Below are 44,475 nucleotides of genomic sequence, written 5' to 3'. Positions count from 1 at the left end.
TTTTAGCAGTTAATATATGCTCTGAAACTTTTAATAAGGATTTTGTGCCATCTAAGTTTATTAATCCATCAATAATAGTGGTTAAATGATGAAATTGTGGCTTATTCATTCCATAGTTTACATCATTTAAATAATTGTAAAGTTCATCATTTATGGATATAATATGGTTAGTAAATTTATTTGGCATACTGACAACCTCCCGTGTGATTAATTGAGTAATAACTTTTATATATCACGGAAACCGTCGGTGTGCCATATTTATTTTTTGGTAGCATTACCAATTTGACTTTTTATTTTGCAGAACTAAAGTTATTAATTTTAAAAATATGGATGAGGCTAATTATTTTATTAATTCTATAAGTATAGCTTATAATACAACAAATATGTGGAATTTAAAAGGATACACTCCTTATGAAATACAGAAAAGATCTAGTAATAAGGGAACAACAATAGTAAATAAACAAAAGATAGGAAGAAATGAACCTTGCCCTTGTGGAAGCGGAAAAAAATACAAAAAATGTTGTGGTAAATAAAATATGCCATATAGTGCTCAAGCATTATATGGCATATTTTATTTAGTATAATTTCAACATTATATTTAGTGAAATTCTTCACCAATATTTTCCCTTATGTGTTGGTGAAATTTTAACTTTGTATATTATGCACCATGAAGCTCAAATTTCCTTAAAAAATGTGAGTGTGAATGAATAGAGTTATCTATAATTTCTTTGTTTACAATGTAGTTATCACTAGAGGCTTGTATATATTCATATACATCATAGGTGCATAATAGGGACATGTTAGAGTTTTTAACCAAATTAGTAAGTTTTCTTTCTAACTCTAGGAAAAACTCCTTAGAAGTAAGGGTGATTATATGTGAGCAATCTTCTATAAGTCTAATACCTGAAAAACCTTTAATATTAGCTGAATTTAATATTTTCAGCATACCATTTTGAATATTATTTATATCTAATTTGTTGGTCAGATTACTAAATGCCTCTTCTGTGAAAAAATATATGTTATCTGTAGAGATGTTTTGATTAGTAAAAAATGAAGAAAGTTCTTTAAACTTATTTTCCTTCATTAAGATGTAAATAAGCTCATTATTATCCAAGCCTTTTTTAACATAATGTAATAAATTAATAAATAAATGCTCCTTGCTATAATAATAAAAAGCCGAATGAGAGCCAAAAACACTATCTAACGACATAATATTTCACTACCCCCCCTAGTTAGTAAATATTTTCAAAATAAATCATTATTACTTCATCTAGTGTTTAGTTAAGCTCTATTACACCTGATAGAGAAAATTACTTTAAATGACTGTTAGTGATTATAGAGTTTCAAGCGAGTATTTCCAATGCATAAAATTATGCAATGTATATCATTAGTTTTAATAGAAATAAAAGAATAATGTCTAAAGCATCTATTTCCAATTTTATACTAAAATATATTGATTTTCAAGAGTAATTTAAAAAAACAACATAAATTAGTGAAAATAATATATAAATGTAAAAAAATATTATGCTAAATACTTCAGGCAACAATTTTCACAGTTTATGATATAATTTATTTAAGTGTTAAGTTTTGTAAAATTTTATGACAGGAGTGATTAATGTGCTTCCGTATTCTGAATATAGTAAATCAAGAAAATTATTGGAAATGTTTAGGCTAATTAAATCAGGAGAGATAACTACAAAAGAAGAACTTTCAAACATATTTGAGGTATCACCAAAAACTATTGGAAATTACAAAAGGGAATTAGAGGAAGAATGGGATGCAGAAATAATTTATGACAAAAGTGAAGCTAAATATGTAATAGAAAGGGAAGGCATATTAGGATTATTAAAGGCTACACAACCTATTACTGCCGATGATGTGAATTTAATATTGGCTACATTAATAGAATCACAAAATTTTATGGAAACAAAGATGAATATAATAAAAAAGGGATTATTAGGTTTACTTCCTGAGGAAGAGGCAGAAAAGTTAGGTAAAATGCTTCATAGTGAAAAGCCATCTAATTGTAACGATCAGCCTATAGTGTTTAATTTAAACAAAATTAGACGAGCTATAGCATATGAAAATAAGATAGAATTTACATATAGATCTGCTGCGGGAAATCATAGAAATCATAAAATAATACCCTATAGCTTTGCTTGTGAATTTGGTAAATATTACATAATAGGTAAGCCTGAAGATAAAGAAAAGCTTGTGCATTTTAGATTAGATAGAATTGGAAAAGTAACTATTTTGGATGAAATAGGGGTAAGAAGTGATGAGTTTAATGTGTATGACTATTTAAAAAAGACTTGGTACATGTATGGTGGCGAAGAGACTAAAATAAAAGTTAAATTTAATAAAGAATTTTATAATGTGGTTACAGAAAAAAATATGATTGAAGGCAGATTAATAGAGGAAACCGATGAATATTTTATATACCAATTTGTAGCAAATGGTACCTTGGGCATAAAGTTATGGATTTTAGGATTTGGTGCAGGTGCTGAAGTATTAGAGCCCTATGAATTAAGGGAAGAATTTGAAAATATAGCTAAAGAGATGATGAAAATATATTGTAGTTAGTTTATAAATCCTCAAAAGCTACTTTTGCTGGAGAAAATTTCATACGCTAAAATATTACCATTAACTTTAAATTTCTCGAAAATTATTGTTGCTTGTGTGGTATGGTTCAAGATTTATATACTAAATCAGTTTATCCAGAGACGTAGCTGCCGTAATACTCCCACTCCTAACAAAGTGGGAGATAACGGCAGCTACGTCCCTGGATAAGGATCTCTAACCTTCAGTTGGAGTAAAAACTCCATCTGAAGCTAAGAGCTCTGTTTATAACTAAAAGAAAACACTGCTACTTGTTTTGGTAGTAGTTAATAAAGCTAGAATGAAGAATTTATTAAAGACTTCACTCTAGCTTTATAATTTTGCTATTTTTTTATAGCAGGAAGAACTTTTTTTGCTATAGCAGCTGCAACTCCACTTAGTAGAATATCTTTTATTATAAAAGGAGCCACGCATACTTTTATAACTTTCATTATTCCCATAGGATTCTTCATGTAGAAATTCATTATAAAGTAAAAATAAATAGTTCCAAAGGCATACATAATTATAAGACCTGAAATTATACCTATAGATAAATTTTTAAAGGTTGCCCTTCTATTTTCAATTAATTTACCTATTAAATATGCGCCCACTGCAAAACCTAATATATATCCGAAAGTTGGATGAACTATTGTGGTAGGTCCGGCTTTTCCACCTTGAAATACAGGAATTCCAATAAGGCCTAATAAAATATATATAATTTGTGATAAAGCACCTAATTTAGCACCCAATAGAGCTCCAGCTAGGCATGCGAAGAATGCTTGAAAAGTTAATGGAACCAATGGTGTAGGTATGGACAAATAAGCTCCTACAACCATAAGTGCTGCAAATAAAGCTGTTAAAGTAATATCTCTGGTTTTCAATATAAATCTCTCCATTCTATTTTAATTAATAAAAATATTGTAAACTATATTTTGAAATTATGTTTACAAATAAAATATATATGAACATAGTATTTTTGTCAATATATAATAATTTGCCATAAAAATTTAAAGCTAGTACAACATATACTAGAATTTATTATTAGCGCCGTGACCACAACTTTAATTTAAAGCTTGTATTTTAAATTAAAAATATTTATTCAGCTAATGTAGAGATTGAAATTTGTAGATAAGTGAGAGGTGAGAGGTAAGAAGTAAGAGGTAAGAAGTAAGAGGTAAGAAGTAAGAGATAAGAAATAAGGGGTAAGGTAAGGGGAACAGTAGAAGTGGTTGCTTAAATAAAAATTGAATTTTAGATTAAAAAGTATTTTAAGATTAAATTAATAATGCAAATTATGAATTGGATATAATTATAATATATATTGCAAATATTTAATTAAAAATATATAATATAATTACCCCTAGGTGGTATATTGCGGGTGATTGATGAAGGGAGATATTAAAATGGAGAATGTGAATATAATTTTAGCTTTTTCAGCAGGAGTACTTTCTTTTTTATCTCCATGTATTTTACCACTGATTCCGGCATATATAACATATTTAACTGGAATGAGTATAGAGGAGATAAATAGTGGAAAAGATAAAATAACTATAGTTAAAAAATCCCTTGGATTTATATTAGGATTCTCAATAATATTTATATTAATGGGTGTATCCATAAGTAGCGTTGGAAAAGTTCTTTCAAACAATAGGGATGTTTTTAGAAAAGTTGGAGGAATATTAATTATAATATTTGGATTACATACCATGGGAATATTAAAAATAAAAACTCTATACAGAGAAGGAAGAGTTTTAAATATGAGAAAAGCTGAAGGAACCTTTGGAGCCATAGTATTAGGAATGGCTTTTGCAACTGGTTGGACACCTTGTATAGGCCCAATACTATCTTCTATATTAATTTATGCAGGAAGTGTAGACAGTGTAAGTAAAGGGGTACTTCTATTAGTATTTTATTCTTTAGGTATGGCCATACCATTTTTTCTTACAGCGTTATTAATACAAAAATTAAGCGTCTATTTAAAAAGGATATATAAATATTTTCCAGTGATAAGTTTTATAAGCGGCGCAGTTCTCATTTTAATGGGAATAATGATATTCACTAATAAGCTAACCATGTTGAATAATTATTTGAACTTTTAGAATTGAAGGGAGGGAAAGCACAGGAAACTTATTGAGTTTCTTGTAATATAAATATGAAAAAGAAAAATATTTTAACTGCTATACTGGTGATAGCAATATTTGCAGCGGTCTATGGAATGAAGGTTTACACTGATTCATATAAAAATAAAAATAGTATAGTACAAAGCAATAAGAGTGAAAGTGAAAAAAATCAAAGTACACCAGATAAAGACAAAGAGGAGAAACAAGTTCAAGAAACTACAGATTATTATAAATCCACAGATTTTACTTTAAAGGATCTTCAGGGTAAAACCGTAAAGTTAAGTGATTTTAAAGGTAAAAAGGTGTTTTTAAATTTCTGGGCTACCTGGTGCGGTCCTTGTAAAAGGGAGATACCAGACATGATAAAGTTCCAAGAGGAAATTAAGGATGACAATATAGTTATATTAGCTGTAAACATTGGAGATAGTAAAAGCAAAGTAGAGGATTTTGTAAAGAAAAATAATATAAATTTCACTGTTTTATTAGATGAAAAGCAACAAGTAGCCATAAAATACAATGTTTCAGGTATACCAACTACCTATTTGATTGATGAAAATGGTAAGCTTGTAAAATGGACTACAGGCGCTATGGAAATATATATGATGAGGGACTTCATTAAGTAAAATAACTGAAGTTTTCATATATTTTTCAAATAATACAAAAGATGAATAAAGATATATATGTATTTAAATTTTAAATACAAAATTAAAAATTATTATTTTATGCGAATATATAGCGGTAAGAGAGTTATAAAAAAATATAGAGTTTGGAGGAAATAAAATGAAAAAAACATTAAAGGTAGAAGGAATGAGCTGCATGTATTGTGCAAAGCATGTAAAAGAAGCTCTCCAAGAGTTGGAAGGTATAAAAAGCGCTGAGGTAGATTTAAAGTTAAAGATGGTAAAGGTAGAAATGGAAAAAAGTATAGAAGATAATATTCTAAAAATTGCAATAGAAGATGCTGGATACGAAGTAATAGAGATATCTTAACCAAGACTGTGATATTAGAAATTAAATATTTTACAATGGAGAATTCTCAAGATTTGAGTTTTACAATACATTGAGAATTCTCTTGCTTTATTTAGAAGAGTTTTTATAGTTTGTCTTTCTTTTTAAAGTACTTTTTCAAAACATATAAATGGTTTAATCTTGCCATTGTTGAAAAATACTTGTCCTACTTTTTTGTAACCTAGATTTTTAAACATGGATTGCATTTTTTCATTTTCTATATAGGTGTCTGTTCTAATAGAGGTAAATTTATTATTTCGTGCAAAGTTTTCTGAAAAACACATTAATGCCTTAGCTACACCTTTTCTTTGCCAATGTATATCTACTGCCATTCTATGAATAACCATTATTTTGCCTTGAGAATCAGTCCAGTTAATATCACTATATTCTTTTGCTTCAATATGGTTGAGAACCACTATTCCAATGATTTTATCATTAAATTTAGCTGCAAATAAATAGCCAGAGGATATATCTTCTTTAATTACTTGTTCATTAGGATAAGATTCATCCCATTGATTAGAGCCTTCCTCATTCATTTTTTTAACACAATTTTTAATCAAACACATAATTTCCTTTAAGTCACTTATGGACGCTTGTACTATTTCCATAAAAAAATCCTCCTTATTGCCAATGAAAGTTATATCAATCTTAATAGGATTCAAGATTGATATGTGATGAATTACCACCAATAACATTTGCCAGTATCCCTTTACATTACGGTGAGGGGAATACCTTGGGTTTACCATACCTTGTATATTTTACGCAGTAGAGGATTTAACTACTGTAACCTCATATATACAGTTGTGGAATAACTTTATTATCTCCCAAAATAGTTATGCCATTGATTTAATATTGAATAGTTAGGAATATAGGTTGCATGCCACCATTCCTAAAACAATAATGTGCATATAAAAGCGTTAATATTACTACTATATTATAACCTAAATTTTAATTTAAAAGTAAATTTAAAATATTTTGCTTACATCCTGCTATACAAGAACATAGGGTTTTATGCAAAATTATATAAAATTTTACCTCATGTCCTGTTCTAGATATTTAAATACAACCTTTTCCACTTCATCTGCCTGATTATCAGTAATATTAAGAGTTTCTATGTACCCATCTAAAGCTTTAAGTTCTATAATGCCGTATTCTTCATTGGTTAGCAAGTCTGTACTTCTTTTAAATTCCAAAATTTTATAACCATCATTAATCATTTGTGAAATTTTATTATTCAATAGCACCGCCTCCAAAGATATGTATAATTTTCATTTAATGCTATTATTTACTTGTAGACATATAAATATACCTTAATATATAATTTTCATAAATTAATATAAATATGAATTATTTTCATGTAAGTCTTAAGAATACTAAACATATTATAAAATTTAGTGAAAATAAAACCTGCTAAAATAAGATACTAAATGAAAAACTGAGAAAAATAAGGTTATATGCATAAAATATTGCGATAATTAAGAAAAATGTAGAAAAACAAATAATTTTCTTAAAATTCAGCAAAGAATTAATTTTAAGAACGTAGTATAATTTTAATTGTAGAAATTTAATTTATTTTTATATTATTTTAGGGGAGGGAACCATAATGATAGATAAGCTAATATATGAACAAGACAACGAATTAGCACTATTAATGGAGAAAGAATTAGAAAGACAAAAGGGAAATATTGAACTTATAGCTTCAGAAAATATTGCAAGTCCAGCAGTTATAGAAGCTATGGGAAACCACCTAACAAATAAATATGCAGAAGGTTATCCAGGAAAAAGATATTACGGTGGATGTGAATTTGTAGATGAAATAGAAGACCTTGCAAGAGAAAGACTTAAGAAAGTATTTGGAGCAGAGCATGTAAATGTTCAGCCACACTCTGGAGCAAGCGCTAATATTGCTGCATATTTTGCTATTATCAAACCAGGAGATACAATATTAGGAATGAATTTATCTCATGGTGGACACTTAACTCATGGAAGTCCAGTTAATATATCAGGAAGTTATTTTAATGTAGTATCTTATGGAGTAGATCCAGATGATCAAAGAATAGATTATGAAGAAGTTAGAAGACTAGCTGTAGAACACAAACCAAAGGTTATTGTAGCAGGAGCTAGTGCTTACCCAAGAATAATCGATTTTGCTAAATTTAGAGAAATTGCAGATGAAGTTGGAGCATATTTAATGGTAGATATGGCTCATATAGCTGGTCTTGTAGCAGCTGGACTTCATCCAAATCCAGTAGAATATGCTGATATAGTAACTTCTACTACTCATAAAACATTAAGAGGACCAAGAGGAGGAATAATTCTTTGCAAAAAAGAACTTGCTAAAGCTATAGACAAGGCTATATTCCCAGGAACTCAAGGTGGTCCATTAATGCACATAATAGCTGCAAAAGCAGTATGCTTTAAGGAAGCTTTATCAGATGAATTCAAAGAATATCAAAAACAAGTAGTTAAAAATGCTAAAGCTTTAGCAGATGCTCTTGTAGATAGAGGATTCAACTTAGTTTCAGGCGGTACAGATAACCATTTAGTACTTGTAGACTTAAGAAACAAGAACATAACAGGAAAAGAAGCTCAAATATTATTAGATAAAATTCACATAACAGCAAACAAAAACTCAGTTCCTTTTGAAACTGAAAGTCCATTTGTAACTAGTGGAATAAGATTAGGCTCACCAGCTGTTACTACAAGAGGAATGAAAGAAGAAGACATGGTAGAAATAGCTGACATAATTGCTAAAGCAATAGAAAATAGAGAAGATTTAGAGCCATTAAATAAGAGAGTTGCAGCTTTATGCGAAAAATATCCACTATATGAAGGATTAAAATAATATAGAGTTTTAAATAAAAATATATGAATATTAGAAGTAGAGTTTTATATGTGCTCTACTTCTTTTTTATAATAAGGAGTATAATGAATGGTAATGATGCTAATTCAAATGGTAGAGAATAATTTAGTAAATGTAAAAATTTTAGAGTAAAGATAGTAAAAGATATACTATAATAAAGTTTTAAAAAGATATAATAGAAAAAATTACGAAATTCAATAAATTTTCTATTTGATTTATGCAAAATGTTTGGTAAAATAAATTTAAGAAAACAAAATTTAATATGTGTCTTTAAAAGAGAAACAATATATATTTTTTAGTGGGCAGAAAACGTTTTTAACAATATAAGTTTAAGAAATTACCTAGAGATTTCAACATTTATTTTACAGTTTAAATTCTACATTAAAAAGTTTATTCATCTGATGTAGAGCTTGAAATTTATATGCGAAAGTTGAGTTAAGGTAATAATTATTATTTAAATATAAATTAAATTTTAGGAGGTACGGCATTATGGGCAGTAAGTGTTTAGAAAAATTCTTAAAGGAAGGACTAGAGGATTTAAGAAGTAAGGGATTGTATAACCAAATAGAATCACTAGAAAGTCCAAATGGTCCAATAATAAAAATAAACGGTCACGATCTTATAAACTTGTCTTCTAACAACTATTTAGGATTTGCTACAAACAAAAGAATGATGGATGCTGCAAAAAAAGCTGTAGACAAATATGGAGTAGGAGCAGGTGCAGTTAGAACAATAAACGGTACTTTAGATATACATGATGAATTAGAAAGAAAAATTGCAGAGCTTAAAGATGCAGAAGCTGCTATAGCATTCCAATCAGGATTTAACTGTAATGCTGGAGCAATTCAAGCTATTATGGATAAACATGATGCTATATTATCAGATGAATTAAACCATGCTTCTATAATAGATGGATGCAGACTTTCTAAAGCTAAGATAATAAGAGTTAATCACTCTGACATGGAGGATTTAAGACAGAAAGCTAAGGAAGCTAAGGAAAGTGGATTATACAATAAGATAATGGTTATAACTGACGGTGTATTCTCTATGGACGGAGATATAGCTAAACTTCCTGAAATAGTAGAAATAGCAGAAGAATTTGACTTAATAACTTATGTTGATGATGCTCATGGTGAAGGTGTATTAGGAAAAGGTAAAGGTATAGTAAGTCACTTTGGACTTGAAGGAAAAGTAGATTTAGAAATAGGAACTTTATCAAAAGCATTAGGCGTTGTAGGCGGATGTGTAACAGGAAGTAAAGATTTAATTGATTGGTTAAAAGTAAGAGCAAGACCATTCTTATTCTCAACTTCATTAACTCCAGGAGCTGCAGCTGCTGTAATAGAAGCTATTAACATATTAATGGAAAGTTCAGAAGCAGTAGATAAGGTATGGAAAAATGGAGATTACCTAAAGAAAGGTTTAAAAGAATTAGGATTCAACATAGGCAATAGTGAAACACCAATAACTCCATGTATAATTGGAGATGAAAAAACAGCTCAAAAATTCAGTGCTAGATTAAGAGAAGAGGGAGTTTATGCTAAGTCAATAGTATTCCCAACAGTACCTCTTGGAACAGCTAGAGTTAGAAACATGCCAACAGCAGATCATACAAAGGAAATGCTTGACAAAGCACTAGAAGTATACGCAAAAGTTGGTAAGGAACTTGGAGTTATAAAATAAGAATTAAAAATTAAGAATTAAAGGATAAAACTCTTTTAGAGATATAAGATAATAATTGCGAATTGAAAATTAAGAATTGAAGGATAAAATTTCTTTGGGGTTTTTTAGAATAAGTTAAAGAAATTCCTCTGGAATTTTAACCTACATTTTAAATTCTAAATTTCACATTAAATATTATATTCTAAGTATTACATTAAATATTAAAATAAGTAAGGGGAGAAATCTAATGAAAAAAATATTAGTTACAGGATGCTTGGGACAAATAGGCTCAGAACTTACAATGAAATTAAGAAATACCTATGGAAATGACAATGTTGTAGCTACAGACATAAGAAAACTTGAAGGAAATGAAGTAATAGAATCAGGTCCATTTGAAATATTAGATGTTAATGATGGAAAAGCTATGGGTGAAATTGCAAAAAAATATAATGTTGACTCAGTAATTCACTTAGCAGCATTATTATCAGCAGTAGCAGAAGCAAAACCAGTACTTGCATGGAATATAAATATGGGTGGATTATTTAATGCACTAGAAGTTGCTAGAGAGTTAAATTGTTCATTCTTTACACCAAGTTCAATTGGTGCTTTTGGACCATCAACACCAAAAGATAAAACACCACAAGACACAATACAAAGACCACAAACTATGTATGGTGTAACAAAGGTTTCAGGAGAACTTTTATGTGACTACTACTTTAAGAGATTTGGAGTAGATACAAGAGGAGTTCGTTTCCCAGGACTAATATCATACAAAACATTACCAGGTGGAGGAACTACTGACTATGCAGTAGATATATACTACAAAGCTCTACAAGATAAAAAATATGCTTCATTTATAGGAGAAGGAACATACATGGACATGATGTATATACCAGATGCTCTTGATGCTATAGTTAACTTAATGGAAGCAGATGGATCAAAATTAAAGCATAGAAATGCATTTAACATAACAGCTATGAGCTTTGCACCAGAACATGTAGCAGCAGAAATAAAGAAACACATTCCAGAATTCCAAATGACTTACGATGTAGATCCTATTAGACAAGCAATAGCTAATTCATGGCCAAATTCTATAGATGATTCTGCAGCTCGTGAGGAATGGGGATTCAATCCAAAATATGATTTAGCGTCTATGACAACAGATATGTTAGAAAAATTAAGAGTTAAATTAAATATAAAATAATGAAAAATTTTAATTAAGTTACAAAAAGTACATTGCAGGATGAAAATCCATCAGCAATGTACTTTTTATTAACTTTATAAAATGCTATAATAATAAAATATAGATTTTTAAATGTCATTATGGTTATTTTATGAAGGGAGAGATTTAGTTGGGAAGTAAATATTTTATAATAGATGCAAAAGTTCTTCCAGAAGTATTTGCAAAGGTTGTTGAACTTAAAGAACTATTATATAGGGGCAAGGTAAAGGATATATCTGAAGGAGTAAAGGTAGTTGGCATAAGTAGAAGTACATATTATAAGTATAAAGATTTCGTTTTCTCTTTATCTGAAAGTGTAAAAGGACAAAAGGTTACTATTGGACTTTTGCTTGAAAACCAAAAGGGAACTCTTTCAGGAATACTTGATGAGATAGCAAGGCACAATGGAAATATACTAACTATAAATCAAGATATACCTATAAATAATGCTGCTAATGTAACTATAACTTTTAACATATCTGATATGGACGTGGAAATGAATAAGCTTTTAGAAGGAATAAATAGCTTGAAGAATGTAATAAAAGTAAGCTTAATAGCTATGGAATAAAAGGTACATGGAAAAACTTGAGGGTAAGTAAGAAAATGTGAATATGACAAAAAGACTGCTGAAGGTCAGCAGTCTTTTTTATAGAATTCTATATATTATTTTAAAATTTGTGAACCATTGGTACAATCGCCAGTGCATTGTACTTTATCTTGTCCTCTACCTTGCCCTTGCCCCTGGCCCATTCTGCCTTTACCTTGTTTCCCGCCTTGTCTTTTAGAAGGATCTTTTCTGCCATTTCTGTTATCTAATGTACAGTTTTTAGAGTTTTCTTTAATTCTAGTTTTAATTTTTTCCCCTTCTTCTTTAGTCAAAGTACCTTTAGCCACGCTTTCATCTATAGCTTTTGACTTGCTGTCTACTAGGGCTTTTTTTAGATCCTCTTCTGATAATCCTTTTTCTTTAGCAAAGTCTTTTAATGTTTTTCCTTCAGCTAAAGCCTTGTTTATTTCTTCGTCACTTACTTTTAATTTGTCTTTAATTACAGATGCCATAAAGTCGTATCCTTTTTTGCCTGTTATTCTGCGTAAACCTAGTCCTTTTTCATTATATGATCTTTGTGAGTTATTATTTTCAACTGCTGCAGGTTTTGAAGTATTTAAGTTATTTGCACTAGTGGCATATACTGTACTTCCTAGAGCTAACATAGTACACATAGATAGTGTTAATAATAAATTTTTCTTTTTCATATTGAAAACCTCCTGTTTTTTAGTTTATATCTATATATTAAAGTGTATCTGTGGTTAAAGTATGGGGTAATTGTGATAAAATTGTGAAAACAATAAAAGATTTAACAAAATTTATGTTAAAATAAATAGTAGATAGGTATAGTCCATTTTCTTGGAATTTGAAGATAAGTAATAGGTAAGAGGTAATAAGTAATAAGTAATAAGTGATAAGTAATAGGTAAGAGGTAATAAGTAATAAGTAATAAGTAATAAGTAATGGGTAATAGTTAAGGATATTTTTAAGATATTTCAACATTAGAGGGGTGAAAAAATTGTTGGAGGATTTAAAAAGAAAAGTTGTAGAGATAGCAAAAAAAGCAGAAAAAGATGGGTTTTGCAAATGTAAATCAGGCAATTTTAGTTTAAAGGATAAAGAAACAGGGTATATACTAATAACTCCCTCAGCGGTGTCAAGGGAGCTTTTAGAAGAAAAAGATATAATAGTTGTGAATGGAGAAGGAACAGTGATAGAAAACAAATCTACACATAAGCCCTCCACAGAAACTTTGATGCATTTAATGGCTTATAAAACAAGAGAGGATGTATTTGGGGTATGTCATACCCATGCACCATTTTCCACAGCTTTTGCAGTGCAAAAAAAGGAAATTAAACCAGTGGTATTAGAAGCTATGGCTTATGGGGAAAGGGTGCCAGTTGCTAAGTATGGAAGAACAGGTACTGAAGCCTTGGCTCAAAGTATAGTAGAACCTTTGAGGATTTCTAATGCATGTTTATTGGAAAGCCACGGTGCATTAACTGTTGGTAAGGATATAGACGAAGCTTTTTTAAATATGCAGTACATAGAAGAAGTGGCTAGAATAAATATTTATGCCATGGTAGTAGGAGGCGGAAAAGAAGCACCTGAATTTCCTAAAGAGGAATTTGAAGCTATAAGGAAAAGTGACTCTTCACATTAAAATAAAATTGAAAATTTAAAATGAAACTCTTTTAGAAGTTAACTATAATTTGGAGTTTGTAGATAAGTAATAGGTAATAAGTAAGAAGTAAGAAGTAATAGGTAAGAAGTAAGAGTTAAGGGTAAAACTCGAGGAGTTTTTTATAATTAATTTGTGGGTAACAGATAATAAGTAACAGATAATAAGTAACAGATAATAAGTAACAGATAATAAGTAACAGATAATAAGTAATAGATAAGTTAACAGCGGTGTTACAAATTTATTAGATAGGGGGATTGTAAATGTCATATGATTTTAATAAGGTAGTAGACAGATTTAATACAAAAAGTGTTAAGTGGGATCTACTAGAAGAAATTTATGGGGATAAAGACGTTATACCCATGTGGGTAGCAGACATGGACTTTGAAGTTCCAGAAGAGATAATAAGGGCTATAAAGAAAAGATTAAATCATGGGATATTTGGATATAGCCTTAGCGGGAAGGAATATAATGATGCAATAATTAATTGGATGAAACAGCGTCATCAGTGGAACATACAGGGTGAATGGATAAAATTTACTCCAGGGGTAGTGCCAGCACTAAATTTTATATTAAGGGCTTTTACAAAGCCAGGGGATCAAGTAATAATACAAACACCTGTATATCATCCTTTTGCTAGATCTATAAAGAATAATGGGTGCACAGTTGTAAAAAATCCTTTAAAATATGAGAACCTTACATATAAAATGGATTTAGAAGATTTAGAAAAGAAGATAACTAACAGAACTAAAATTTTAATTTTATGCAATCCTCACAATCCTGTAGGAAGAGTATGGAGTAAAGAGGAATTAACAGCTTTAGGAGAAATCTGCTTAAAACATGGGATATTAGTGGTATCTGATGAAATACATTTTGATCTTATATATAAAGAAAATAAACATACAGTATTTGCATCTATAAGTGAAGAATTTGCTCAAAACTCTATAACTTGTACAGCACCAAGTAAAACATTTAATATAGCTGGATTTCAAACATCAAATATAATAATACCTAATGATAAACTTAGAAATTTATTTAGTATAGAATTAGAGAATTTAGCCATAAATGGTCCTAATATTTTTGGTTGTGAGGCATTAATTGCTGCATATAATTCAGGCGCACAGTGGCTTGATGATCTTATAGATTATTTAAAAGGGAATTTAGATTTTCTAATTAGTTTTATAGAAAAAAGAATACCAAAAATTAAGGTGGTTAAGCCACAGGGCACATATTTAGTTTGGCTTGATTGTTCAGGATTAAACATGAATAGCGAAGAAATGAGAGAATTCTTTGTTAAAAAAGTAAAGCTAGGGCTAGATGATGGAATAATGTTTGGAGAAGAAGGAGAAAAGTTCCAAAGGGTAAATATAGCTTGCCCTAGAAGCACATTAAAAGAAGCTTTAGAAAGAATAGAAAAAGAGGTTAATAAACTATAATTATGAAAGAGCAATGAGTAAAGAATAAATATCAAAGAACAAATATCAAATATGAACTAGCAAATGTCAAAGAGCAGATAAAAAATAAAAATGTAAAAGTGGAACTTGTGGGGAAGATAAGAATTAAGTAAGAAGTAAGAGTAAGAAGTAATAAGTAAGAAGTGAGAGTTAAGGAGGATTTTCCTTCACTGCGTTACGGAAAATCTTTAATTAATTTAAAAAAACTCCTTGAGTTTTATCCTTACCTCTTACTTCTTACCTTTTAACTTTTACCTTACCTTTTCGATCTTGCAAATTCTAAATTAGAGTTAATTTATAAAAGTGCATCAGTTTAAATTTTGTATTTAAAAAATATTTATTTTTATCAATTATCATTGTTCAGCGATCATTGATAATTAAACATTGATAATTAATATTTTATGGTAGATTATAAAGTTAAGAATTACATAAAAATATGCTTGAAATTATAAAAAAAATAACGTATACTGAAGACATGAAAGCGGTAACATATTAAGGGGGATTTGAAATGGCAGTTACAATAAAGCATATAGCAGATAAGGCTGGAGTATCTTTGGCAACGGTTTCTAGAGTTTTAAACGATTCAGGTTATGTTAAGGAAGAAACTAGAAAAAAAGTAGTACAGGCAATAAAAGAACTTAATTATACACCAAGTGCTATAGCTAGAAGTTTGACAAAAAAGAAAACTAATGTAGTAGGCGTTGTAGTACCGGACATTAATAACCCTCACTTTGGAGAATTAATAAAGGGGATATCAAAAGTAGTAGATGCCGCTAATTTAAACATGATACTATGCGATACAGATGAGAGTACAGAAAAGGAATTGAAGGCTCTTCAGTTATTAAGAGAACAGAGAATAGAAGGAATAATTGTTTCACCTACCTCGAATGAAAATGATTTCAATAGTGAATGTTTAAATACTTTGGAAAATTTAGGAATACCCATTGTGCTTTTAGATGGAGATGTTAAATACTCCAATTTTAGTGGAGTGTTTGTGGACAATATAAAAGGTGCTTATGAAGGAATTATGGCACTGATAAAAGAAGGACATAGCAAAATAGCTATAATAACAGGTAGAATTAATTCTAAGCCAGCCAAAGACAGACTTATTGGATATAAAAAAGCTTTAGCTGCAAATAATATAGATATAAATGAAGAATATATTTTTTATGGAGATTATAAAGAAGAAAGTGGATATAAATTAACTCAAGAAATACTTAATATGAAAAATAGACCTACAGCTATTTTTACAAGCAATAATATGATGACATTAGGTTGTATAAAGGCTCTTAATGAGCATGGAATTAGCATACCAAGGGATATGTCAATTGTAGCTTTTGATGAGCTAAAGGTTTTAAATATTCTTGGAATGAATATAAGCTTTATTGCAACACCTACAGAAGAAATGGGTAGAACAGCCATGGAACTTCTTTTAGAAAATTTAAAAGACAAGGAAAAATCTCATGTTAATAGGATAACTATGCATCCTAAACTTTTACTTAAAGGATCAGAAAAATTTAAAAAATAAATATTATAGAATATGGCTAAGAATTTAATTAAGAATATAGCTAAGGAGTTAATTAAGAATACCTGGCTTTAACGTAAACAAGTTAACACAGAGATTATATATAATTTTTACGATTTACGTTTCTGTATAAAACATATAGAAGAAACAGAAACTAAGCGGAAGGATTTGAAATTTAAAACTAAAGATAAAATATATATGTTAAAAGAGCTTTTTAAAGGTAAATAACAATGCTTTAAAAGGTATTTATCCAGAGACGTACTGCCGTAACACTCCCACTTCTAACAAAGTGGGAGATAACGGCAGCTACGTCTCTGGATAACGATCTCTAACCTTTAGTTGGAGTAAAAACTCCATCTGAAGCTAAGAGCTCTGTTTATGAAACATATTAAATAAACTTTACCACATGAAATAAAATTTAAAAAGGAGAGATAAGAATGAAAATACAACAGTACATCGACCACACATTACTAAAACCAGAAGCTACAGAGGAACAAGTTATTAAAATATGTAAAGAGGCTAGAGAATATAATTTTGCATCTGTATGTGTAAACCCTTACTATGCTTCATTAGTAACTAAAGAATTAGAAGGAACAGAAGTAAAAACTTGCGTTGTAATAGGTTTTCCTTTAGGAGCTAATACTAAAGAAGTTAAAGCTTTTGAAACAGAGCAAGCTATAAAAGATGGTGCTAAAGAAGTAGATATGGTTATAAATGTTGGAGCTTTAAAAGATAAGAAATACGATGTAGTAAAAGAAGATATAAAAGCTGTAGTAGAAGCAGCAAAGGGAAAAGCTCTTGTAAAAGTTATAATAGAAACTTGTCTTTTAAATGAAGAAGAAAAGGTAAAAGCATGTGAAATTTCAAAAGAAGCAGGAGCAGACTTTGTAAAAACTTCTACAGGATTTTCAACAGGTGGAGCTACTAAAGAAGATATAGCTCTTATGAGAAAAGTTGTAGGAGAAGAATTAGGAGTAAAAGCATCAGGCGGAATAAGAGATTATAAAGCTTGTATGGATATGATTAATGCTGGTGCTAGCAGAATAGGAGCTAGTGCAGGTATAAAGATAGTACAGCAGGCTGAAAGTGGAGATATGGAAGAAACTAAGGGAGCTGGTCTTTACTAATAAATATAAATAAATACACAAAATTAATTGATAAATAGTGTTTTGTGAAGGGAGCTTAAAAAATATGAGAATGTACGATTTGATAATTAAAAAAAGAAATGGTGAAGAACTTACAACTGAAGAAATAAACTTTTTTGTAGATAATTATACTAAAGGTAATATTCCAGATTATCAAGTATCAGCTCTTTTAATGGCTATATTTTTCCAAAAGATGAACGCTAGAGAAACAGCAGATTTAACTATGGCCATGGTACATTCAGGAGATATGCTAGATTTGTCTAAAATAGAAGGTATAAAGGTAGATAAACACAGTACAGGAGGAGTTGGAGATACTACAACTTTAGTGTTAACTCCAATGGTTGCCGCACTTGGAATTCCAGTTGCTAAAATGTCTGGTAGAGGATTAGGTCATACGGGTGGAACTATAGATAAATTAGAGTCTTTCCATGGATTCTCAGTGGAGATAAGCGAAGAGCAGTTTATAAACAATGTAAATACTATAAAAATAGCAGTTAATGGTCAAACACCAGATTTAGCACCAGCAGATAAAAAATTATATGCTTTAAGAGACGTAACAGGAACAGTAGATAACTTATCTCTTATATCTTCAAGTATAATGAGTAAAAAGATAGCTTCTGGAGCTGATGCTATTGTTTTAGATGTCAAGGTTGGCGATGGAGCTTTCATGAAGACTTTTGAAGACGCTAAAGCACTTGGAACAGCTATGGTTAACATAGGTAAAAATGTTGGAAGAAACACTGTAGCAGTAATATCTGACATGGATCAACCACTAGGATTTGCTATAGGAAATGCTTTAGAAGTTAAGGAAGCTATAGATACATTAAAAGGAAATGGTCCAAAAGATTTATTAGAACTTTGCTTAACTTTAGGAAGCAACATGGTAGTTTTAGCTAAGAAAGCTTCAACTGTGGAAGAAGCTAAAGAAATGCTTTTAGGAACAATAAAAGATGGATCAGCTTTAGCTAAGTTTAAAGAATTTATAAAAGCTCAAGGTGGAAATGTAGAGCAAGTGGAAGATACAGATAAGCTTGCAAAGGCTAAATATATAGTTCCAGTTAAGAGTCCAAAGGCAGGTTACATAAGTAAGATACATGCTCAAAACATAGGATTAGTTGCTATGGAATTAGGAGCAGGCAGAGCTACTAAGGAAGACGTAATTGACTTAGCAGTAGGTATAGTATTAGATAAGAAAAGAGGAGAAAAAGTAGCTGCGGGAGATGTAATAGCTTATGTTCATGCTAATGATGAAAAGAAGGCAGAAAAAGCAGTTAATGATATTCTAAATAACTATGAAATAACAGAAGAATACAAAAACGAAATACCACTTGTTTATGATGTTATAAGATAGGAAAATTATTTAGGTACTAGGTACTAGGTACTAGGTGCTAGGGGGGATGTGAAAACTTCTTAACGGTTCTTTAAATGGAGAAATAAAGAAGTTCTAAGGCTAGTTCAATAGTCCTAAATTTCACATTTATCACTACATTAAAAGCAGATTTTTAAGTTCATACGTACCTTACTTATGGAGGGAGACGGGCTACTAAAGGAAGATTTTCCTCCATTATGTTACGGAAAATTTTCAATTAAATAAAAGGTATAGCAAGAAAATCTATAACTATTTCATTAATGAGATAGTTATAGATTTTTTTATTTAAGTGCTTTGAAAATTTTTTTGCCGGTAGCCAGCTTAATATATGGATTTAGCTAAGAGCTCAATTTTACTATTTAGTGTAAATCTTTATTTGTTTTATCAATTTTGCAGTATCCTTTGTAAATAAGAAATCCTGAAAAACTTAATTCAAGTAGAACTATAATCTTTATTAATGGATGAATATTTGCAAATGCGTTCTCTATCCCAACCCCAGGTAATGATTGAATAAATAAGATTGCAATAATTAATTGAGTAAAAGTAATAAATAGCAAATAACTTCCCAATTTAAACATTTCTAATTTCCACCCCCTTAAATTGTTAAATTTCACAATTCTTTAATAAATTATAATTAGTCTATGGTCTAATTATAACATTAATTTCAATAAATAGTTTTTTTTACTTAAGCTATTTAAAAATTTTCATGACCATATCCAACGTATATTTTCTAATAAATATAAATCTCTATCCCTCAATCCTAAAATTTTAAGCACCTATCACCTAGTACCTAGTAGGTACCTAGCACATATTATCTACCCCAAATAACTATTAAAAGGCTGTAGCAAATTTTACAAATAATGTAGTATAATAAAAATAATATATAAAGAGAAGTTCATTGTGTGAAATTAACAAATTATTAATACTTTATTATAGGTTAAAATATACTTCATAATAAAGTTCTATGTTATAATACATATAAATAATTATAAATATAGTTAGGAGAGGATTTATATGAATTCTAATAAATTTAGTGATTTGATAAAATCTATATTATACATTGTGATATTTGTTATGGTGCTGGCTGTGACTATAAAACTTGCTATAGGAATATTTAAGATAGGAGCAATTATTCTTTTGGTATGGCTTGCATATAGGGGAATTGTGAATTTGGTAAATTATTTAAAGAACAAGAAAAAAGATTTAGAATATAAGAAAAAAGGGTACACTGTTAATGATGATGGAATAGTTGATGTGGACTATGAGGATGTGGAGAAATAGACTAGCTTATAGTGCTAGTGCACTAGAGTGTAGAGTGTCAGTGGCTAGTTGGCTAGTGAGAATTTAGGTTTACATTTTTATTTTATAAATGTGAAAGCTGAATCAGGTATGTATAGTTTTGAGGTTTAATTAAGTAATTGGGCTGCAGCTCACTGTATGTGATATAATAAGATTAATGAAAATGGTTTGGGGGGATTAAAATGACATTAATTAAAAATGGAAAAATTTTAACTATGGCTGGTGAAGTTATAGATAATGGGGAAATATTAATACAAGGTAATAAAATTGTAAAAGTAGGTAAAAATATAGATATACCTCAAAATTGTAAGGTAGTAGATGCAGAAGGCGGATACGTGACTCCAGGGTTTATTGATGCTCATTGTCATATAGGTTTATTTGAGCAAGATATGGGTTTTGAAGGTGATGATGGCAATGAAATCACAGATCCAACTACACCACAGTTAAGAGCTATCGATGCTATAAATCCTATGGATTCAGCTTTTAAAGAAGCTTATGAAAATGGGGTAACTTGTGCTTGTACAGGACCAGGTAGCGCAAATGTATTAGGTGGAACCTTTGCTATAATTAAGACTAAGGGAATTAGAATAGACAATATGATAGTAAAAGAAAATGCAGCTATGAAATGTGCCTTTGGAGAAAATCCAAAGAGATGCTATGATGCTAAAAAGCAATCTCCATCCACTAGAATGGCTACAGCGGCTATATTAAGGGAAACTCTTATGAAAGCTAAAGACTATTTGGATAAAAAAGAAAATAGTGAAAACAAGCCAGCTTTTGATATGAAAATGGAAGCCTTAATACCTGTGCTTAAAAAGGAGATACCATTAAAGGCACATGCACACAGAGCTGATGATATATTTACTGCTATAAGAATAGCTAAGGAATTTGATGTGAATTTAACCTTAGATCACTGTACTGAAGGACATTTAATAGCAGATGAATTGGCTAAGGAAAATTTTAATGCTATAGTTGGACCTACTTTTGGATTTAGAACTAAGGTGGAATTAAAAAATAAAACTTTTGAAACACTAAAAATTTTAAATGATGCTGGAGTTAAGTTTGCAATTATGACAGATCACCCTGTTATACCACTTCAGAATTTACCTCTTTGTGCAGCGCTAGGAGTTAAAGCTGGATTAGATGAGGAAACTGCATTAAAAGCTATTACTATAAATGCAGCAGAAATACTAGGTATACAAGATAGGGTTGGTTCCATAGAAGAGGGAAAAGATGCGGATATAGCTATATTTGATAAGCATCCTTTTGATTTGCAAGCATCTACAAAATATGTATTCATAGATGGAGAAATGGTATACAGAAAATAATAGTTATGATTAAGTAAAAGAAACTAAGCAAAATGAAAAGACTCTTAGTTGAGTATACGGAAAATAATAGCTATGATTAACCCACAATAAGGTATAATGTGATGGAATTATGGAATTTCTAAAATTAAATTTAAATAGTTTCTTTACTTCTTATGCAAGTCATTACAGAGAAATTTCATAATTCAGGTAATATAATGTTTTTGTAGGATAATCATAGTTATATAAATGAAATACATGGATATGGGCAGTGGTAAAGGTATAGGGATTACAAAAATAACTATGGTATAAAAAATACTTACCGGAGTGATGTTATGAAGATAGGTAAAATACTAAAGGGTACAGGAAGAGTGCTAGGTACGGTGGCGGAATATAATATAAAGATAACTGGAGAAGTAATTGGGGCAATAGCAGATATTGCAGATAAACCTAACTTTGCCAAGGGAAGTAGGGACTTTACCAAGGCGTTGGGAAACATAGTAGGAGAGACTTCTAGAAAAGCTTCAGACATTACAGGTGATGCAGTAGATAAGGCAATAGACATAGGTGCTAGTGCTATTAAAAGAATTGAGGGCGTTGTAGTAAAAGAGAATATAATAGAAATAAATGAAAAAGGCGAAATTAGAAATATAAAATATATAAAAGATGTGGATTACCAAGTCATTGAGGAATAAAATAAATAAACGTTCTTAATTTAAAATTTAGAATGTAAATATAAATTTGTAGGATAGGTAAAAAGTAAAAGTAAAAAGTAAAAAGTAAAAAGTAAAAAGTAAAAAGTAAGAAGTAAGAGTTACAGAGGGGAACATCCCCATTAACTCTTACTTTTTAATTCTTACTCTTATTTAATTCTCAATTGTCCATTGACAATTTGTGTTTACTCAACAAATTCTTATTTCCCATTTTGATTTTATAACTGAGAAATTTGAATTACCTAACTTATACTGAAGTAAGATATCTATTTATCTTCCCATTTTAAAATTAAGCTTCTAGCAGCTTTAACTTCATCTAGTCTCTTTAAAGGTGTAGTTGAAGGTGCAGAGTGAAGAATTTCGGCATCTTTTTTTGCTTCCTCACTTATACTAATCATAGAATCAGCAAAGCCATCTAGAGTTTCTAAACTTTCTGATTCAGTAGGTTCAATCATTATTGCAGAATCTACTATAAGAGGGAAGTATATAGTTGGTGGATGATATCCGTAGTCTAAAAGACGTTTTGCCACATCTAAGGTAGCAACGCCATTAGGTTCTTTTAAGCCAGCTAGTACAAATTCATGTTTACAAATGCCGTCATAAGGAAGATTATAATGATCCTTAAGTTTCTTTTGTAAGTAGTTGGCATTAAGTACTGCAGTTTCGCTAGATTTTCTTAAGCCTTCTGCGCCCATGGATAAAATATATGCATAGGATTTTACCATAACACCAAAGTTGCCATAGAAACTTTTTACTTTCCCTATAGAATCTTCTTTATCATAGTTTAAAACAAAGCTATTTTCAGTTTTTTCTACTACTGGAACTGGCACAAATGGTATTAAGTGCTTTTTCACGCCTACAGGACCACTACCAGGGCCGCCGCCGCCGTGAGGAGCTGCAAAGGTTTTGTGTAGATTTAAGTGAACCACGTCAAAGCCCATATCCCCAGGTCTGGATTTACCCATGACAGCATTTAAATTTGCTCCATCGTAGTATACAAGTCCACCAGCTTCATGCACCAATGAAGAAATTAATTTTATATTAGGGTCAAATATGCCTAAAGTATTTGGATTTGTAAGCATTAAACCTGCTATTTCATCATTTAATACAGATTTTAAGCTTTCAATATCTACTCCACCATTTTTATTAGACTTAACTTCTACTATTTCAAACCCAGCCACATTGGCGCTGGCAGGGTTAGTTCCATGGGCAGAATCAGGAACTATAATTTTATTTCTCTTCTTATCTCCTCTTTTGTCATGATAAGCTTTTATTATCATAAGGCCTGTAAGCTCACCATGAGCACCGGCAGCAGGTTGAAGAGATACATAATCCATGCCAGTAATCTCACTTAATTTACAATTCAAATCATACATTATTTCTAAAGCACCTTGAACTGTTTCTTCATCTTGATATGGATGAATGTTTTGAAGGGTATCTAATGCAGCCATATCTTCATTTATTTTAGGATTGTATTTCATAGTACAAGAACCTAAAGGATAAAATCCTGAATCCACTCCAAAGTTTTTGGTACTTAAAAGAGTAAAATGTCTTACCACTTCATTTTCACTAACTTCAGGTAGTGCAGCAGCTTCTTCCCTTAAAAGCTCCTTAGGAATTATAGTATCTATAGATACATCTTCTACATCACATTTAGGTAGAGAATAACCAACTCTTCCTTCTTTAGAAATTTCAAAAATTAATTTATCATAACTTAACATTTTATGCCCGTTGCCAAAAACTTACAAAATTCTATATAATAGATATTTTTATAGAATTTATTAAAGTTTTTACAACAGTTCACCTCCCTCTATAAGCTTTGCAAAATAATCAATTTCCTCTTTGGTTCGTTTTTCAGTTACGCAAAAAAGAATTTGATTTTTGCAAAGAGGGTAGGATTTTTCTAAAGCATATCCTCCGGTAATTCCGTATTTAATCAATTCTTTATTTAGGATAGATACATCCATGTCTGTTTCTAATACAAATTCTCTAAAGAAAGGTTTATTCCATACAGGTCTAAACTTTCCAGTGGATATGAATTTATTGTAAGCATAGTAAGCTTTTTTAGTACATTGATTTGCCACTTCTTTTATACCACTTTTACCTAAGGTAGAAAGGTATATGGTAGCAGTTAAAGCATTGAGAGCTTGATTTGAGCAAATGTTTGATGTAGCCTTTTCTCTTCTTATATGCTGTTCTCTTGCTTGAAGAGTTAAGACAAAAGCTCTTTTTCCATGGGCATCTTCAGTTTGTCCTACAATTCTTCCAGGCATTTTGCGCATAAGTTTTTTAGTAACAGCCATGAAACCAAGATATGGACCACCAAAGCTTAAAGGGTTTCCAAGAACTTGTCCTTCACCTATAGCTATATCTGCACCATATTCCTTTGGAGTCTTTAGTATGCCTAGGGAAATTGGATCCACATTCATTATAAATAATGCTTTATTGTCATGAGCTATTTTAGAAACTTCACTGTAATCTTCTACTACTCCAAAGAAGTTAGGATTTTGAACTACTACTCCAAGAGTATCTTTATTTACCTTGGATTTTAGAAGTTCCATGTCCGTGCATCCATCTTTAAAGTCTATTTCTATAACTTCAACATTTTTAAATCTCATATAGGTTTTTACTACTCTTCTTACTTCAGGATGAACAGTTTTGGATATAACTATTGAATTTCCCTTACAGTTGTCCAAAGCCATATTACATGCTTCAGCAGTGGCAGAAGCACCGTCATACATAGAGGCATTGGAAACATCCATACCTGTAAGATTACATATCATAGTTTGATATTCAAAAATAGCTTGCAAAGTTCCCTGACTTATTTCTGGCTGATATGGAGTGTATGCAGTATAAAACTCGCTTCTTGAAGTAATATGATGTATAATAGAAGGTATAAAATGGTCGTAAGCTCCGGCTCCAAGGAAGCATATGCTGTCTTCTGTGGAGATATTTTTATTTGCTGTGTGTGTGATTTTGGTGCTTACTTCCATTTCACTTAAAGGTTCATTTATATTTAGTCTATTCTTTAGTCTTAAATCCTCAGGAATATCACTAAATAAATCATCTACCTTCTCTAATCCTAAATAATCTAATATTTTCTTCTCATCTTCCGCTGTGTTTGGAATGTATGGAAACATTTTTATGCCTCCTTAGAACAGAATTCTTGGTACTCTTGGGCACTCATTAAATCCTTTATTTGATCTTTGTTTAAAATTTCAACTTTTGCAATCCAGCTATTGAAAGGATCATTATTAACTAATTCCACTTCGTCGTCTAAAGCTTCATTTACTTCTATAACTTTACCATCTATTGGCATATAAACATCAGATGCAGCTTTAACTGACTCTACAACGCTTAGAGCATCTCCTTCAAGAATTTCATCATCCACTTCTGGAAGTTCTACATAAACAATATCTCCAAGGGCATCTTGAGCATAGTCTGTAATTCCTATGTAAGCAGTATCTCCATCTAATTTTACCCATTCATGCTCTTTAGAATAATATAAGCCATCTATAACTTTCATATTTAAAAACCTCCTAAGTTTTATTTTAAAATTTATTTTAGCTATAATTTATTATTTTGTTATAAATATTAACTTAAAGTCATTAACTACAATTTCAACTTTCGCACGTAAATTTTACAATTTCATTTTATAACTGTGAAAGTTAAGTTAAAATGCTATTTTCAATAAATTTAATTTTAAAATTGTAACTATTTTTATGATTTTTTATAGATTAATTTTATAAATTACTTTTATTTTTTATAATTTCTCTTGTAGAAACTCTTTTTTATTATTGTGGCAGGTTGTACATTTTTTCTTATTTTTATTTCTATTTCTGAATCTAAAGCTGAATACTCAGCATCAATAAGGGCTAGTCCTATGGTTTTCTTTAGACTTGGGGAAGAATAACCTGTTGTAACAAAGCCTATTTTAGTATCGCCTTTGTACACTTCATATCCGTGTCTTGGTATACCTTTTTCCATTTGGAAGGCTACTATTTTCTTCTTTAGTCCTTCTGCCTTTTGTTTAACTAAAGCATCTTTTCCAATGAAATGGTTTTTATCAAGCTTAACAAAGAAACCTAATCCAGCTTCTAGTGGAGTTATTTCGTCTGAAAGCTCATTGCCGTATAATGGAAGATTAGCTTCAAATCTTAAGGTATCTCTAGCGCCTAAGGCTGCTGGTTTTAGACCTTTATCCTTTCCATAAGCTAAAATACTATTCCATACTTTTTCAATTTCTTCTGCAGGGGAGAAAATTTCAAAACCATCTTCACCAGTGTAGCCTGTTCTTGAAACTAGGCATTTAACACCATCAATGATAACTTCTCTATGGCAGTAGAAAAATTTAATAGATTCTAAATCTGTATCTGTCAATCCAGCAAGTATTTCTTGAGCCCTTGGACCTTGTAAGGCAACTTGACCTACTTTATTTGATATATTGTCTATGGTTACATTGAAATCATTAGAATTATCCAATAACCACTTAACATCTTTATCAGTATTAGCAGCATTTATTACTAAAAAGAAATGCTCATCATTAAATTTGTAAACTAAAATATCATCTACTACACCACCAGTTGGATGGCACATAAGAGTGTATAAAGCTTGATTTTTTTCTAATTTAGAAGCATCGTTTGTAATTATATGTTGAATAAAGGAAAGGGCGTCTTTGCCTTTTACATCCACCTCTCCCATGTGTGAAACATCGAATAAGCCAGCAGCATTTCTAACTGATTCATGCTCTTGAATGATTCCTTCGTACTGAATAGGTAATTCCCAACCAGCAAAATCCACCATTTTTCCGCCTAGTTTAATATGGGCATCAAATAGGGGTGTTCTTTTTAAAGTTTCCATAATTGTCCTCCTTCCGAAAATAATTAAATTGTGATTTTAGAAAAATATTGGCTTAACATAAATTAAAAATGAGTATTGTAACTATAATTAAATTTTTATCCGATGACTACCTGCCGTAACACTCCCACTTCTAACAAAGTGGGAGATAACGGCAGCTACGTCCCTGGATAACGATCTCTAACCTTCAGATGGAGTAAAACCTCCATCTGAAGCTAAGAGCTCTGTTTATAAAAAAATAACAGAGGAGTATAAAGACATAGTAATCCCTTGTGCCTTTATATCCTCTGTACTTTTACCTGAGAATTTTTATGTAGAATAATATTAAACCACATTAGTTCCTTCGGTGCCTTTGAAGGTCTCTCCAGAGCTCCATCAAATAGCATTATATTTGCCTGAAAGTTTCTACATAAATTTAGGCCATTTATGTATTGCTCCTTCGGCTACCCTAAGGTATCTCATGCTATTGTCATTTGGATTATAAAAAATTATTTATATAATTTTTGTTAATTACTTATTACATTTTAAAATGTATCACTTTTTATGATTTTTTGCAATATACAAATTATTTAAAAAATTTATAAAACCTATAGATGCTATTAGCGTTTCAAATACAAGTGCTATTTTAGTTTTTTTTTTAACAATTTATAGATGAACTATTAACAATGTTTTCCATGTGTTTTTTTCTTATGTAAAAGGCAATGCTTCCAATAAGTCTAAATAAACCGGATATACATAAAGCTATATATATATTAGTATGAGATAGTACAAAATTTCCAACCATAGGAGCTATAGATAAAGTTAAATTTGTAAATGTGGCATGCAGTCCTACGTAAAGAAGCCTGTTTTCTTCGGGACAAACTTCTAATAAAGAGCTTAAAATAACTGTCAATGTACCAGAAGTAAAAAATCCAGTTATTAAACCCGTTAGAGTAAGAACATATAAGTTATATGATAATGCATAAAAAATTGGAGTTATAGCCATACCAAAGGTAGCAAACATTATTACAAAGGCATTGCCCTTCTTTTGTATAAGCTTATTCCAGTAACTATAGCAAAAGAACATAACAACATTAGAAGAAACATTTATAATAGTCAGCCATAATTCATTGGCATGGAGATATTTAATTTGATAAATGCTAAATAGGGGCCAGCCCATTTGCCATCCAAAATGGAATATTAATGAGCAAATTAGAAAACCACTAAATTTTTTATTTTTTAAAATTTTAGGTATTTGTATCTTTAAATCCCTAAAGGATTCTTCTTTCATTTGAATAGTGTTTACTTCTTTTAATTTCATAAAAGTGGAAATTTCTATAATACCTACTATGAAGGATAGTACAAATAATATTTGATAAAGCAGTATAGCTTGGTCATTATTATGAGCTACTATGTTAAATATTTCACCTAAAATAAATAGTGAAATTACATTAAAAAGAGTTGAAAATTTATTTCTCATGGATATAGCTGTAGAACGATTTTCTTCAGGAAATATATCTCCGGAGAAACTTTGTAGAGACATAACGGAAAGTGATTCTGGAAGACTCATTAAAGTAAATAAAATAATAAATATATTAGGCCTATATTTATCAGGGAAAAATGGAACGAATGCAAAACAAAAAATTATAATTCTACTTAAAAGAAAGAACTTAGACATGGTTTTTTTCTTATTCTTTGTCTTGCTTATAAGAATTATTCCAGGGAACATAAAAAAAGCGCCCACTAATCCGGGCAGGGCATTGTAAAGAGATAAATGGAAAGAGCCTCCACCAAGTCGGGTTATAAACTTGTCAGCAAAAGACTTATATAATGCAGTCATTATGGTAAAAAGTATACCATTTAAAATATAATATTTCATATTACTGCTTACTACAGTATTTTTTTTACCTTTATTATTCCATAGTATTTTCATTGAATACAACCTTTCTTTTAGAAATTTTAGAAAATTTACAACTACATATATTCTACTACTGGTTAGTCATAAAGGCAATATTGGTATCAATGGTAAATGCTCAATGAATAATTGTCAATGAGTGAGAAGTTTTTTTATTTACTTTAAAATTTAAATTCTAAATTGAAAGGATGAATTCTATGGTTAGGTTGTGGTAAAATAATACATAGATATATTTTTTACTTCTTACCTTGTATAGTGTTAAATTAAAATTTACCCGATGACTACCTGCCGTAACACTCCCACTTCTAACAAAGTGCGAGTTAACGGCAGCTACGTCCCTGGATAACGATCTCTAACCTTCAAATGGAGTTAAAACTCCATCTGAAGCTAAGAGCTCTGTTTATATGTGAAAGTTCAGTTAAGTACAATAAAAGTATATTTAAAAGTGTGTTAATTAGGGGGTGTTTGTTAAATGAATGGGAAAATGATTAAGAGTAGTAAAAAAATAAGCAATATATTAATAATTTTAGGGGGGTTATCATTAGTTTATTATGCTTTATTACTTTGCTTTAATTATAAAATAAGTTTCTCACAATTTTGGCTTTTTATTGGTATAATATTTATTATAAGTGGAATTTTGAAGAGGCGTAATGTAGAAATTCTAAAGCAATTTGTGGGTGTGAGAAAAATAGTAAAAGCTATAATTTGTTTACTTATAATTATGTTTATAATAATAGAGATTCCTATATTATATTATGGAAATAAGAATTATATAGGGGATTCGGATTATATAATAGTATTAGGAGCTGGCCTCCAGGGTAAAACCATGTCACGTACTCTTTATCAAAGGGTTGACAAAGCATGGGATTACTTAAGGGATCACCCTGAAACCAAAATAATAGTATCAGGGGGAAAGGGACCAAATGAAGAAATAAGTGAAGCAGAGGCCATGGAAAAATATTTTTTAAATAAGGGGATAGAAGGAAATAGAATAATAAAGGAGGATAAATCAAAAAATACCTATGAAAATTTACTTTTTTCCAAGGAAAAGCTTTTAAAGGAAGAAGGTAAAAGCTTGGAGGAAATTAAAAATTTAAGAATAGGGGTTGTTACAAGTAATTTTCATATTTTTAGAGCTAGAATGCTGGGAAATAGAGTTGGCATGGAACTAAAAGGAATGCCTGCTAAGGTAATGACTGTTCTTCAGCTTAATTTTTATGTTAGAGAAGCTTTAGCAGTAGTTAAGTCTATGATTTTTGACAGATAGTATATTGAATTGGAGGTAAAAATAATGAAAACTATATTAATAGTAGAAGATGAAGAACCTATAAGAGAGCTTGTAAAACTAAATTTATCTATGGTTGGATTTGATACATTGGAAGCAGAAGATGGAGAGAAAGCTTTAGAAATTATAAAAACAAAGGCTTTGGATTTGGTTGTTTTGGATATAATGATACCAAAAATAAATGGATATGAATTACTGCCTCATATAATAGAAAGAGATATACCGGTTATATTGTTAACTGCAATGGATAGCTTAAAGGATAAGGTTAAGGGTCTAAATTTAGGAGCAGATGATTATATAACTAAGCCCTTTGAAGGCATGGAGCTAATAGCTAGAATAAATGCTCTTTTTAGAAGAAGTGACAAGGAAGATAGTATTAAAAAATTTGATAATATAGAAATACATGAGGATAAAAGAAGGGTATTTAAAGATGGAGAGGAGGTAGAATTAACTCCTAAAGAATTCGAACTTTTAAAGTTATTGGTGGATAATAAGGGAATTGCTTTATCTAGGGAAAAAATATTAGAGCTAATATGGAAATATGAATATGAGGGAAACACCAGAACAGTGGATATGCACATACAGAGACTTAGACATAAATTAGACACTGACAGAATAAAGACTGTGTATAAGATAGGATATAGATTAGAGTAGTTTGACTAAAGGCGGAGGTCGTAGAGTTGAAGTTTAGATGGAAGATTTTCTTTTTATGTATAGGGATATATCTTTTTACATTAACTATTACTGGTGTTGTGGTTACGGAAAAAACTTATAATGATTTGCTCACTAAAGAAATAAATAGATGCTTAAAAGAACAAAGTAATGTATATAAAAACTCTGTTTTGTACTTAATGGTAAATCAAAAGCAGCTGGATGAAAAAGTTGATTTAGGCAGCTATAGCCAGAGGATAGTTAATATGTTTGAAGATGAAAATAGTTATATAGAAATATATAAAGATAATGGAGAAATTATAGCGCCAAAGGAAAGTGTATTTAATTTTGATAGAAGTGAAGAATTAAAATCTGCTTTAAACGGCAAGCGAAATTATATACTTAGAAGGGAAAAGGATAGACACTATATTTTCACCAACCAAAGTTTTGAAGCGGACAATAAAAAAATTATTTTAAGCTATATAAAGGACATTACAGAAATAGACAAGCAAAAAATTGGACAGTATGCTTTCTTTTTTGAAGTAGGAATAATAGGACTTATGATTATAACAGCAATAACTGGAACCATAAGCAAGATGATGATAAAGCCTATAGAAAATTTAACCGATGTAACCTATAACATTACTAAAGGGAACTATAAGGATCGAGTTAAGGTAACCAATAGGGATGAAATTGGTATATTAGCAGGAAGATTTAACACCATGGCTGATGAAATAGAAAGTAAAATAACTCAACTAGAAATAGAAAGCCAAAAGAAACAAAGATTTATAGATAATCTAGCTCACGAGTTAAGGACTCCTCTTACATCTATTATAGGTTATGCAGAATTACTAATGAAAATAAAATACGATGAACAAACTTTTCATAAGGGCCTTAATTACATATATTTTGAAGGAAGCAGAATGTTAAAATTAATAAATACACTGATGAAGATGATAATAGCTAGAGAAGATCCATTTTGTATATTTGAGCAGAATGCAATGCCTATACTAGTGGATATAGCTGAAATTATGAAAATTAAGTGCAGCGAAAAAAATATAACATTAGAGTTAGAGGGAGAAGATGTTAGATTACCACTAGATAAGGATATGATAAAAGCTGTTTTTATAAATCTAATAGATAATTCCATAAAGGCATCTAAAGAGAATTCTAAAATAATATTAGGAATAGGCAAAAAGCATGAGGAAATATATCTTTATGTAAAAGACTTTGGAAAAGGTATGGCAGAAGAGGAAATAGCAAAAGTAACAGAGCCTTTCTATAGAGTAGACAAATCACGTTCTAGAAAAGAAGGTGGAGTTGGATTGGGGCTAGCACTTAGTAGTGAAATAATAAGAAGACATAATGCTAAGTTAAAAATAGAAAGTAAGGTAAATGAAGGCACTGTAGTTAAAATAATATTCTGAAATTTACAACTGTTTTACAGCTAAGATGAATTTCAGATAAATCCACATGATATATTAGAAACACAGGAGGGATATTGTGAAAAAGAAGATTTTTAACAATAAACCTAATAAGAATGTAATTCTGCCTATAATGGGGCTAGTGCTTATAGGAATTTTTTATGGCTGTTCAACTATGGAAACAAGGGATAATAAACTATATGAAGTCTATCAAGATAAAAATCAAAATGAAATGAGAAAAATTGATGGACAAGTAATTACTAATGGCATAAGTCCCTTTAAAAAAGTTGAATTTAATAAGGGCTTTGAAAATATGGTCATTGATATTTCTTCAGATAACAAATATATTTTTTATCTTTCCCAATCTAAAGAATCAGCGGGGAATAAAAATATAATATATGGTGAAAAGTCTTCTAAATACTATTTAATGTTATATAGTGTGGAGGATAAAAATAGTACTGTTCTTAAAAGTGATATAGACCTGGTGACCTTATCAAAATGGAATAAACAAGGAAATGTAATAGCTTTTTTATCAGGAGAAAAATTATATATATATAATATAGAAAAGAAAAGTTTTATGTTTCAAGATGAGGTTAAAGTGGACCCTGTAACTTATTTTGGCTGGTCTCCAGATGGTAAAAGACTTTATACAGAGCATACTAATTTGGTTAACAATACTGTGTATTATATGGATTCTAAGGAAAAGGTGGAATCTTATAGTAGTAATGAAAGTAAGTATTATAAAGGAATGCTAGATAAAAACTATTACTATGTTACTACCAATGAAATAACTAAATCCACATTAAATAAAGTCTCCACATTTATAGTAGACGCCAAGGGGAATAATATAAAAAAAATATACAATGGCAAATTTAGAGATGCCTATAAAACATCTGCTTTGTTAATTGGAGAAAATGATTTTAGATTATATTATATAAGCAATGTAAATGATTCATACAAGCCCATGGTTATAAACAAAGGATGCATATATGATGCTAAGTTTATTTATAATGGCGATTTTGCATATACTATTAGGAATAAAGGTACAGGAGAAAATAAATTTACTTTAATTCTTGTTGATAAAAATGGCAGTGAGAGAGAGAAATATGTGGTTTCTGGTGGAAAATTTTCTATATCTCCTGATGGTAAACAGGCTAGAATTGCTGGCGAAAATAAGGAACAAATAGATTTTGAAAAAAATTCAGTACAGTTTTCTACTGGAGTTGTAGATAAACAAAAGGAAGAGGTATTTAAAGCTATAAGAGGTGCTTCAGAGGTTATAGCTGAATATATGTGTACAGGCATTCATGACATGGAAAAAACCCAAAAATATTTTGCCAATAATGAGGCATTAAATCAATATGCTTTATTTGATATGGAAAATATATATAAGGATAAAAATGACATTATTGCTACGGTTCCATCAAGAGATTATGATTTAAAGCTTCAAGCCACCAGTTATAGTGTAGTTGATAATGCCAATGCCTATGTAACGGTGCTAGGGGTTATGAGAAACTCTGGTGGAAGTATTATAAATATAGACTTAGGACTATCACTTACTTATAATGCTAAGGAAAATAAGTGGTATGTTACGGGCATAAGCACTTTTAATAATACTGATGAATATAAAAAGGTAAAAGATTTATGTATGGATTATATGGTTAAAGGAAAAGAAGGAAAGTTATTCATGGGTATATTTAAAGATAAGGAATTGAGTTTAGTTCAAATTCAATTTTGGGATATATCTAAACCAGGGTTTGCAGCTAATATAGACAAGGGTAATTACTGCAAGGTATATATGAAACTTAAAGATGAATCTAAAGATACCATATATAAGTTGATACTTCACAAGGATACACAGGGAAACTGGGAATTGACAGATTTGAAAAATGAAAGGCTTAGCTATTTATATTAATATAGTATTTGAAAAGCTGTCTAAAAAAGTAAAAAAATGCAGTAAATTATCTAAAAATTGCATTTATAGACTTTTCAGACAGCCATTTTTATGTTTAGTGTCCGCAGTTTCCACCGCAAGAAGCACAACCATTGAATTCGCCTATTTCAAAAGGTTCTATAGTAAAACTATCAAACCCATTTTCTTCAGGGCACTTTATTTCAAAACCTTTAAATTCTTCAAAAAGGTTTCCTGCTACTAGGAAAGTTAAATCACCAATTTGCTCAGATACATCGCCTATATTTTTCTCGCTTAAAGCAAGGTTAAATTGAGGACCACTACAGCCAACACCAACTAAAAATATTCTTATATTAGTATTGGTTACTTTATTATCATCTAGAAATTTTTTAAATTCTTTATAAGCAGTTTCGCTCATTTTTATAGCTGCCATTTTGCCACCTCCTAAAAGTTATAATTACTATTAATTAATAGTAATTATATTATAATCATAATACAAAATATAATAAAGTTCAATGAATATCTTTAAAAAATAATTGTGAACAGAATTTGAATTTTAAATAAAAACACATTGCATTTGTTTGAAAATAGTGATAATATATATTTAATATAAAGCTATTTAATTATATTGGGCATTTAATTTGGGGTATTAAATGAACAATATTATTTAAAAATATAAAACACCTATATTTTTGGTGACTTTATAAAAAAATATAAAATATTAAACTTTGGTTTTTATTAATTATTCAGATGGAATTAGAGGGGGCTAATTATCCTTGAGGGCTTTTGATTTCATCTGTGATTAATTTAATATAAACATTTATTTTGCAGTTGATGAATTTTTATAATGCTTGACTAAGCATTTATAAAAATTCCCCCTTTATTTAAATTATTTTATTTGATTAAGCTTTTTATAAGCTTAATTTTTTTCGTTAAAAAAGGGCTTGTGGCATTAATAAAATTATATACAGTATATTGATTTGTGAGTTTAAAATCAACACAATATATTGTATAAGTTATTTTTGGTGCGACAACCCCTTTTTTTATAAACAATATGAACTATATACCGTACTATATTATTAGCCAACTTTAGCACATAAATTTTAAAATCTATATTATTTTTTAATTTAAAATAAATTTAAGTTTTATTTTTTATCCAAATCTAAAAAGTACATCAGTAATTCTTGACGTTTTTTCTGAATACTATTTATTTCTTCATCTGTCCAGTTGTATATACCGGCACCTTTTTTTGTTCCTAATTTCCCTTCAGATACTCTGTCGTTTAAGAGTTTAGAAGGTTCTGTTTGGTTACATAAGTCCTTGAATAAGTAAGAAGCTATGTTATAGAAAATATCTAATCCGCCTAAATCAGCACTTTTTAGTGGGCCTGTTAGAGGAAGACGTCTTCCAAAACTATATTCCACAGCTTTATCTACTTCCTCAGGGTCTGCATAGCCCTGCTCTACAATGTATAAGGCTTCTCTTAAAAGAGCTAATTGAAGTCTATTGCCTATAAAGCCTGGACACTCTTTATTCATTTTAACTGGCTGCTTGCCTATGTTTTTTACCCATTGAACAGTTTTATTAACTACTTCAGCAGAAGTTTTACATCCAGGTACTACTTCAACTAAAGGTATAAGTTGAGGTGGATTCCAAAAGTGTGCTACCACAACTCTCTCAGGGTTTTTGGTTTCTTCTGCTATATCACTAGGATTTAAGCCGGAAGTACTAGAAGTTAATATTACTTCTTTAGAACATAAGGAATCTAATTGATTAAAAATATCTCTTTTTAATTCTATTTTTTCTGCTAAACACTCTACTATTAATTGAACCCCATCGCAAACTTCTTTTAATGTTTTAACTCCCTTTATTTTAGAAAAGATAATTTTGCTTTCTTCTTCTGTTATTTTATTATTTGAAACCATTATAGAAAGATCCCTTTTTATATTGGTAAAGCCCCTATCTAAGCTTTCATCAGATCTTCCATACATGTTAACTTCAAAGCCTGCTTGTGCACAAAGCTGAGCTACACCATGTCCCATGGTTCCAGTGCCGAGTACTCCAATTTTTTTAATATCCATAGAATATCCCCCTTTTATAATTTGTAAAGTGAATTATATATTAACTCAACCTCCGCATATAAATTTTAAATTTTTATTCTAAAATTGCGAAAGCTAAGTTATATAAATAATATTCTATAAAACAGTTAACTATCCTTTTATTATTATAAATGTGATAGAATTAATAGGGAGTATAATAGGTAAAGATTATATTAAATAACATTATAATAAAGAGAGTAGGTTACTATTTTACTAAACTTTTACACGTGAATTTTACACGCTACATTAAATGAACAAAAAATATAAAGATGGTTTTAATTTATAATTTGTTTTATAAATGTATAAGTTGAATGTTTTGTATATAGTTTATAGTTGAAAGGAAGTTAAAATAAATGAGTATGGAAAAGAATAATCCACAAAAGATTAAGGTGAATTATCAAAAAATATTAGAAGAAGAAATTAAAAATATCACTAGGGAAAATAAGCTGCCAAAGTTATTGATACATAGTTGTTGTGCACCTTGCAGTAGCTACGTTTTAGAATATCTTTCAAAGTATTTTAAGATAACTATATTTTATTATAATCCTAATATTCATCCAGAGAAGGAATATAGAATAAGGGTTCAGGAACAGAAGGATTTTATAGATAAATTTAAGGTTGAAAATAAAGTTGAATTTTTAGAGGGAAACTATGAAATAGATAGATTTTTCAATATGGCTAAGGGAATGGAAGATTTAGAAGAAGGGGGAGAAAGATGCTTTAAGTGCTACAGAATGAGATTAGAGGAAACAGCTAAGTTAGCTAAGGAAAGAGGATTTGACTATTTTACTACTACTCTTTCTATAAGTCCTTACAAGAATGCTGAAAAATTAAATAGTATAGGTAGAGAGTTAGAAGAAAAATACGGCATAAAGTATTTATATTCAGATTTTAAAAAGAAAAATGGATATAAAAGATCCATTGAACTTTCTAATGAATATGGGCTTTATAGGCAGGATTATTGTGGGTGTGTGTATTCGAAAGTTAAGAGTGAGGAGCGGAGAAATAACTAAGAGCTAAGAGTGAAGAATTAATAATTAATAATTAATAATTAATAATTAATAATTAAGAAATAACTAATAACTAAGAGCTAAAAGTTAAGAACTAAGAGTGAAGAACTAACTAAAAAAGAATAGCTAAAAGTTAATAATTAACTTAACCTTCGTATTTATAAAATAAAGCTTTTTTAAAAATTAATTATAAAAAGCTCCTTGAGTTTTATCCTTCGCTCTTCACTCTTAATTCTTACTTATTACTTCTTATATTTTATCTTGGAATTATTCTGTTGAGAATTTCTTGTATTTCTGTTCCTAATCCTGAAAGCGGTTTTCCACCTCTTATGTCTGAGCCTAGATTTTTTATTCTTTCAGTTAGGTCTGCGTCTACAGTTAAAGCAACAGTTTGTATTTCCTTATCTGTATTTTTAACAGTGTCTTCTACTTTTTTTCTAAGATCATCTGCTATTTTACCTTCGTAGTCCTTATTGATATCCAGTCCCACTAGGGCATTCTTATCAGAAATAACCACATAGGAACTATTTACCCCTTCTATTTTATTTACCGCATCTGCTATTTTTTGAGCTCTAGCATCTAATGTTTTATTTTCTGTGACAGTTTTTTCTTCTTGAACATTTATGTTTGCATCGCCTTTTTTCTCTTCTGCAGGTTTGTTAGCAGTTGCACAAGCGGTTAAGGATACGCACATAAGGGCTGTAATTAAAAATGTTGCTAATGAATGATTTTTTTTCATAAAAAACACCTCCATAGGGATATTATTTCCTAATTAAAAGGAATATATGTAATAAGATTCATCAATAATGTATTTAAACTTTACTTTGTATGTTAGGTTAAAGTGTGTATACATTTTAAAAGAAAAAGAGTTGAAAATTATATCAATAATAATGTGGATTTTTATGTAATTTTGTTGAAAGTAATATTTATATGATATATAATTTTATATAGTAAAATATAGAAAGGTATTAGGGGAGTGTGAATAATGTTAGCGCAGGAGAGATATGATGAAATTTTAGATATACTAAATAGGGAGGGAACTGTTAAAGTTTCAAGGCTTACAAAACTCTTTGAAGTTTCCATTGAAACTGTAAGAAGGGATTTAGAATATCTTGAAAAAGAAGGTCAATTAAAAAGGGTGTATGGAGGAGCGGTATTAAACAAAAAAGGGGATGTCCAGTTAAAATTTGAAAAAAGAGAAAAGGAGTTTTTAGAAGAAAAAAGGCAAATTGCAGAAATAGCCACTAGATTCATAGTTGAGGGACAGTCTATAGCTATGGACGCTAGCACTACAAATTTAGAAATAGCAAAGGTCTTAAAAAATAAATTTCAAAAATTGACCATATTAACTAATTCCCTAGCTATAGCCAATGAACTTATGTATATGGATAACTATACGGTTATACTTACAGGTGGAATACTAAAAGGTGATGAGTTTTCGCTAGTAGGAGAGATAGCAGAAAATTATATAGGACAGTTTAATATAGATACGGCATTTATAAGTGCCAGTGGTGTTTCATTAAAAGGCGGAATTACGGATTATATATTTGATCACCTTCAAATTCAAAAGAAATTTATTGAAGTATCCCAAAATGTAATTGTATTGGCAGATAGCAGTAAATTTGATTCTATTTCCTTATTAAAAATATGTGATTTAGAAGAAGTAAATGTGATAATTACCGATGGCAATTTAAAAGAAAGTGTACTCCAAAAATATTTAAATACAGGGATAGAAGTTGTAAATAAGTAAAAATAGTATAGTAAAAAACAATAGAGTAAAAAAACAATATAGTAAAAAACCATATAGTAATAAAAAGCAATAGAGTAACAAAAAGCAATATAGTAACAAACCATGTTAATAGAAATATCCAACAAGGATAAACTATTTAATATGGTTTTTATTTTATATATAAGTGGTAAAATATATATGATTTTTTGTGGTGTTATGATAAAATCTAGGTAATAAATCAAATGAAACAGATATAAAAACAATTAAAACAAAAATAATACACGGTTATAGTAATGTTTATTACAAAAACTTACTATTATTATAATGGAAAGGTGGAATTATATGAAGTTATTAGAGGAATTTTTTAAAAATTTTGCTGATTTAATATGGGGTAATTGGCTTATTGCAACTTTAATGGGGGTTGGACTATATTATACGGTAATGACTAAATTTATTCAGTTTAGAAAGATGCCATATATATTTAATGAAACCCTTATCAAACCTTTTTTTAAGAAAAATAAGCATAAAGGAGAAGGAACCCTTACACCATTTCAAGCTTTGTGTACAGCCTTAGCCAGCTGCGTGGGAAATGGTAATATAGTTGGAGTTGCTACGGCATTGGTAGGCGGTGGACCAGGAGCTATATTTTGGATGTGGATGGCTGCGCTTTTAGGTATGGCAACAAAGTTTGGAGAAATTGTTATTGGTATGGCATACAGGGTAAAAGCAGATGATGGAACTTACGTAGGCGGGCCTATGTACTATATTTCTAAAGGACTAAAACTTCCATGGCTGGCATCTATATATGGATTTTGCTTATTCTACAAAACTGTGGAGGTAATTTAATACAATCCAATGCAGTGGCAGGAATAGTTCAAAATCTTACAGGAATCTCTCCCTTAATAACATCTATAATTCTTGTTATAGCTGTAGGGATTGTCATAATCGGATGGGTAAAAAGACTTGGTGCTTTTGCAGAAAAGCTAGTACCATTTATGTCTAGTTTGTATATATTATGTGGAATAATAGTTATAGTTGTTAATTTTAGAAATTTACCTTCAGTATTTGCAAGTATATTTCAAAGTGCTTTTAACTTAAAAGCTGGAGTAGCTGGTGCTGTGGGATATTCTATTAGAGAAGCTATGAGATTTGGAGTAGCAAGGGGCCTTTATTCTAATGAAGCAGGAGAAGGTACTGCACCAGTACTACATGCCTCAGCTATAACAGATCATCCAGTAAGGCAAGCGCTTTACGGTGTTACAGAGGTGGCTATAGATACTATATTTATTTGTACTATTACAGCCGTGGCTATTTTAAGCACTGGAGTTATTAGTACAGGAAAGCCTGCGTCTGTATTAACTAGTATAGCTTTTGGGCAAGTTCATCCAACATTTCAATATATAGTGGGTATAAGCATGATATTGTTTGCATATTCCACAATACCGGCAGAGTGGTATTTTGGAACTATAGGTTTAACTTATTTAGTTGGAGCTAAGAAAGCGGCATCTTTTAAATACATATTTGTATGCTTTACATTCTTGGGGTGTATAAGTAGACTTCCATTGGTTTGGTACATACAGGATTGTATTTTAGGATTGCTGATTATACCTAATTTAATAGCTATTTTATGCCTAAGTCCTAAGGTGTTTAAGCTTACTGAGGAATTTTTTAATCCAAAAAACCATTATATGGAATAAAATATAAATACACAAAATAACACAACAACTCCACTTAAAACAAAATAAATACTTGCAATTCCACAAAATTTATTATATACTTAAGTTGTTCCTAAAACAGTGAAATTTAAAAAACTAAAAATCATTTATACCTTTACAAATTATTTAAGGGAGGGTTTTCATTGAGCAAAAATGATAATAAAATGAAATGGATTAAACTTATTGTATTAATTTTAGGTGGAGGAACAATATTTAAATTATCATCTTTAAAAGATGCATTTTATGTTCCAATGCAGCAGTATTTACATTTAACACATACTCAAATAGGTATGGCTATGTCTGTTTATGGAATGGTTCAAACTTTTGGTAACTTTGCTTCAATCTATATAGCAGATAGATTTTCTAAGAAAAAGCTAATACCTCTTTCCTTAATAGGAGTTGGACTTGTAGGTTTATATTTATCCACATTCCCAGGTTATTTTGGAATATTAATTATTTGGGGACTATTCTCATTATTTGCAGAGGTAATTTACTGGCCAGTTCTATTGAAGGCTGTAAGATTACTAGGAAGTGAAGATGAACAAGGAAGAATGTTTGGATTCTTAGAGGCTGGTAGAGGTGTGGTTGATACTATAGTAGCATTCTCAGCTCTTGGAGTATTCGCATTATTAGGAAAAGGTGCAGCAGCACTTAGAGGCTCAATAATATTCTATTCAGCAGTGCCAATAGTAATTGGAGTTGTTTCATACTTTATGCTTGAAGATGACGTGATAAAAGATGTAGACGAAGATGGAAATAAAATAAGTAAGAATAAAGTTGCATTGCAAGGTGTTGCAAAAGCAATAAAAACACCAGAAATATGGGTTGTATCATTATCAATATTCTCAATTTATTCAGTATACTGTGGTTTAACTTATTTTATACCATTCTTAAAAGATATATATGCAATGCCTGTAACTTTAGTAGGAGCTTACGGCATCATAAATCAATATGGATTAAAAATGGTTGGAGGTCCTGTAGGCGGATTCCTAGTGGACAAGAAGGTTAAATCTGCAACTAAATATTTAAGAGGTGCACTATTAGTGTCAGCAATAGCAATGGGCGGATTTATAATGCTTCCTCACCAAAACATGAATATATATGTAGGAATGGCATTAACACTTGGATTTGGAGCTATAATATTCTCCATGAGAGCTGTATTCTTTGCTCCAGTAGAAGAAATAAAAGTTCCAAGAGAAATAAGTGGAGCAGCTATGTCTATAGCTTGTGTACTTGGATATTCACCATCTATGTTCGCATACACCATCTACGGAAGCATGCTAGACAGAGCACCTGGAATACAAGGGTACAGACATGTATTCATGACTATGATAGGCTTCTCACTTTTAGGATTTGTAATAACTAGCATATTACTTAAAATGATAAAGAAGAAAAATGTAGCAGCATAAAACAATTAATTCACATATTTAAGTGCCACTAGGTTATTACAAAATAGAGCTTGGTGGCTCTGTTTTATAATACTTTAACTTTTGAGCATAAATTTCAAGCTTTAAATTGTTTTTTTATATTTAATATTTGTTATTTATTATTTGTATTGTCAGGAGGAAAAAACATGAAAATTGGTTTAGAAACAGAAAGTTACCATTTACATTTTCAAAACGGTGGTATGGACATATTTGATTTTATAAGAAGAACTGCAGAGCTAGGATTAGATGGAGTGCAAATAAACATAATAAAGGATAAAAATTTAGATCCTGAATGGGGAACATTAGGTTCGGATGATCCTGAACACCTAATAAAAGTTAGAGAAGAAGTAGAAAAATACGGATTATACGTTGAAATAGATGCTAGAGGAACAGAGCCTAAAAAGTTTAAGAAAATTATAGAGGCAGCCCATATACTAGGAGCAGATATAATAAGAACCTATGTAAGCTGCGGTGGAATTTTAGAAGAAGAAATGGCAAGAGCTCCTAAGGACATAGAAGAAATACTTCCACTACTTAAAAAATACAGAATTAAACTTGCTATAGAAAATCACGAATACGAAACAGCAGAGGAAATGATAGAATTAATAAAGAAAATAAACAGCCCATGGGTTGGAATTACCTGTGATATAGGAAACGGAATGATGGTGTGGGAAGAACCAATAGATACAGTTAAAAAGCTGGCACCATATACTTTTACTACTCACTTTAAGGATCATGTAATTGTAAAAGAGGATGAGGAAGATTTTAGAGTTTGCGGCATTGCTATAGGTGATGGAAACATAGACACAGATGAATGCTTTAAAATATTAGTAGAAGACACTACACTACAAAGAATAAATATAGAAATGTGTCATCCATACACTGCTACCTTCAAAAAGGAAAAAGGAGCCGGTGGAGTTTTTGAACTGGGGAAAGGTGTATTTAAAGTGGAAAATCCACCAGCACCAGTAGATATAAAGCCAAGTCAATACTATTATCCACCAGAAGAGCATTTGGAAGCCATGATGAAATATCAAGATGAAGAAGTAAGAAAGTCAGCAAAATACATGTTAGCTTTAAGGGATAAATATTGTAGATAATAGTACAGGTTAGCTTTAAGGAATAAATATTATAGATAATAATGCAGGGAATTAGGCCGTAAGAAAGTAATGATGTTGCTTTTCTTAGGGCCTTTTGTTGTGGTGGAATTTCACACTAGGGGAATTGGAGGACAAATACGGAGAGGATTAGGGGACAAATTAGCAATTAGCAATGAACAATGTATTAGGGGGGAGTTGTGTTCAGAAAAGCTTAAGCAAATAAAATAAGGAGTAAGAATTAAGTTAAAGAGTAATAACCTTAATAAATATTAACCAAATTTTATACCATATTGATTTTATCAGAAGTTTAGCACTTAAAAATTTTTGGGGCGTGAGCCCGCTGATTTATAATGAATGATTGAGGGTTAGGTTAAAAACCATAAATTCTGATTTTTGCTGGAAATTTTAGAGAAAAAATTTGCATAATAAAAGCATCCTTTTTATAATAGTTTTTACTAGAAACCAACTTAAAAAGGATGCTGATAAAATGAGTAAAAGTTATTTAAAACAATTACTTACTTATATTAATAAGGTATACGATATAGGTGAAAAAATCAATAACTTAAAAGATAAAAGAATAAAATCTGATGTAAAAATTTCAACAATTACCTTCGTGGTGTTATTTGGATTTATGCTTCAGATAAGAAGTTTCAATAGATTAGAACATTGGCTTAAAAAAGGCAAGTTTAAAAAAGTAATACCTAAAAAAACTAAAATGCCACGCATTGATGCCGTTAGGCGCTCCTTAAGTGATTTTGATTTAGATGGATTAAAAGAAATTCATAAACATATAATAAAAACCATTGTAAAAAATAAAGTATTTAGAAATGGTACTATAGATAAATTAAAAGTAGTTGCCATA

At 30.1% G+C, this 44,475-nt stretch carries 40 protein-coding genes, 2 pseudogenes and 1 riboswitch; of the genes and pseudogenes, 27 read left to right on the top strand and 15 right to left on the bottom strand.

Features of this window, described 5'->3' with window-relative positions; all coding sequences use genetic code 11:
• Window positions 1-187 (bottom strand): hypothetical protein (locus FGK85_RS05845; RefSeq protein ID WP_138204639.1); only part of this gene is annotated, 187 nt, incomplete at its 3' end.
• 256 nt (window positions 188-443) lie between these two features.
• Here FGK85_RS05845 and FGK85_RS15870 point away from each other — a divergent pair.
• A pseudogene (locus tag FGK85_RS15870) lies at window positions 444-533 on the top strand (SEC-C metal-binding domain-containing protein); the annotation flags it as partial.
• 125 nt (window positions 534-658) lie between these two features.
• Here FGK85_RS15870 and FGK85_RS05835 read toward each other — a convergent pair.
• Window positions 659-1,210: an MEDS domain-containing protein gene (locus FGK85_RS05835; RefSeq protein ID WP_138204637.1), complete on the bottom strand. Its 552-nt coding sequence runs from the start codon at window positions 1,208-1,210 to the stop codon at window positions 659-661.
• A 407-nt stretch (window positions 1,211-1,617) separates the two neighbouring features.
• On the opposite strand from FGK85_RS05835, the gene FGK85_RS05830 reads away from it, so the two are divergent.
• Window positions 1,618-2,583, top strand: a complete 966-nt coding sequence (locus tag FGK85_RS05830) for a helix-turn-helix transcriptional regulator (protein ID WP_171011341.1) — start codon at window positions 1,618-1,620, stop codon at window positions 2,581-2,583.
• A 359-nt stretch (window positions 2,584-2,942) separates the two neighbouring features.
• On the opposite strand, the gene FGK85_RS05825 is transcribed toward FGK85_RS05830, so the two are convergent.
• Window positions 2,943-3,479 (bottom strand): biotin transporter BioY, encoded by a 537-nt coding sequence (locus FGK85_RS05825; protein ID WP_171011340.1) that lies wholly within the window; start codon window positions 3,477-3,479, stop codon window positions 2,943-2,945.
• A 522-nt stretch (window positions 3,480-4,001) separates the two neighbouring features.
• On the opposite strand from FGK85_RS05825, the gene FGK85_RS05820 reads away from it, so the two are divergent.
• From FGK85_RS05820 to FGK85_RS05810, 3 genes are all read left to right on the top strand, one after another.
• On the top strand, window positions 4,002-4,697 hold the full coding sequence (locus FGK85_RS05820) for a cytochrome c biogenesis CcdA family protein (RefSeq protein ID WP_138204632.1): 696 nt from the start codon (window positions 4,002-4,004) through the stop codon (window positions 4,695-4,697).
• A 53-nt stretch (window positions 4,698-4,750) separates the two neighbouring features.
• Window positions 4,751-5,341, top strand: coding sequence for a TlpA disulfide reductase family protein (locus FGK85_RS05815; RefSeq protein ID WP_138204630.1), 591 nt, complete (start codon window positions 4,751-4,753; stop codon window positions 5,339-5,341).
• Window positions 5,342-5,498: 157 nt separating this feature from the next.
• The gene (locus FGK85_RS05810; protein ID WP_138204628.1) at window positions 5,499-5,708 is read left to right on the top strand and encodes a heavy-metal-associated domain-containing protein; all 210 of its coding nucleotides are present in this window, start codon (window positions 5,499-5,501) and stop codon (window positions 5,706-5,708) included.
• Window positions 5,709-5,830: 122 nt separating this feature from the next.
• Here the strand turns inward: FGK85_RS05810 and FGK85_RS05805 are convergent, their stop codons facing one another.
• Both FGK85_RS05805 and FGK85_RS05800 read right to left on the bottom strand, forming a co-directional pair.
• Entirely contained in the window at window positions 5,831-6,334 is a 504-nt protein-coding gene (locus FGK85_RS05805; protein WP_171011339.1) for a GNAT family N-acetyltransferase, read from the bottom strand.
• Window positions 6,335-6,757: 423 nt separating this feature from the next.
• A complete protein-coding gene (locus FGK85_RS05800) occupies window positions 6,758-6,964 on the bottom strand; it encodes a hypothetical protein (RefSeq protein ID WP_138204624.1) in 207 nt (68 codons plus the stop codon).
• A gap of 365 nt (window positions 6,965-7,329) precedes the next feature.
• Here FGK85_RS05800 and FGK85_RS05795 point away from each other — a divergent pair, with 365 nt between their 5' ends.
• The 4 genes from FGK85_RS05795 (at window position 7,330) to FGK85_RS05780 (ending at window position 12,041) form a co-directional block, all read left to right on the top strand.
• Window positions 7,330-8,571, top strand: coding sequence for a serine hydroxymethyltransferase (locus FGK85_RS05795; RefSeq protein WP_138204622.1), 1,242 nt, complete (start codon window positions 7,330-7,332; stop codon window positions 8,569-8,571).
• 507 nt (window positions 8,572-9,078) lie between these two features.
• The gene (locus tag FGK85_RS05790) at window positions 9,079-10,272 is read left to right on the top strand and encodes a glycine C-acetyltransferase (RefSeq protein ID WP_138204620.1); all 1,194 of its coding nucleotides are present in this window, start codon (window positions 9,079-9,081) and stop codon (window positions 10,270-10,272) included.
• 226 nt (window positions 10,273-10,498) lie between these two features.
• A complete protein-coding gene (locus FGK85_RS05785) occupies window positions 10,499-11,455 on the top strand; it encodes an L-threonine 3-dehydrogenase (RefSeq protein WP_138204618.1) in 957 nt (318 codons plus the stop codon).
• 148 nt (window positions 11,456-11,603) lie between these two features.
• On the top strand, window positions 11,604-12,041 hold the full coding sequence (locus FGK85_RS05780) for an ACT domain-containing protein (RefSeq protein WP_138204616.1): 438 nt from the start codon (window positions 11,604-11,606) through the stop codon (window positions 12,039-12,041).
• A gap of 95 nt (window positions 12,042-12,136) precedes the next feature.
• Here the strand turns inward: FGK85_RS05780 and FGK85_RS05775 are convergent, their stop codons facing one another.
• Window positions 12,137-12,727, bottom strand: coding sequence for a hypothetical protein (locus FGK85_RS05775; protein ID WP_138204615.1), 591 nt, complete (start codon window positions 12,725-12,727; stop codon window positions 12,137-12,139).
• Between the two features lie 314 nt (window positions 12,728-13,041).
• Between FGK85_RS05775 and FGK85_RS05770 the strand changes: the two genes are divergently transcribed.
• From FGK85_RS05770 to FGK85_RS05745, 5 genes are all read left to right on the top strand, one after another.
• A complete protein-coding gene (locus FGK85_RS05770) occupies window positions 13,042-13,683 on the top strand; it encodes a class II aldolase/adducin family protein (RefSeq protein WP_171011338.1) in 642 nt (213 codons plus the stop codon).
• Window positions 13,684-13,964: 281 nt separating this feature from the next.
• A complete protein-coding gene (locus FGK85_RS05760; protein WP_138204611.1) occupies window positions 13,965-15,137 on the top strand; it encodes a MalY/PatB family protein in 1,173 nt (390 codons plus the stop codon).
• A 526-nt stretch (window positions 15,138-15,663) separates the two neighbouring features.
• Window positions 15,664-16,683 carry a LacI family DNA-binding transcriptional regulator gene (locus FGK85_RS05755; protein ID WP_138204609.1) on the top strand — a complete coding sequence of 340 codons (1,020 nt, stop codon included), beginning with the start codon at window positions 15,664-15,666 and terminating at the stop codon, window positions 16,681-16,683.
• 434 nt (window positions 16,684-17,117) lie between these two features.
• Window positions 17,118-17,807, top strand: a complete 690-nt coding sequence (gene deoC / locus FGK85_RS05750) for a deoxyribose-phosphate aldolase (RefSeq protein ID WP_138204607.1) — start codon at window positions 17,118-17,120, stop codon at window positions 17,805-17,807.
• A gap of 64 nt (window positions 17,808-17,871) precedes the next feature.
• Complete coding sequence (locus FGK85_RS05745) at window positions 17,872-19,176, top strand: pyrimidine-nucleoside phosphorylase (protein ID WP_138204605.1); 1,305 nt, start codon at window positions 17,872-17,874, stop codon at window positions 19,174-19,176.
• 377 nt (window positions 19,177-19,553) lie between these two features.
• Here FGK85_RS05745 and FGK85_RS05740 read toward each other — a convergent pair whose 3' ends face one another.
• The gene (locus tag FGK85_RS05740; protein ID WP_138204603.1) at window positions 19,554-19,772 is read right to left on the bottom strand and encodes a hypothetical protein; all 219 of its coding nucleotides are present in this window, start codon (window positions 19,770-19,772) and stop codon (window positions 19,554-19,556) included.
• A gap of 436 nt (window positions 19,773-20,208) precedes the next feature.
• On the opposite strand from FGK85_RS05740, the gene FGK85_RS05735 reads away from it, so the two are divergent.
• The 3 genes from FGK85_RS05735 to FGK85_RS05725 all read left to right on the top strand — a co-directional run bounded on the left by FGK85_RS05735 (window position 20,209) and on the right by FGK85_RS05725 (window position 22,492).
• On the top strand, window positions 20,209-20,475 hold the full coding sequence (locus FGK85_RS05735; protein WP_138204601.1) for a hypothetical protein: 267 nt from the start codon (window positions 20,209-20,211) through the stop codon (window positions 20,473-20,475).
• A gap of 200 nt (window positions 20,476-20,675) precedes the next feature.
• On the top strand, window positions 20,676-21,821 hold the full coding sequence (locus FGK85_RS05730; protein WP_138204599.1) for an amidohydrolase: 1,146 nt from the start codon (window positions 20,676-20,678) through the stop codon (window positions 21,819-21,821).
• Window positions 21,822-22,132: 311 nt separating this feature from the next.
• A complete protein-coding gene (locus FGK85_RS05725; protein WP_138204597.1) occupies window positions 22,133-22,492 on the top strand; it encodes a hypothetical protein in 360 nt (119 codons plus the stop codon).
• Between the two features lie 284 nt (window positions 22,493-22,776).
• Here FGK85_RS05725 and gcvPB read toward each other — a convergent pair whose 3' ends face one another.
• The 5 genes from gcvPB to FGK85_RS05700 form a co-directional block, all read right to left on the bottom strand.
• Entirely contained in the window at window positions 22,777-24,231 is a 1,455-nt protein-coding gene (gene gcvPB, locus FGK85_RS05720) for an aminomethyl-transferring glycine dehydrogenase subunit GcvPB (RefSeq protein ID WP_138204596.1), read from the bottom strand.
• Between the two features lie 69 nt (window positions 24,232-24,300).
• Window positions 24,301-25,650, bottom strand: a complete 1,350-nt coding sequence (gene gcvPA / locus FGK85_RS05715; RefSeq protein ID WP_138204595.1) for an aminomethyl-transferring glycine dehydrogenase subunit GcvPA — start codon at window positions 25,648-25,650, stop codon at window positions 24,301-24,303.
• A gap of 2 nt (window positions 25,651-25,652) precedes the next feature.
• Window positions 25,653-26,036, bottom strand: coding sequence for a glycine cleavage system protein GcvH (gcvH, locus tag FGK85_RS05710; protein ID WP_138204594.1), 384 nt, complete (start codon window positions 26,034-26,036; stop codon window positions 25,653-25,655).
• Window positions 26,037-26,266: 230 nt separating this feature from the next.
• Entirely contained in the window at window positions 26,267-27,370 is a 1,104-nt protein-coding gene (gene gcvT, locus FGK85_RS05705; protein WP_138204593.1) for a glycine cleavage system aminomethyltransferase GcvT, read from the bottom strand.
• Window positions 27,371-27,644: 274 nt separating this feature from the next.
• Window positions 27,645-27,745: riboswitch (glycine riboswitch) on the bottom strand.
• A 259-nt stretch (window positions 27,746-28,004) separates the two neighbouring features.
• Window positions 28,005-29,279 carry an MFS transporter gene (locus FGK85_RS05700; protein WP_138204591.1) on the bottom strand — a complete coding sequence of 425 codons (1,275 nt, stop codon included), beginning with the start codon at window positions 29,277-29,279 and terminating at the stop codon, window positions 28,005-28,007.
• Between the two features lie 454 nt (window positions 29,280-29,733).
• On the opposite strand from FGK85_RS05700, the gene FGK85_RS05695 reads away from it, so the two are divergent.
• The 4 genes from FGK85_RS05695 (at window position 29,734) to FGK85_RS05680 (ending at window position 34,536) form a co-directional block, all read left to right on the top strand.
• Window positions 29,734-30,528 carry a YdcF family protein gene (locus FGK85_RS05695; protein ID WP_138204589.1) on the top strand — a complete coding sequence of 265 codons (795 nt, stop codon included), beginning with the start codon at window positions 29,734-29,736 and terminating at the stop codon, window positions 30,526-30,528.
• A 24-nt stretch (window positions 30,529-30,552) separates the two neighbouring features.
• Window positions 30,553-31,200 carry a response regulator transcription factor gene (locus FGK85_RS05690; protein WP_138204587.1) on the top strand — a complete coding sequence of 216 codons (648 nt, stop codon included), beginning with the start codon at window positions 30,553-30,555 and terminating at the stop codon, window positions 31,198-31,200.
• A 26-nt stretch (window positions 31,201-31,226) separates the two neighbouring features.
• Window positions 31,227-32,624, top strand: a complete 1,398-nt coding sequence (locus FGK85_RS05685; protein WP_138204585.1) for a sensor histidine kinase — start codon at window positions 31,227-31,229, stop codon at window positions 32,622-32,624.
• 76 nt (window positions 32,625-32,700) lie between these two features.
• Window positions 32,701-34,536 carry a WD40 repeat domain-containing protein gene (locus FGK85_RS05680; RefSeq protein WP_138204583.1) on the top strand — a complete coding sequence of 612 codons (1,836 nt, stop codon included), beginning with the start codon at window positions 32,701-32,703 and terminating at the stop codon, window positions 34,534-34,536.
• A gap of 94 nt (window positions 34,537-34,630) precedes the next feature.
• Here the strand turns inward: FGK85_RS05680 and FGK85_RS05675 are convergent, their stop codons facing one another.
• Window positions 34,631-34,966 carry a HesB-like protein gene (locus FGK85_RS05675; RefSeq protein ID WP_138204581.1) on the bottom strand — a complete coding sequence of 112 codons (336 nt, stop codon included), beginning with the start codon at window positions 34,964-34,966 and terminating at the stop codon, window positions 34,631-34,633.
• Between the two features lie 712 nt (window positions 34,967-35,678).
• Window positions 35,679-36,614, bottom strand: a complete 936-nt coding sequence (locus FGK85_RS05670) for a 3-hydroxyacyl-CoA dehydrogenase family protein (RefSeq protein ID WP_138204579.1) — start codon at window positions 36,612-36,614, stop codon at window positions 35,679-35,681.
• A gap of 371 nt (window positions 36,615-36,985) precedes the next feature.
• On the opposite strand from FGK85_RS05670, the gene FGK85_RS05665 reads away from it, so the two are divergent.
• Window positions 36,986-37,645: an epoxyqueuosine reductase QueH gene (locus FGK85_RS05665; protein WP_243122818.1), complete on the top strand. Its 660-nt coding sequence runs from the start codon at window positions 36,986-36,988 to the stop codon at window positions 37,643-37,645.
• 253 nt (window positions 37,646-37,898) lie between these two features.
• Here the strand turns inward: FGK85_RS05665 and FGK85_RS05660 are convergent, their stop codons facing one another.
• Window positions 37,899-38,381, bottom strand: a complete 483-nt coding sequence (locus FGK85_RS05660; RefSeq protein ID WP_171011337.1) for a YhcN/YlaJ family sporulation lipoprotein — start codon at window positions 38,379-38,381, stop codon at window positions 37,899-37,901.
• A gap of 246 nt (window positions 38,382-38,627) precedes the next feature.
• Here FGK85_RS05660 and FGK85_RS05655 point away from each other — a divergent pair, with 246 nt between their 5' ends.
• From FGK85_RS05655 to FGK85_RS05635, 5 genes and pseudogenes are all read left to right on the top strand, one after another.
• A complete protein-coding gene (locus FGK85_RS05655) occupies window positions 38,628-39,392 on the top strand; it encodes a DeoR/GlpR family DNA-binding transcription regulator (RefSeq protein WP_138204575.1) in 765 nt (254 codons plus the stop codon).
• Window positions 39,393-39,695: 303 nt separating this feature from the next.
• A pseudogene (locus FGK85_RS05650) lies at window positions 39,696-41,068 on the top strand (alanine/glycine:cation symporter family protein).
• A gap of 161 nt (window positions 41,069-41,229) precedes the next feature.
• Window positions 41,230-42,495 carry an MFS transporter gene (locus FGK85_RS05645; RefSeq protein WP_341472469.1) on the top strand — a complete coding sequence of 422 codons (1,266 nt, stop codon included), beginning with the start codon at window positions 41,230-41,232 and terminating at the stop codon, window positions 42,493-42,495.
• Window positions 42,496-42,659: 164 nt separating this feature from the next.
• Entirely contained in the window at window positions 42,660-43,613 is a 954-nt protein-coding gene (locus FGK85_RS05640; RefSeq protein ID WP_138204573.1) for a sugar phosphate isomerase/epimerase family protein, read from the top strand.
• Window positions 43,614-44,100: 487 nt separating this feature from the next.
• Window positions 44,101-44,475 (top strand): hypothetical protein (locus tag FGK85_RS05635; protein ID WP_341472459.1); only part of this gene is annotated, 375 nt, incomplete at its 3' end.

Origin of the sequence: Haloimpatiens lingqiaonensis, from assembly GCF_901447495.1 — a bacterium.
GTDB classification, from domain to species: Bacteria; Bacillota; Clostridia; order Clostridiales; family Clostridiaceae; genus Haloimpatiens; species Haloimpatiens lingqiaonensis.
Note: the sequence above shows the minus strand (reverse complement) of the source record. Positions and strands in the feature narration are given on the sequence as shown.

Excerpts from the sequence above, each read along its gene's own strand:
- FGK85_RS05835 (WP_138204637.1), bottom strand. The coding sequence starts at position 1,210 with ATGTCGTTAGATAGTGTTTTTGGCTCTCATTCGGCTTTTTATTATTAT.
- FGK85_RS05820 (WP_138204632.1), top strand. The coding sequence starts at position 4,002 with ATGGAGAATGTGAATATAATTTTAGCTTTTTCAGCAGGAGTACTTTCT.
- FGK85_RS05815 (WP_138204630.1), top strand. The coding sequence starts at position 4,751 with ATGAAAAAGAAAAATATTTTAACTGCTATACTGGTGATAGCAATATTT.
- FGK85_RS05810 (WP_138204628.1), top strand. The coding sequence starts at position 5,499 with ATGAAAAAAACATTAAAGGTAGAAGGAATGAGCTGCATGTATTGTGCA.
- FGK85_RS05805 (WP_171011339.1), bottom strand. The coding sequence starts at position 6,334 with ATGGAAATAGTACAAGCGTCCATAAGTGACTTAAAGGAAATTATGTGT.
- FGK85_RS05795 (WP_138204622.1), top strand. The coding sequence starts at position 7,330 with ATGATAGATAAGCTAATATATGAACAAGACAACGAATTAGCACTATTA.
- FGK85_RS05790 (WP_138204620.1), top strand. The coding sequence starts at position 9,079 with ATGGGCAGTAAGTGTTTAGAAAAATTCTTAAAGGAAGGACTAGAGGAT.
- FGK85_RS05785 (WP_138204618.1), top strand. The coding sequence starts at position 10,499 with ATGAAAAAAATATTAGTTACAGGATGCTTGGGACAAATAGGCTCAGAA.
- FGK85_RS05775 (WP_138204615.1), bottom strand. The coding sequence starts at position 12,727 with ATGAAAAAGAAAAATTTATTATTAACACTATCTATGTGTACTATGTTA.
- FGK85_RS05760 (WP_138204611.1), top strand. The coding sequence starts at position 13,965 with ATGTCATATGATTTTAATAAGGTAGTAGACAGATTTAATACAAAAAGT.
- FGK85_RS05755 (WP_138204609.1), top strand. The coding sequence starts at position 15,664 with ATGGCAGTTACAATAAAGCATATAGCAGATAAGGCTGGAGTATCTTTG.
- deoC (WP_138204607.1), top strand. The coding sequence starts at position 17,118 with ATGAAAATACAACAGTACATCGACCACACATTACTAAAACCAGAAGCT.
- FGK85_RS05745 (WP_138204605.1), top strand. The coding sequence starts at position 17,872 with ATGAGAATGTACGATTTGATAATTAAAAAAAGAAATGGTGAAGAACTT.
- FGK85_RS05740 (WP_138204603.1), bottom strand. The coding sequence starts at position 19,772 with ATGTTTAAATTGGGAAGTTATTTGCTATTTATTACTTTTACTCAATTA.
- FGK85_RS05735 (WP_138204601.1), top strand. The coding sequence starts at position 20,209 with ATGAATTCTAATAAATTTAGTGATTTGATAAAATCTATATTATACATT.
- FGK85_RS05730 (WP_138204599.1), top strand. The coding sequence starts at position 20,676 with ATGACATTAATTAAAAATGGAAAAATTTTAACTATGGCTGGTGAAGTT.
- FGK85_RS05725 (WP_138204597.1), top strand. The coding sequence starts at position 22,133 with ATGAAGATAGGTAAAATACTAAAGGGTACAGGAAGAGTGCTAGGTACG.
- gcvPB (WP_138204596.1), bottom strand. The coding sequence starts at position 24,231 with ATGTTAAGTTATGATAAATTAATTTTTGAAATTTCTAAAGAAGGAAGA.
- gcvPA (WP_138204595.1), bottom strand. The coding sequence starts at position 25,650 with ATGTTTCCATACATTCCAAACACAGCGGAAGATGAGAAGAAAATATTA.
- gcvH (WP_138204594.1), bottom strand. The coding sequence starts at position 26,036 with ATGAAAGTTATAGATGGCTTATATTATTCTAAAGAGCATGAATGGGTA.
- gcvT (WP_138204593.1), bottom strand. The coding sequence starts at position 27,370 with ATGGAAACTTTAAAAAGAACACCCCTATTTGATGCCCATATTAAACTA.
- FGK85_RS05700 (WP_138204591.1), bottom strand. The coding sequence starts at position 29,279 with ATGAAAATACTATGGAATAATAAAGGTAAAAAAAATACTGTAGTAAGC.
- FGK85_RS05695 (WP_138204589.1), top strand. The coding sequence starts at position 29,734 with ATGAATGGGAAAATGATTAAGAGTAGTAAAAAAATAAGCAATATATTA.
- FGK85_RS05690 (WP_138204587.1), top strand. The coding sequence starts at position 30,553 with ATGAAAACTATATTAATAGTAGAAGATGAAGAACCTATAAGAGAGCTT.
- FGK85_RS05675 (WP_138204581.1), bottom strand. The coding sequence starts at position 34,966 with ATGGCAGCTATAAAAATGAGCGAAACTGCTTATAAAGAATTTAAAAAA.
- FGK85_RS05670 (WP_138204579.1), bottom strand. The coding sequence starts at position 36,614 with ATGGATATTAAAAAAATTGGAGTACTCGGCACTGGAACCATGGGACAT.
- FGK85_RS05665 (WP_243122818.1), top strand. The coding sequence starts at position 36,986 with ATGAGTATGGAAAAGAATAATCCACAAAAGATTAAGGTGAATTATCAA.
- FGK85_RS05660 (WP_171011337.1), bottom strand. The coding sequence starts at position 38,381 with ATGAAAAAAAATCATTCATTAGCAACATTTTTAATTACAGCCCTTATG.
- FGK85_RS05655 (WP_138204575.1), top strand. The coding sequence starts at position 38,628 with ATGTTAGCGCAGGAGAGATATGATGAAATTTTAGATATACTAAATAGG.
- FGK85_RS05640 (WP_138204573.1), top strand. The coding sequence starts at position 42,660 with ATGAAAATTGGTTTAGAAACAGAAAGTTACCATTTACATTTTCAAAAC.